The organism is Pseudomonas sp. 10S5, assembly GCF_035019745.1.
Taxonomy (GTDB): Bacteria; Pseudomonadota; Gammaproteobacteria; order Pseudomonadales; family Pseudomonadaceae; genus Aquipseudomonas.
The window spans coordinates 57672-115342 of the sequence record NZ_JASJVL010000008.1; the positions used below are offsets into that span (position 1 = coordinate 57672).

Consider the following 57671-nt stretch of genomic DNA (forward strand, 5'->3'; position numbering starts at 1 on the left):
GGGACATTCAACCTGTCCGATTGGGCCATAAAACACCAGTCGTTTGTCTGGTACCTGATGTTCGTCGGGCTGTTGATGGGAGTATTTTCGTACCTGAACCTGGGGCGTGAAGAAGACCCTTCGTTCACCATCAAAACCATGGTCATTCAGACGCGCTGGCCCGGGGCAACGGTCGATGAAACCCTGGAACAAGTCACCGACCGTATCGAGAAAAAGCTTGAGGAGCTGGACTCCCTCGCTTACGTGAAAAGTTACACCCGGCCAGGGGAATCGACGGTCTTCGTTTTTTTGCGTGACACCACCAATGCCAAGGCGATTCCGGAAATCTGGTACCAAGTACGAAAGAAGATCAACGACATTCGCGGTAGCTTTCCCCAAGGCATTCAAGGACCGGCGTTCAACGACGAGTTTGGTGACGTTTACGGCTCAATCTATGCGTTCACCTCTGACGGTCTGTCCATGCGCCAGTTGCGCGATTACGTCGAGCAAGTCAGGGCCGACATCCGGGCCGTACCGGGGCTGGGCAAGGTCCAGATGATCGGCCAGCAGGACGAAGTGCTATATCTGAATTTCTCCACCCGCAAGCTGGCGGCGTTGGGCCTGGATCAGCGTCAGGTGGTGCAAAGCCTGCAATCGCAAAACACGGTCACTCCGGCCGGGGTTATCGAAGCCGGACCGGAGCGGATTACGGTGCGTACCTCGGGCCAATTTGCGTCGGAAAAAGACCTCGAAGCGGTCAACTTGAGGCTTAACGACCGTTTCTACCGCCTGAGCGACATTGCCGACATCAGCCGTGGTTACACAGACCCACCAACACCGATGTTTCGCTTCAACGGCAAGCCTGCCATTGGCTTGGCCATCGCCATGCAGAAAGGCGGCAACATCCAGGAGTTCGGTAAAGCCCTGCACTCACAGATGGACAACGCCACTGCCGACCTGCCTGTGGGCGTCGGCGTACACAACGTATCGGATCAGGCGCAAGTGGTGGAGAAGGCCGTTGGCGGATTCACCAGCGCGCTGTTTGAAGCGGTGGTCATTGTATTGATCGTCAGCTTTATCAGCCTCGGTGTTCGGGCCGGTTTGGTGGTCGCCTGTTCGATTCCGTTGGTGTTGGCGATGGTCTTCGTCTTCATGGAATACAGCGGCATCACCATGCAGCGGATATCTTTGGGCGCATTGATTATTGCCCTTGGCCTGTTGGTGGACGACGCCATGATCACCGTCGAGATGATGGTCACCCGTTTAGAGCTGGGAGAAAGCAAGGAGCAGGCCGCCACCTTCGCCTATACCTCGACCGCGTTTCCGATGTTGACCGGCACCTTGGTGACTGTTGCCGGGTTCGTGCCAATTGGTCTCAACGCCAGCTCTGCCGGGGAATATACGTTCACCTTATTCGCGGTTATTGCCGTGGCGATGCTGGTGTCGTGGGTGGTCGCGGTGTTGTTCGCGCCGGTGATTGGCGTGCATATCCTCAGCGAGAACATTAAAAAGAAGTCGGAAAAACCGGGACGCCTCGCAAGGGCGTTCAATGGCGGCATGCTGTTGGCGATGCGCAACCGTTGGTGGACGATCCTCATCACTGTGTTGTTGTTTTTGTTGGCGGTGTTCTCCATGCGTTTTGTACAGAACCAGTTTTTCCCCTCGTCGGACCGCCCGGAAATTCTGGTGGACTTGAACCTGCCGCAAAGCGCGTCGATTAACGAAACTCGTAAAGTGGTGGACCGCCTTGAAGCCACGCTCAAGGACGACCCGGACATCGCACGCTGGAGCACTTACATTGGCCAGGGCGCGGTGCGTTTTTATCTGCCGCTGGATCAGCAACTGGAAAACCCGTATTACGCGCAATTGGTGATCGTCAGCAAAAGCCTTGAACAGCGTGGCGTGTTGACCGACCGCTTGAAAAAACGCCTGCGTGATGACTTCGTCGGTATCGGCAGCTATGTACAGCCGCTGGAAATGGGGCCTCCAGTAGGGCGTCCGATTCAATATCGGGTGAGCGGCAAGGACATCGACCTAGTCCGGCAACATGCGATTGAACTGGCGACCCTGCTCAATCGCAACCCGCATATTGGCGAAGTGATCTACGACTGGAACGAGCCGGGCAAAGTGCTGCGCATCGACATCGCTCAGGACAAGGCCCGACAGCTGGGTTTGTCGTCTCAAGACGTGGCGCAGTTGATGAACAGCATCGTTACCGGCTCGTCTGTTACTCAGGTGCGGGACGACATTTACCTGATTAATGTCGTGGGCCGCGCCGAAGATGCTGAGCGCGGTACGCCCGAGACCTTGCAAAACCTACAAATCGTTACGTCCAGCGGTACGTCTATCCCCTTGTTGGCATTTGCCTCGGTGCGTTATGAGCTGGAGCAACCGTTGGTGTGGCGTCGAGACCGTAAGCCCACCGTCACTGTTAAAGCCGCCGTAAGCGATACAATTCAACCCACTGACTTGGTGAAGCAACTCAAACCTGACATCGACAAGTTCGCCAGCGGATTGCCGGTGGGCTTCAAAGTCGCTACCGGTGGCACCGTAGAAGAGAGCGGCAAGGCTCAAGGGCCGATTGCCAAGGTAGTGCCGCTGATGGTGTTCCTGATGGCGACTTTCTTGATGATCCAGTTGCAGAGCGTACAGAAGATGTTCCTGGTCGCCAGCGTCGCGCCACTGGGGCTGATCGGCGTGGTACTGGCGCTGATCCCGACTGGCACACCTATGGGCTTTGTCGCGATCCTCGGAATTCTCGCGTTAATCGGCATCATCATCCGCAACTCGGTGATTCTAGTGACGCAAATTGACGCCTATGAACGCGACGATTATTTGCCGTGGGACGCGGTAGTCGAAGCGACGCAACACCGCCGTCGGCCCATCCTACTGACCGCAGCGGCGGCCAGCTTAGGGATGATCCCCATCGCCCGGGAAGTGTTCTGGGGCCCCATGGCCTACGCCATGATTGGCGGGATTATTATCGCGACCCTGCTGACCTTACTGTTCCTGCCCGCGTTGTATGTTGCGTGGTACAGGATTGAAGAACCGAGCAAGGAGCAGCGGGACGAAGCGCAAGCGGAAAACTAGAATTGGGGCTGAGCCAGCAATTGCGAGTGGAACACTTTGATCCCACAGAATTGGAGCCAGATCACAGAATTCGGCATTACATAATCCGTTGGAGCAACAACTGTCTTTGTGCTCCCTGATTGTCCGACTGACAAACGCGCCGTTTTTAAACCTTACGCCACACACTCGCCAACCAAGGCTGTTGTTCCAAAGGTAAACCTTCAGGTCGGAAATAATGTTCCAGCTCGGTAAATCCCGCTTCACTGAGCAGTGCACGCCAGTTCTCCAGGTCGTGGTAGGAACCATAGCGGCTGCCGTTCCAGCCTTCTATGTTTTCGCCCCGCGGGTTGGAGCTGAACAGGACGCCGCGCGGGGCCAATGCGTCGTGCAGTTCGCGCAAGACGCGGGGCAGCTCTTGGCGTGGCACATGGAATAGTACGGCGTTGGCGAAAACGCCATCGAAGCGTCCGGCGGGCAGATCCAGCTCAAGAAAGTTCTGTTGCAGCACTTCACAGCCGGTCTCTTCACGGGCCATTTTGGCAAAGCGCTCGGAACCATCTAGCCCTACCGCAATGTGCCCTATGGCGGCGAATGTTCTGAGATCGCGTCCCGGCCCACAGCCAAAATCCAGAATCCGCAACGGCGCGCTGCCTTCGATATGCCTGAGCAACGCGGCAATGTTCTGGCTAACGTCATGACTCCAAGAACCTTCACGAAATTCGTCGGCGACCGCGTTGTAATGGGCGACAGTGGCGGCGGTTATTTGTGCGAGGTCCTGCGGATCGAGTTTCATGGCGAGTCTGTCTGGGCATAGATAGGCGCTGAATATACCCTTGCTCAGCGTTTCTTCAAGGGTTACCAAGATGGACATGTTTTTGGAACAAAAATAAAAGTGCTAGGGATCGCTTCTAAAGGGCGGAACGCTGAGTACTCGAGTAGGTGCCCAGCGGGAGTTATTGCCTACTAGGTCGATAACGCAATAAGTGATTTCCAGCGACGGGTCTTCGCCCGCTTCCAGAATAATCGCAGGGGGTACTTTTACCGTGATGGGCTTTCCGACATCGTGTGGATTGATCGCGGGCAGATCCATTCGCACATCGCCCCAGCGCAGGGTGATGGCGTCGTTGGCCGCCATATTGGGATACGCCTCGATCGTCAATGCCACGCCTTTTTTGAGTCGCTTAGCGGTCAAACCTTTTCGAAGCAACGCGTCTGAAATTTTCAGCGGGGTGAGGCTTTGATTTTCCTCAATACACTTGCTCGCAAGATTCCCACCAGGTTGATCAAGCTTGATTAGTACACTTTTGCTTGGCGAAAGCGTGGGACGTATGCCAACTTTCTGGACTTCATACCAGATAGTGGCAGTGCCGCTTTGCACAAAACTTTCCGGCACCCGCCAACTTAGCGGCTGACCGATATCATCGGCGGTCAGCCACTTCGAGGCCACGTAACAACCGTCCCAAAAGAGGGAGATTAAGTCACCATCATCCATTTTTGCGTAGGGCCTGATAGTTATCATCAGATGCGCAGCGGCAGCGGCGCTGATACCAAATTTGTTGGCTTGCGGCAGCGATGGCGCAAACAACTTGATGCGATGGGAAGTTAGGGTCGCACTGTCCATGTTCGAGACTCCTTATTACCCGCGGCCGATTAATTTATGCCGCATGATAAACCTTGTTGATCCGTTTTTAGATTTGCCGGGCCTAGCTAAGAGTGAATGGGAATGCGTGTCAAGGAGAGGGATAGCAGAATAACGGAGGGGGCAAGCGAATCAGATTATTCCTACGCCGGCTTGATTGGTAGGTCGCTGGAAAGTACATGCCGCGTCCTACTTGGTAACGTTGCAAAAATTAGAAACCTGAACAGAACACCCGTAGATCGATGCGGCAAAAAGCTGAGTGATGTGTCCGCTCAGCTGTCCATCCGCCCCTGTCCTTGGCAATCAGCAAACCGCCTCATTTGCCTGGACATCAGTCAGCACTCGACGAAATGCTCGTCTCCCAGAAGCATGTCTTCGAAAAATGCCCCGAAGGTATTTTCAGCGTTTCGAATGTGGATTTCCAATACCCATAAATGGCTACTTGGCGTGAATTCGATGTCTGCCATAGCGCCGCCGTAAATGGCCGCATGAGGAAAATCAGAAAGCCTGTGACCATCGAGGTCCATGTTCAAAACCCATCCGCGTCGCTCACTGGCCTTGATCGCCAATTGATAGAGCTCTTTGCCTGACGCCTCGGTGGTCAACCAATGTTGGCGAACCTCATGGAATATCGTCCGTGAGTCTTTAGCGCACCGCGCTTTTTCTTCATCCCGGCCAGTGACGAATGTCTGACCACCATCGCCTTCCCACTCTTTCCACGTCGGGCCGATATCAATAAAAAAAATATCATCCTTGCCTAGCACGACTCCGCTCTCGGAGGGGGAGCCGAATGTCTTAGTGGTATTGCGTCCGAAACGGACGAAGACCCCGTGCCATCCGCGAAGCATGTCGCGTTCGGCCAGGACATCCTTGGCAAGCTCAAGCGCCTCTTCCTCAATCATGCCCGGCTTGATCTGTTGCGCAATTTCTAGAATGGCGTCCCGAGTCATTTGGCGGACCATGATCATATTGCGGGCATTGTAATGCTTGCCTACCGCCTCTAAATCATCCTGATTGTCGTGATTCAACATGGTATTACCTCAAGTGGAGATTGTTGGTTAACAGGTGATTTTCATGGGGTAAAAACCTGCATTCCGTCCAGTCCGGGGTTCAGGAAAATTTGGCAAGCCAGTCGATCCAATGGGCCTGAATTGAGCAGCGTACTGAGGAGTCGAGCTTCGGATCTGGCAGGCTTGGGCAGCGCTTCAAACCAGGTCTTGTTTAGCGTCAGCCGACAGGTGCCACATGACTGTTGCCCCCCGCAAACGCCGTCAATCAGATGAGCGCTACGCAGAGCGGTCATCAGCGTGCCATCCGGAAATATGCGCAGCTCTTCAGGGACAGCGGTGCCCGGACGCGCAACGCGGACAGTGATCTTCGCACCTAGGTCTTTCGATGACGTGCAATTGGGCCACGATTGAACTGTGGTAGACGCAATGAAGGGGTCCGTGTAATAGCGCGACATGCGCAGAGCGTTCTTTTCATACAGAAGCGCGCCCGCGGCGTTGACCATATCCGGGCAACCGCAGGCATATACACATGCCTGCGCAAGTGATTTATGTTGTAGCGAAGCGACTCGGTGCACATGTCGGGATGCAGCCTGAGCAGTGTTCCCCTCGATGCTTACTACAGGCACAAAGTGAAAATGTGGAAAGCGACCTTCGAACTCCACGAACTCTTGGGAAAGATAAAGATCTTCTTTCACATGACCTCCCCAATACAGCCACAGTTCTCTCGCTTTTTCGCAGGCTAAAGCTTCCTGGATCAAGGCTCTAATCGGTGCGATACCCGTACCGGTCGCTAGAAAAATAGCAGGGCCTGTTTCATCCATTGAGTATTCCCATACGCAGCTTCCAAAAGGGCCGCGCACTTTCAGCACACTAAGAGCTTCAACCCCCTGTTTAACAAGTTGCGAGAATTTTCCATTGGGAAATACTCGAACATGCAGTTCAAGATATCCGTCAGTGCGCAGTTGAGTGGCAGGTGAATACGACTGCTGTGTTCCGTCGGGTAATTCGATATTCACGTACTGGCCAGCACGGTATTTCAACGTCGCTGCAGCTAACGGTGCCAGCAGCAAAATTGAAATATGTAGACTCAGCCGGGTCACTGAAACCGCGCGATATAAGTGAGTGTCAATGTCCTGTTCAAGAGGTTGCATGGACCCGAGTCCTTTAATGGTGATACCACACTTACCCGTTGCAACCTGATTTGATACGGCAATGCGCTTTAACGAGACGCAAAACTTTTTCGGTTTCTTCAATAAAGGAGAACGAGCCGCTGCGATCGAGAAACTCAAGCTCGACCGGTCCGCTGTTGAAGTCGAGTTGCAGCAGTGGGTAAAGCGCCCGGTCATAACGTCCGGCCAACACCTTGGTAGGGATCTTCAGGTCTTTTAGAAAAGGCCTGAAATCCGGAATATCCAACAACTGGCCCCCTATATTGAAATCAACATCGACGCCACAGAATACCGGGTAGAGTTCTGTGTTACGTGATCCGGGTTCAGTTAGAAGTCTGTTGGCGTTCTCCGGGTTGTAGAACCTGACAACGGTGGCTGCCTTGGCAAACAAGGCCTGCATCTGAGGCGAAGTGGACCGCTCACCAAGACCCCGTAATCGACTTATCTGTGCCCATAACTCAGGTAGCTGATGCTCAATAACCTTATTGATGTTTTCGTGGTTTTTCTGCCACATGTCCGGGCTGTGCAATGAGTTGCACAAGATCAGTGAGCGCGCCAGGTCGGGCCGATCCAGCGCGACTTTCAGGCTAATCAGCCCTCCGTACGAAAAGCCAAACAGATGGGCTCCATTAGGGCAGATCCGCTCAATCAAGGCAGTTATATCAAGTACATCCTGCTCGAAAGTAATATCCGTCAAGTCGTCCGGTTTGTCAGAGCGACCACGACCGCAGAGATCGACATAGATCACCCGGAAGTCATTATGCAAGTCATCAAAGTGGGGGTGAAAAATCGCATGCGACCCCGCAGGACCGAGCCCTGCCAATAACATCAAGGGCTCACCTTCTCCAGCCTGCTCAACCCAAAGCCTTTTTCCTCGCACTTCATGAAGTTCGCCCGGAGCGTGCTTTATATGATCAGTCATGCAACCCCCTGTGCGCATTCCTGAAACACCGAACTTTCCGCCTGTCGAACGGCCACGATATCTCGCTCCAGTTGAAGTGGATCAGGGTGTGCCAACACTACAAATCCTAAAGCCAGCGTCGCGAATAAATCCTGAGTGGCAGGCACTGTCTGGTGCTCTTTGATTTGTATGCTTGCGTCGACATAACTTGAGAGTGCTGCAAGGGCATGCAACCGACTCACGTTTCTGGCCACTGACGGCGTGAGAGCCCTGAAAAAGACCACGGTCATATGCTTAAGGAGGTTATAGCGCGTTGACGGAACCACGCCCCCGGCAAAAAATTTTACGGAGCGGTGAACCTGACTGTCTCCTGTAGCCATAAAGCAAAGTCTTGGGTGCCCACCCCCGTGAGGTCGTGCCCCGAGTTCTATGAGCCTGGGGCCGTCGCTTGTCAGCATAATTTCAATATGAGCGTTTCCCCAGAACATACCCAACGCGTTCAGCACCTGCTCGGCGTACGCCGCGAGGGGTTCGATAACGGCCTGATCAGCACTGACCCAATCCATTCGATCGTAGATGGCCATTCCATGAGTACTTTCCAGCTTCGTATATTTACATACGCTGCAAACGGTATGAATGCCAGCGTGACTGAACGTATCGACAACGTACTCGGTGCCGGATAAATACTCTTGGACCAACACGCGGTCATTTATAATTCCCAGCCGATTGGGCTTGTCGAGGAGCCCGAAAAACGCGTTCTCCAGACCCACGCCTGCATAGATCTTGCTGACACCGTCAGTGCTGGCACTCTTGGGTGGTTTGACGACCAGACTCTTGCCCGCAAGTCCGCTTTCGAACACCCAATTTTTCACGTGGGAAAAATCATCCGTGCAGATCTGCTTCATCATCGTAACGCCGGCATTGATCGCTGCCTGGGCCATCAAGCCCTTGTCACGTCTGGCTGGGGCTAGTTCAACCGCATTCGAAAACTCGGGGATGAGCAGCGGAGCAAGCTGTTCGGCCAGCTCCACACCAGACTCGCAGCCAGTCAACACGCAGAACGGTTTGTAATGACGCAATTCATTGACGAGTGGCGCTAGATCCGCCGCGCACGCAACACGCACAAAGGCAAAATCCGCAGGTCTGTAGGAGGCGGCATAGACATCCGGCGGTTCGACAGAGGAGAGCACCGCAATGACCTTACAGCCCAGCTGCGCAAATTCGTTGGCGAATAAGCTACCGGAAGAATAAGGGTCCACGATTACGGCGTAACGCTCAGTGGCCGTGGTCATGATGCGGTCCTCAACAATTCGCTGATCTTCAGGCAGTAGCGATTCCATGCATCCTGCACCGTGGGGCTTAGGGACCGTGCGCGAATAGCGGCGTGCACCATGCCAGGTTCAATGACCAACTCAACCTCAGTACCCTGGGTCTGCAACTGTCTTGCGTATTGCTCGGCGTCGATGGCGAGTGAGTCCATTTCGGCGCCCATGATATAGGCCTTGGGCAACCCGCCAAAATCGCCAGCTATCAATGGAGACACATAAGGATGTGAAGCGGTTTCGGGGTTCGGAGAGTAACAGGCCGTGTAAAACTCCATCTCTGCGCCGGTAAGCAAAGGGGCGTCATCGCCGCCGTTTATCCATCGGGTGAAATCTAGAACAGGGCTGATCAGTGCCTGTCCAGCAAGCTTGGGACCATTGCGATCACGGCACATCATGGCGACCACCACCGCCATATTGGCTCCCGAACTGTCACCTGCGATGACTATTTTTCGAGCATCGATTCCAATGGCTTCAGCGTTTTCGCATGCGTACACCAGTGCGTCATAGCAGTCTTCCAGCGCGCCGGGAAATGGGTGTTCCGGTGCCAGTCTGAAATCTACGGCCATAACCTTCACCTGGGCTTTGGATGCGATCTCGGCTGCAACGCAATGATGGGTGTCCAGAGAGCCCAAGACAAAGCCACCTCCTCGGATGTAAAGGACCAGTCCTTCGCTCGGCTGCAAAGGTTCGTAAAGCCTAAATCGAATGCTGGTGCCGTTATGTGTCACATCCTGCTGGCTCCAGTGCACATCAACAGGAACTTCATAGGGAAACTCCACAATAAGGCTTTGATATAGGCGTCGTTGTTCATCTAGAGGATAGGTGTAGGAGTCGGGTGGCATTACTGCGTTACAACGATTTACAAACTCTTCAATACCGGGAGCGTAGGTCATTAGCAATTCTTCCGTCAGCTGTTAGTAGTACCAGGACGTAGCGTTGTATTAGGCTCGCGCATATCGGCGAGAATGCCACGCCGGATGAGTGGCAGCAGGCACAGTACGGTGCCTATTCCGCCGAACCACAGGGTCCATTCAAGTCCAATGTATTTAATGACTAGCGAGGTCAATACACTGCCTAAAGGAATGGCTCCCCAGATCATGAAACGTTGCACTGAGTTCACTCTTCCCAACAGAGCTAACGGAGTGGCTGTCTGCCTCAACGTCAGCGAGGTTGGACCAAACACACCTTCGCCCAAACCATGAAGCACACTGGCGGCTATGAGGCCTGCAATCGAACCCGAGGCGCCGAAAACGGCAATTAGAAACAGCCCGGAAACAGAAGTCGCTGCGGCAATGACCAGCGTGCGGGAAATACCGAAGTGATTCATTAATCTAGATGAGATGAGGTTGGCGACAGGAAATCCTGCGGCTGCCGCGCCTATCACCAGGCCGATGGCGCTGGGGGAGAGCAAAAGAACGTCCTTACAATAAAGAACCAGACTGGTTTCAATGAAGGTGAGAAACAGAACGTAAACCGCCCCGCATAAAAACACGGGTTCCAGTTTGGGGTGTGAAAAAACAAATTTCAGGCCGGCCTTTATGTCCGCCACGATGGATGTGCTTAAAGGCAACGGCTTCGTTAAATCCAGCGCGGCGTCGACATTTCGAATGGCCCCTAACGTGAGCGCAGACACCAGGAAAGAACCGCCATTAAGGAGAATCGCAATCGGCGGGGCAAATACAGCAATCAAAGGGCCCGCTGCTACAGGTCCCAATGTGCGCGCAACCGATTCGGAAAAGAACAGCTTGGCATTTCCCTTTTGAAGCTCAGACGCCCCTGAATATATTTGCGGCAGGAATGAGTTATAGGCCACTTGGAAAAAAACGGTTGCGGTCCCTGCAACAAACACCAACGCCATCAGTGCGGGGAACGTCATCAGGCCTTTAATCGACAGTAATGCAATGCCTGAATACACGACCATCTGAATCAGGTCCGCCAAGACCATGGTTTTTCGTTTCGGCAGTCTGTCGACCAACGCCCCTACCGGAAGTCCGAAAAGCAGGAAGGGAATAAACATTACAAAGGGCAGCAAAACCGCTTGGGCGGCTGAAGCCCCTACTGTTTGCACCGCGAGAAGTGGTAGCCCAATAACTAGAAACTGATTACCAAACAGGCTCAGAGATTGACCAGACCATAGCAAGTTGAAATTTTTATGTGCGGTGCGCCGCACTGGGTCTGTTTTATCAGTGTCCATACTGCATCTCCTGATGTATTAAAGTTAGCCGCCCCGTATTCGGGGCGGCCGAAAATATCAACTGGCGATACTTTCAAGTAGGCTCGGTGACAGATTTTTCCCGAACTGGACCCCGCCACAGCTGATGGATAAAGGTACTTGGTAGTCATGTCCTTTTCTGACATAGATTGGGTAATCGAACAACTGGACGGCCTGCATCCAGTGAGAGCGATTGTTGTGAGGATCATTGGACAGGCAGTTATCCTCCTTAAGATAAAGGTCGAACCAAAAAACAATCCCATGAGCCAGTGCATTAGCATCAGCCGTAAAAGTCACCTGCGAGGATTCATCAAAGGAAAAACTGGTTCCAAATTGAGCGCTATAAAACTCCGCGGTGTTACTCACTAACCGATGCGGCCAAGTTTGTAGGCGAACCGGAAAATACCCCGCCGTTCTGAAATTGTTAAACGCACTGACATCCAGGCCAAAAATATCATCATAGACATAGTTCAGGTTGGCTACATCCTGGCTGGATAACAAACAGGCATGAAGTTTTACGGCTGCAGGGATCACTTCAGCATGAGGCTTTAGTAACTCACGCTGTGCATGAAGTAGCGCGTAGCCGAATCCCTCTCCGAAAAAACCACAATCGACTGTTTCTGAAATCATAACATCCATGTCCAGAGGGATATCAATTCCGGAAACGAGGTCGGTGGAAAGTTTATTAATTACGGTAATGTTATGTTCAAGCCCATTGACTCGAATGATTTCCCGGGCCTTGACAGCTACCCGCATATTGCATTCGCAGGTATAAACATGTTTTGCACCCTTCTGAGCAATCAGCATGGCTAACAGCCCGGAGCCAGTGCCAATGTCTAAAACGTTTTTTCCGGAAAAATCAGTAGCTTCAATGGCATCAAAAAATGCTTGATTACGTTGCTGATCGTTCAGCATTGCAAAGTGCCACCGAGGAATGCTGTCGGCAGAATGATCGGTCATGTCAACGGTGTTAGAGCTAAAAACGGGTTCACTATTTTCACTCAACATGTTACATCTCCGAGAAAATTAGGCGTAACTACTAAAGGTAGTTATTGATCAGACGTTCTTAATGAGACGTTCGAAATCCTGAAGCCCAACCCACACAGTTTTTCTGTTTTCAACGTATGGAATATCCAGATAACGAATGTGGCACTTTCTTGTTTTTCTGCCATGCCATGGACATGTAACCCAATTGTCATCCTCAAGACCATGCGTCAAGGGACCACCTCGGTGTTGGCATGTCATATCCTTAAACTTTATTTCACCTTCCTCGCCACGTAGCATCTGTATGTATTTTAGGGCTGTCTTGATAACCGTCACGCTGTTCGAACGATCAAAGGCTATAAGTTGCATACTGACGATAGTCCCCAATGGAAAGGATTCTGTACTTGCAATTCTCGGAAAGCACCAAGGCCCCATGGAGCCGGTTGCGTGCGATCACGACGCACTCGCCCGCAGCCAAATCGCTGAAGCAGTCAGGGCCATGACAAAAGCGAAGTAGGCCTTCGTCCACGATGCAGAATTCGTCCCCATCATGTACATGCGGAACCGAAAGTTCGCCTCTGGGCTCGTTCAGATGGGCAACCGGTATATTTTCAATATTAGCCAGAACAGTGGCTTTGATGTCCATGGCAAGTTGGCGGTAGTCGGAGCGTTTGTTCATCCAAGTGATTTGGGCGCAAAGATCCTCCTCCATGATGTGTTGGAGGATGCAGGCCATCTCTATACCCTTAACGAAGTCGGGATAAATGGAAGCTCCAAACCTGTCTGCCAGGGGAAGTAAAATTTCATTCAATGTCATGGAGCCATGGTAGCTATCGATATGAACGTGTTCGGTGTAATACCTCGTATCGGCCTCAGTGAAAACGTGCTGTATTAACGTTTTGACGCGCCCACAGTACGGGCCGAAAGCGTTTTCTGCATAGGTGATCGCTCCGACATATTCAAAAAAGCGTTCGGGGCTTCGCGTTAGCATGTGGAAGTAGTTATTGTTCAAAAGTGATGAGTTGAGATAAAAATTCCAATACGCATGTGAGTTATCAAGCATCCCTACAGACTTTAGCGTTTCCTTGAATAGCGTGCTGTGTTTGGCTGCATGTTTCCCATAGCCAAACTCATCCAGAAGTACGCGAAACATCGCTGATTGAGCTTCACCATAATCGCCTTTTGCAAACCTTGCCATGTGTGACGATTCGGGTAGAAAGTCCACCGCATGTTGCATAAGCAGAAAGCGCACCATCAGTGGCTGGTCAGTGGCGAGATGAATCAAACTGAGGGAATCGTTGACGATTTCCGTTGAAGGTTCCAGCTTTGTAGCTAAATAACGCTGAAACAGTTCCTTGTTCCATTCACCGCCGACGTTTACTTCATTTTGCAAAATTCCAAAGACTTTTAATTCGAGGTCGGGAATCAGGTCGGCTGCAAGAGTTCTCAATGCTGGGTTATAAGCAATCTTCAGGTCCGCGACAATATGTTCTGAGGTGTCCGGGAGATAAAGAAAGTCCTGCTCATAAAGCGCCGTCATCGTGCGGTTCATCGTAAAAGATGAATAATTAAGCAGTGTTTCTCGTGTGACGCTTTCAAAGTTTATGTAAGGAAATGCCTGCGGTCGAAGAGGGCGTTTCCAGACACTGGTTTTCTCGGTCCAGGATTCTCCGTCGCGGTAAATGTCAAACTTCCCTAGGCACGCTATGCGACTGTCAAAGTCATTTTTTCCCAATGCATGTTCCATTGCATTACTCCCAAGCCATAGATTCAGTCGATTAAAAACCAAGCATTTCATTACTTGCTTCTTTCTTCGTGCATCTTTTGTACGGCTTTGACACGGTGTCCGCTCGACAGCGCTAGCAGAAGTAGCAGGCGGGGAGTTCAAAATATTGTGAAACACATCGGCGAAAACTCCGTTTCTTGCTTTTATATTATTTTTTTGTACTGGGTTGTTCTCAGGGCTTTCTGACAATGTTGAAAACCCTAAAGTTTGCTGAAATGCCCACGCAAAAACGGTCGTAAATCGACGAAAGATTCCACGGCGTGTCTCGCTTCAATTTGACAACTTCCAGCGTCGATATTCGACAGGCATGCACCTGAAGCAGGGCCGGAAACCTGCGGACCTGGCGGTTGCCTCATCAACAAAAAAAACCCTATTGCGCGTGTAACCGCCTTTGCTCAGGGCTAGCAGCGCTGCGGGGCAGTCCAGGCGGCCAAATATCTTGTTCCTACGATGTCCTCCAAATTGACCGGGCTCGATACTTAGGCAGGACATGCCATCGGGGCCGATGAGTTTCCACATGCGCATTACGTTCACACTCCGTTGCCCACGGGTATTTTCAGAGCACGGCATGAGCGACGTTACCGGTCGGTCTGGCAGTGTTACCCGGCTGCTAACGTCCGGGTTTTTACTAGATCAACCCCGCGGTCAATGGCAGCTCTTCAGACAAATCCCTTTTTTCCCGCTCAAGTAACTTGCGCTTGCGCTCGACTCCCCATCGGTATCCGGACAATGTTCCGTCACTGCGCACAACGCGATGGCATGGAATAGCCACAGCGAGGTTGTTGGCGCCACAGGCGTTCGCAACCGCCCGCACTGCGCTCGGCATGCCTATGCGAACCGCGATGTCGGTATACGTGGCAGTCGCCCCGGCAGGAATGTCCCTCAACGCCTGCCACACACGTTCTTGGAAAACCGTGCCTCGGATATCAAGTGGCAATGCAAGGCCGACGGCCGGCGACTCTACGAAGCCCACGACTTCAGCAACCAGTCCTTCGAACTCTGCGTCGCCGCCAATCAGATTGGCATTTGGAAACTGGTCCTGAAAACTCTCAACCAGAATATTCGGATCGTCGCCCAGCAAAATCGCACAGATACCGCGCGCACTTCGTGCTACTAGAATCGACCCGAGCGAACTCTCACCTAGTGCAAACTTGATGTCGACGTTGGCCCCGCCCGCCCGGTATTCAGTGGGTTTCATGCCGAGAATTTTCTGAGAGGCTTCATAGAACCGGCTGTTGGAATTGTAGCCTGCCTCATATAGTGCGCTGGTGATCGTCCCGGACTGAGAGAGCTGGTCCCTGACCCGCGAGCGCAACGAGGCGACGCTGTAGGCTTTTGGCGTTAGCCCTGTGATTTTTTTGAAGATGCGGTGAAAGTGAAAGGTGCTCATCCCGACCTTTTGGGCCATGTCACCCAGGTTGGGGACGAAATCGGACGCGTCTATCATCCTGCAGGTTTCGGCAACAGTGGCCGCGTGTTTGAGCGCTATCGTTTCCTGACTGCTGTCGCCACGCTTGGAGGGACGAAAACCCGCTGCTTCAGCTTCGAGTGCGGTGTCGAAAAAAACCACGTTTTCCGGCCGCGGGAGCTTGGTCGGGCTGCGAGGCCTGCAATAAACACCTGTCGTCAATACGCCATACACGAAGTCCGCGCCAACGTCCGCCTGTCGATTTATCATGACACTCCAGCGCGGATCGTCTTCTGTCCTTGGAACGCGTTTTGCTGCCGGAACCTTTGTGCTTTCCATGGTTTTGCTCCGTCTTTGAATTTCCTTGAGCCTATCTCTGAAAGAAAGCATCAGCACCCCGAGTCTTGCTTTCAAATTTGTGACGACGTCTTTTCGAACAAATCGGAAGGCACTCGCCATAGATACCATGCGGCGACTGTACGAAATGGGCTAAACCGCTCCGCTATCCTTGTCATCTCTCTAGTACTAGGTTTGAGGGCCAGTGCATACAACCGCCTATGGCCTTCGCATACGCCAAAGTCACTCGCGGGCATGACGTTTAATTGCCCTAGACCATAGATAAGCATCATTTCTACTGTCCAGCACCCCACGCCTGGCAGTTGGATCAGGCGCTTAATGAGTTCATCGTTTTTCATGGCAAGCGCCTCGATTACATCGGGCACCAGCCCACTGGCCCTTGCAGCGGCAATCGCTTTAATTGCCCGGCATTTAGATGCCGAAAACCCACAGCCTCTTAGCGCTTGATCATCTAACTCTATTAACTCGTTAGCGCCCGGAAAACTTACCCCTGGAAATAGCTGTCGCAACCGCATCACCATGGCGTCGCCCGCCTTGGCATGTAACTGTTGATAGGCGACTGCCTTAATCAGAGCCTCAAAAGGATCTTGAGCGGCCGTTGCCGGGTGGGCGCAAGGTCCTACGCGATCAATAAGGGCTCGCCACTGACTGTCTATGGTCTTGAGAAACTCCATCGCCTCAACATGCGAGGCCACCGTTACTTTTTGACCGGCCGCTTCGCTAGTCTGCTGCGCTGCGGCTATCTCGAACTTATCTGATTCTAGTGACATCGTATTTTCCAAAACGGAATATCTGACCTGAAGGGAAGCTTAATGTGAATGAGCCGTCGCAGTTTCTGCAGATAATAGCGTTCTGTTTTAAACCCATCAGGCGTATCGTCCTCTTGATTCTTTTTGCAGAGCGAGAGCTCGCCATGTTCAACCCCCGTCGCACTCGATGAAAATCGGAGGGCTGTAGTTTAATCGGCTGGAAATTTAGTATTTAACGGCGGCTAATAGCTGACCCACTTGTATGAGGCGTCATTGGGCGTCGTGAAAAATGACCCCTAAGGTGAATCGATTGCCGGTAAGAATTTCGCTGACGCCGTGACGAGCGAATACCGAATAGAACCCTCTGGTGCCTTTAACAGGGCGTCGGTTCACAGAAAAAATTACCGCGTCGCCGATGTCCAGCGGCACAACGCTAGCTCTCGATTGCATCCTGGGGCGTTGCTCGGTGATCACAAACTCACCGCCAGAGAAGTCATCGTTTGGTTTAGACAAAAGAATAGTCATTTGCACGGGGAATAGAGTGTCTCCGTAAAGATCCCGGTGCAGGCAGTTATAGTCACCCACGCCATAGCGAAGCAACAGAGGTGTAGGTCGGTTCTGGTTCGCTCGGTGGCATTGACTCACAAATACTTCGTGTGATTCGGGGTACCTGTTTTCGATGCCAAGTTTCTCATTCCAATAGTTCGCCAATGGCACTAAACGGGTATAGAAACTGGATCTCAATGTCGCAACGGGCTGAGGCAGTGGGTAGGCGAAATACTTGTATTCCCCTGATCCAAAGCCGTGTCTCTTCATATTGATACACGATCTGAATCGGTGGTCTTGAGGATAAAAATCGATGAGCCGTCGGCAACTATCCGGTGGCAGCAGCGCCTTGATAACGGTAAATCCGTGATCATTCACACGGTGTAGGTGCTCGCTCCATTTTTCTGAGTCAAGTCTTGTTTCCATCGCCAGTTCGAGCATCTGCCTTCCTTTATAGGTTGCATGCAGACCAACATACCGCTCGCGCCCAACGACATGCCTCCCGTTTATTGCTATCAAATTTATGAAGTGATCCAGTTTTTCGGGATTCCAAAGGACGTGGGCCTCACACAAACAAAAACAGCGCCCAATGGGCGCTGTTCTATTGATGCAAAACTAACCGTCAATTACGACTTCGCTCCAAGAACTGCCGAGTGCGTTCTTCCTTGGGATGAGCGAACAGCGTTTTGGCTTCGCCTTGCTCGACGATCACCCCCTTGTCGATAAAGATCACCCAGTTGGCAACATCCCGGGCGAAACTCATCTCATGGGTGACAATCACCATGGTGCGTTTTTCTTCTGCGAGTGCACGAATAGTGGTCAGCACTTCCCCTACCAACTCCGGGTCGAGTGCTGAAGTGGGCTCGTCGAACAAAATGACTTCGGGCTCCATGGCCAACGCCCGCGCAATCGCTACCCGTTGCTGCTGACCGCCAGACAAGCGTCGCGGGTATGAATCTTCTTTACCGTCGAGCCCGACCTTGGCCAGTAAAGCCAGCCCGAGTTTGATCGCTTGTTCCTTGGCCATCTTCTTGACCACCAATGGCCCTTCAATAACGTTCTCCAGCGCTGTGCGATGCGGGAACAAGTTGAAGTTCTGAAAGACGAAACCTACGTGCTGTCGTAACTGCCGGATAAGGCCCTGTTGCTGAGTCAGCGGCTTGCTGCCATCGATCTTGATAGCACCTACCTGAATGCTGCCACTGGTGGGTTCTTCAAGAAAGTTAAGGCAACGCAACAGTGTAGTTTTGCCCGATCCGCTTGGGCCGATAATGGCTACCACTTCACCGGCTTCAATGCGCAGGTCGATGCCGTCTAGAACGGTTTGACCATTGAATTGTTTGGTCAGTTTTTCAACCACGATCATGTTTCAAGACTCCAGATCATGTCGGTTGACCCTCGCTTCCAGTCGGTTTTGCAGGTGCGCGAGTAGGCTGGCGAGAATCCAGTAGATCAGGGCCGCAGCCAAGTACATGGTGAAAATTTCGAAGGTGCGCGCTGTGATCAACTGCGCCTGCCGAAAGAGTTCAGGTACCTGGATGGTGGCGGCGAGCGCGGTGTCTTTGACCAGCGAAATGAAACTGTTGCCCAACGGCGGCAGGGCGGTTCGTGCGGCTTGCGGCAGAATGGCGCGTCTCATGGCTTGCGCACGGGTCATGCCGATGCTGGCGGCGGCTTCCCATTGCCCACGGTCCACAGCACCGATGGCCGCTCGCAGAATCTCGCACGCGTAGGCGGCCATGTTCAGCGAAAAACCGAGCAGTGCGGCGGGTAGCGGGTCGAATTCGATACCTAATTGCGGCAAGCCGTAATAGATCACGAACAATTGGACCAGCAACGGCGTGCCTCGAAAGAACGACACGTACACCCGCGCAATACCGCTCACCAACTTGAGACGCGACAGACGCATCAACGCCAGGCCAAAGCCCAACAACAAGCCGAAGAACATTCCGCCCAGGCTGAGGATGACGGTGTAATACGCGCCCTTCAGCAAGAAGGGCGCGGAGTCCAGCGCTAGCTTTAGACTCTCTTCAATCATTGGGTCACGTCAGAGCCGAAGTACTTCTGTGACAACTTGGCCAGCGTACCGTCCGTGCGCAGCTTGTCGATGGCGGTGTTGACCGCCGCCACCAACTCAGGCTCACCTTTGCGGATCGCAATACCGGCTTCCTGGCGGGAGAATGCTTTGCCGGAAGCTGCCAGTTTATCGTTGGTTTTTTTGACCATTTCCAGCGCAGCGAGGCGGTCGACGAGGATCACGTCAGTACGGCCAGCCATCAAGTCTTGAAACTTGGTTGGATCATCGTCGTAGGTTTTGACTACTGCGCCGGGCACGTGTTCTTTCAGCCATTGCTCGTAGTTCGTACCTAGACCCACGCCGACTTTCTTGCCGGACAGCGATTCAGGCGTCGGGAATTTGTCTGCGTCTTTTTTCTGGGTCAGCGCCTGAATGCCGGAGATGGTGTAGGGCTGCGAGAAGTCATATTTTTTCTTGCGCTCTTCAGAAATCGTCACCTGGTTGATCACAACATCAAGACGCTTGGATTCCAATGCTGCAAGGATGCCGTCCCACTTGGTCGGTTGCAGTTTTGCCGTCACGCCCAACTGTTTGGCCAGTGCCTGGGAGAACTCGACTTCAAAACCGGCGAGCTTGCCGTCTTCACCCACAAAGCTAAACGGTGGGTAAGTGCCTTCGAGGCCGACGCTGATCGTCCCGCTGCTTTTGATTTTTTGCAGTTGATCCCCGGCAACGGCTTGCCCAATCAGGCTGGAGCCGAGCACGAGGCTCAGCGTAGAAAGAAGAAATGTCCGGCGGATGGCAGCAATATTCATGAAAAGCCCCTTATTTATTTGAGTGTCAGGCAAAAATCAGACCTAACGAAAACGACTGTGGCCGTGAAGCATATCCAACGTAACAGGCGGCGTTATTCCACTTGTGATTCCTGACGCGAACGCGACTATAAGACAGTCGGCGTAACCGTTTAAATACTAAAAAGTATTTTGTATATCTCTTAATGGAATAAAAACGTGGGCTGTCTTGTTAGCCTAAAACACGTCCGGATAAGCGAACAGCGCGGGCGCCCCCCCGGTGTGCAAGAAAATAATCGGACCCTCATCAAAACGCTGACGCCCGTGACCGTCGAGCAAGCCTGCCATGGCTTTGCCGGTGTATACCGGATCAAGCAAAAGCCCTTCTTGACTAGCGACCAATTTGATTGCCGCCAGGGTTCCGGCATTCGGAGCTCCATAACCAGGGGCAAAGTATTCGTCCCACAATTGGACCTTGAAGCTGCCCGGTAGATCGATACCTAGCAGTTCGGCAGTACGCTCAGCCAAGTCCTGGACTTTCGGCCGTTGTGCGTCGTCGCTACGAGAAACCGTAACGCCGATTACCGACAGATCGGGCAGCGCCTCGCTAAGCCCCAAGGCCAACCCGCTGTGCGTACCTGCACTGCCTGACGCAAGTACCACGGCCGAGAATGCCAAGCCTGTTTGTTGGATCTGGTCAGCCAGCTCCAGACCTGCCCGCACATAACCCAAAGCGCCCAGCGCATTGGATCCTCCGATAGGGATGCTGTACGGTTTTTTGCCGCTGGCCCGTAGACGCATCGCAAGAGCTTGCAACTGGTCGTCGGCGTTGTTCAGGTTATCCACGAGTTCGACCTTGGCGTCGAAGAGGCTCAGCAGCAGGCGATTGCCATTGCTGACGTAATTGGGATCGTTAGTGGCCAAGGGATTTTCCAGCAGCACTACGCACCCCAGACCCAGGCGCGCTGCCAGGGCCGCTGTTTGTCGCGCGTGATTGGATTGCAGTCCACCGGCAGTGATCAAGGTATCTGCGCCCTGTGCCAGCGCATCGGCCGCCAAGTATTCAAGCTTGCGCACCTTGTTGCCGCCCAACGCCAGTGTTGTCGTATCGTCACGCTTTACATAAATGTCCCGGCCCACCCAAGTGGATAACCGCTCAAGCTTTTCCAGCGCGGTGGGTGCGCCAAGTAATTCAAGACGATTAAAGCGGGTGAGCTGATGTTTGATCATGGTGGTTTAAATGGCCAGCGAAGTAAGTCGATGGACTATAGGCAGTCACGCCGGGTGGCTGCAACATTTGTATATACCTATAACGATGCCGTAGGCGCTTGCCCGCGATGGCCCGCCTCGCGGGCAACTGCGCCTAACCTGACGGTAAGCTGTAAGAAGCGCGCAGCGTATCTGCCAGATAAAAGACCTTACTTAAATTGTTATTTTTTCGTGTCTAAGGTTTGCCGTAAAGTGGGTCAATCATCGGCGTGAAGCCTAAAGAGGAGTGATGAGCGTGAGCGATATTTCAGACGCATCCGCCGACAACCGTGCTGGCAACTGGCAGTTGCAGCAAATCGTTAGTCAACTGCGTGAAGCACGGGATGATTGGCGCCAGCGTAATGGCCGGGTCAGTGGAGAGCTGGGTGGCCGTGAATTGCCTTCGCGCGCCGCCATGCGCGACATTCTTGAAGCGCTGTGCGGCGCACTTTTTCCGATGCGTTTGGGCCCGGTAGACTTGCGTGAAGAGAGCGAGGACTTTTATGTCGGCCATACCCTCGACGTCGCGCTTAATGCTTTGCTGGCTCAGGCACGTTTGGAATTACGCTATGTGGCGCGTCAGCGAGGCGATGAGGTCAGCGCCGTCGAAGACCATGTAACTCGGTTGATTCAAGAGTTCGCTGCCGCGCTTCCCACCATGCGCATTCTGCTCGACACCGACGTACTGGCTGCTTACCACGGTGACCCGGCTGCGCGTAGCGTCGATGAAGTGCTGCTGTGCTATCCCGGCGTGCTCGCGGTCATTCATCACCGTTTAGCCCATCACCTGTACCGCGCGGGTTTGCCATTGTTGGCGCGAATCAGTTCTGAAATTGCGCACTCAGCCACCGGTATCGATATCCACCCAGGCGCGCAGATCGGTGGCAGTTTTTTTATCGATCACGGGACGGGTGTGGTCATCGGTGAAACCGCGATCATCGGCGAGCGGGTGCGTATCTACCAAGCCGTGACCTTGGGCGCGAAACGCTTTCCAGCAGACGAGGACGGTCAGTTGCAGAAAGGCCACGCCCGCCATCCGATTGTCGAAGACGACGTAGTGATCTATGCCGGCGCGACGATTTTGGGGCGCATCACCATTGGCAAAGGGTCTACCGTAGGCGGCAATGTTTGGCTGACCCGCAGCGTGCCAGCAGGCTGCAACGTATCTCAGGCGAACTTGCTGCAGAAGGATGATTGCTTGAAGTAACGCCATTCCCTGTTTGTTCGATCACTCAAAAGGGCTCAGCTAATAAAAAGCGGGAACTGCGTGTCCGGTTAAGGAGTCGCAACCCAATACACCTTTACGAGAGAGGATTCGATGACTTATATCGCTGCCGAAAACCGTTATGAAGCCATTCCGTACCGCCGCGTGGGCCGTAGCGGGTTGGTCCTGCCTGCGTTGTCGCTGGGCCTGTGGCACAACTTTGGCGACAGCACGCCGATGGATACTCAGCGTGCATTGCTGCGCACGGCGTTTGATCTGGGCATCAACCACTTTGACCTGGCCAACAACTATGGTCCTCCGTATGGCAGCGCCGAGACCAACTTTGGCCGTCTGCTGCGCGAGGATTTCAAGCATTACCGCGACGAACTTATCATCTCCAGCAAAGCCGGCTGGGACATGTGGCCGGGACCGTATGGCCAAGGTGGCGGATCGCGTAAATACGTGCTCGCCAGCCTCGACCAGAGCTTGCAGCGCATGGGCCTGGACTACGTGGATATTTTTTATTCGCACCGCTTCGACCCGTTGACCCCACTGGAAGAAACCGCCAGCGCATTGGCCACTGCGGTGCAGCAGGGCAAGGCGTTGTACATCGGCATCTCCTCGTATTCCGGGGCCAAAACCCGGGAGATGGCGGCGCTGCTCAACGAGTGGAAAGTGCCGTTGTTGATTCATCAACCGGCGTACAACTTGCTCAACCGTTGGGTAGAGCGCGACCTGTTGGACGCCACCGACGATCTTGGCGCAGGCGTGATTGCCTTCACCCCGCTGGCTCAAGGCTTGCTGACTGACAAATACCTCAACGGCATTCCCAAGGATGCGCGAGTGAATAAGCCGGGCGGTGGCTCGTTGCAGGCTGCGCACCTATCTGAAAGCAACATCGCTCATGTGCGTGCCCTCAACGAGATCGCTAAGCGTCGGGGGCAAAGCCTTGCGCAATTGGCGTTGGCCTGGACGTTGCGTGATCCGCGTATCACCTCGGCGCTCATTGGTGCGAGTCGTCCTGAGCAGATCGTTGAAAACGTCGGCGCACTGAAAAACCTTTCGTTCACCCAGGATGAGTTGAAAGAAATCGACAGCTTCGCGGTGGAAGGTGGGATCAACCTGTGGGAAAAGCCGTCGACTGATCAGTAAAAATAAGGGGGCAGACCGGTTTTTAAACGAACATAAAAAATTCTGTCCCCTGATGTTGATCCGAACTCTGCGGTGGCAGCAGATCACCTCCCGATGGCGAAGCGCAGTATGTACGGGTAATAGATCAACCCTTGGGTCGGCTGCCATCGGACCGCGAAAAACGGCGCTGGGGCTGACTTTGCGGATGCGGTTAATAACAACGGATTCTGTAAGGGCGTCCACCTAACGGTGAAGAACGAAATCGGAGTCATCGTGTTCTTCTCCCTTCCAGAATCTTCACGGGGTCAGTCGAAAACTCAGGTGGTATCTGCAAAATACCGAGGGGCGGAGGCAGCGGTTTTTTACGCGGGCCGAATGTCGGGTCCGTGGGGGCCGCGCGGTGGTATTCAGGGAATCGATCCTGAAAGTCGATCGCGGCCTGAACCACCAGCGGCTCACTAAAACGACGTCCCCAAAATGCCGCACTAATGGGCATTGGGCTAATCAAGCCGGTGTCTCCGTACCCGATAGGAAATGTAACCATCGGCCACGCCAAGGCATTGGGCAGCTCGACGTAATGGCGCCGCACGGGTATCTGCTGACCATATGGATCTGATCGCAGGCCGATATGGGCACCTATAGGCAAGACCATCATGAAGTCGATGTTGTATTGATCTAGCGCCTCCTCAAAGAGCCTCTGTTGCTGTCGCCGACGATTTTCGGCTTCTATTCGAACACTCAACGGAATGCGGCCAATGATTGAATAAAAGTCAGGTCGAATGTCAGCCAGCAGTTTATCGCGTTGATCGGCATCCTGGAGGGAATTGGCGAACTCTAGTATCGCCGTCCAATGATTTGTTTCTAGCTGATTGCAATAGCTGGTTCCGGCAGGTCCGTTGATCAATAGCAAGGGTTGTCCGCCATCATCCACTAGCTCATAAAATGGCGTCGGCCAGAGATAGGGACTATTGCCTTCCTCGCGCAAATCCAGACCGGGGAAGTTGACCACTGCGGCACCAAGGTCCGACAGCTGTCCTTTAAACCGGTCGAATGCATTTTTGTTGTCCAAGTCATAGGATTCACTGGGCGGTTTGCCCAACTCCAGCCAGTCTGTCTGAGGAATGCCAATAGTTAAACCCGCGAGCGGTTGTGGGCCAGGGCGACTGCTGATCGGCAATTGGATGGGCGGAATAGGAGCCGATAAGGTTTGTGGGTCATTGAGCTGATCGACACCTGCAATCACTGAAAGAATCAGCGAGGCGTCGCGCATCGAGCGCGCCATGGGGCCAACGATGTCAAACCCTGTTCGTAGTGGCATGACCCCTGCCCCGGAGACAAGACCCAGTGAGGGTTTAATCGCACTTACGCCGTTGACGGCGGCTGGAATGATGATGGACCCGGCGGTTTCTTCGCCTAGCGCCGCTGCGACGAGTCGGGCAATCGGGGCCACAGCTGAGCCTTGACTGGAGCCGCCCGGGGGGCGTTCTGGATCCCAGGCATTACCGGCAAACTGGCCCACGACATCACCGGAATGTTCTGAACATATGGTGTGTCCGATCAGCACTGCACCTTGTGCACGAAGTCTGCCAACGCACGTGGCGTCTTCGAGAGCGAAGTTAGTGTTGTAGGCCTGTGTTCCGTTTTTGCTCTCGCGACCTTTTATACCAATCGAGTCCTTTAAGCCCATCGGAATACCGCACAGCGGCGGAGCTACTCCCCGTTCATCGTTGGGATTTTGTAACCAGAGGTCGGCTTCGCGCGCCTGTGCTAGTGCTTGCTGTCGGTCGATACGCACAAATGCGTTGTAGCCGCCGTTTGCACTGTAAGTTTCAAACGGACCGTTGAGCTGGTCGATGCGTTGCAGATAGGCGACGGTTATGTCGTGTGACGTCAGTTCATGACTTCGGAACAAAGTCGCCATTTCGACAATTTCGTAATCGACGATTCGATCGCGCAGTGGGATTGAGGATCGAGGCGGGAGGGCCGCGAGCAGGCGGGCGTTGAGTGCTGTATCCATAGCGGTTACTCCTTGTCTGACCTCGCGTATAGGGGTCATTTCAAGAGCTAATCACGTTGGGGAAGGGTCGTAAACTGGTAGAAATGACAGGTAGGCTCAAATCACGGGAAATTCAACAGCGCTTTCGCCAACGAGTTCGCTTCCACAGGGTATAGACATGCCCTGAGGGAGCGAATTTATTCGCCAGGCCACAACGCGGTATCAGGACACTGCGTTGGGATGTTGACTCAAGCGTCGTCGCCTTCGTCCTCGTCGCCATCGATTTTCATGCCCAATTCCTTGATCTTGCGGGTCAAGGTATTGCGGCCCCAACCGAGTAACACAGCGGCATCGCGACGGCGACCGGCGGTGTGCTTTAGGGCCGTTTCGATCATGATCCGTTCAAAGGTTGGCACCGCGCTGTCGAGCAGGCTCGATTGCCCGCGTGCCAGCGCCTGATCGGCCCACTGACGCAGCGCGTGCTCCCAATTGGTGATCGGCGCAGCATCGTGGGGCAGGCTCAACAGCTCAGGCGGCAAGTCACTGACATGTACTTCACGGCCGGACGCCATGACGGTGATCCAGCGGCAGGTGTTTTCCAGCTGACGCACGTTGCCAGGCCATGGCAGATGCTTGAGGTATTCCTCGGTTTCCGCCTTGAGCAGTTTCGGTTCCACCGCCAGTTCTTGCGCGGCGCGGGCCAAGAAATGCTTGGCCAGTGTTGGAATATCTTCACGACGATCGGACATCCGAGGAATGTGGATGCGGATCACGTTCAAACGGTGGAACAAATCCTCACGAAACTTACCGGCTTGCACCAGAATTTCCAGATTCTGATGGGTCGCAGCGATGATCCGTACATCGACCTTGACCGGCATGTGCCCGCCGACTCGATAGAATTCACCGTCCGCCAGTACACGCAGCAAGCGCGTTTGTGTATCCGCCGGCATATCGCCGATTTCATCGAGAAAGAGTGTGCCGCCGTCTGCTTGTTCGAAGCGACCGCGACGCAGGTTGGCCGCACCCGTGAACGCGCCTTTTTCGTGGCCAAACAGCTCGGACTCCATCAAATCCTTGGGAATCGCCGCCATGTTCAGGGCAATGAACGGCGACGCTGCGCGAGGGCTGTGACGGTGCAATGCGTGGGCAACCAGTTCTTTACCGGTGCCTGATTCGCCATTGATTAACACGGTGATATTGGAGTGACTCAGGCGACCGATGGCGCGAAACACTTCCTGCATCGCTGGCGCTTCGCCAATGATTTCCGGGGTGCGGGTCAGCGCGGGCACGACTTCCATACCTTGCTGTTCTTGAGCGTGCTGATTGGCGCGCTTGACCAGCGACACAGCCTCATCAACGTCAAACGGCTTAGGCAGGTATTCGAACGCACCGCCCTGATATGACGCCACGGCGCTGTCCAGGTCTGAATGAGCGGTCATGATGATTACCGGCAAGCGCGGGTGTTGTTCGCGAATTCGAGCTAGCAACTCAAGACCGCTGGCACCCGGCATGCGGATATCTGAAATGATCACGTCCGGTTGTTGACGCGCCAGGCGGCTCATGACGCCGTCGGCGCTATCGAAACTTTGGGTGGTCATGCCTTCTTGCTGCAGCGCTTTTTCCAAAACCCAACGGATAGAACGGTCGTCATCGACGATCCAGACAGTTTCACTACGGCTCATGACGACGCTGCTCCTTGTTCCAGCGGCAGAAAGATCGAGAAAGTGGTGTGGCCAGGATGGCTGTCGCACTCAATCAGTCCCTGATGCTGGCTAATAATGTTCTGGGTAATTGCGAGGCCAAGCCCGGTACCACCGGGGCGGCCGCTGACCATTGGGTAAAAAATGGTCTCCTGCAGGTCGGCTGGGATGCCTGGGCCGTTGTCGATAATTTCGACCTTGGTCACTAACCGATGGCGCACATGGCCTATGGTGAATTGACGTAAAGCTCGCGTACGCAAGCTGATCCGCCCCAGGCGCAACTCATTCTGGCCGCTTATCGCTTGCATGGCGTTGCGAACTATATTGAGCACGGCCTGAATCATTTGCTCACGGTCGATCAATACGTCAGGAATGCTTGGGTCGTAATCGCGTACCAGAGTGATGCAGCCTTGGCTTTCGGCTTCCACCAAGCTGCAAACGCGTTCGAGCACTTCATGCACATTGGTCATGGTCAGCGATAGCATCTTGTTTGAACCCAGCATGCGGTCGACCAGATTGCGCAGCCGGTCGGCCTCTTCGATGATGACGTTGGTGTAATCCTTAAGGCTCTCTTCGGGCAGTTCGCGCGCCAGCAGTTGTGCGGCCCCGCGAATCCCACCGAGGGGATTTTTGATTTCATGAGCTAACCCACGCACTAACATTTTAGTGGTTTCCTGCTTGGACAGCTGGGCTTCTTCCTTGGTGATACGCAGCAAGCGATCACGCGGATGCACCTCCAGCAGGAGCAAGGTCTCATTTTGGTTCAGAATTGGCGTGACGGTGTAATCGACGGTGAGCGTTTGACCGGTGAGCGCCGTTAGCATCGCTTCGCGCTTAGTAAACGGGTGAGCCTGTTCCACGGCTTGACGCAAAGAATTCAACGCTTCTACGGATTCGGTAAATAACTCACTGATAAATTGCCCGTGGCTGCGTTGACCGCTTATTGCCAACAGCATTTCCGCTGCGGGATTCATGTACTCAAGTCGCAAGTCGGCGTTGAGCAGAATAGTTGCAGTTGTCAGGTTATCGAGTAACAGCCGGTGCAGCGCATCACTGATAGTCATAAATTCTCGTTGACCTCTTTTGGCACATTTCAGCCGGCGCGGCCCTAGTCTAGCCTTGCCGCGATTGGGCATCCTGCTGATACGGTGCTTGGTTATCGGGAAGTAGCAAAAACCAAACCAAGCTCCGAAAAGAAGCGTTTAATTCGCAAAATCGAGCTTTTTTCGGACAGCGGGTCCGCCGGAAGGGTAATTCTCGGTTGTTTGCGAACCAAAGTGGGTAACGATACCAGCGAGTTTAGAAATATTTGCACCAATAAAGAGCGTCACCTATTCGCATGCTCATAAGAACGGCAGAAAACTACTTTTTTCTGGGGGCTTGTCTGCAAGCGGGCATTCGGGCCTAACCCCATAGTCTTCATTTGTGCAGGGTTGCGCTTGGCGCTTTTGCGCCAGCGTGATGCGCAGCATATGAAATTCCTGGCTCGGTGTACGTTCGAGCATACGCCCGGTTTCATCGAGAATCTCGACAGCCAGTAAATGGGTACCTCGGTCAATATTGGTCAGTGGAAATACCGGGCTTCGGCCCGCTTCGGCAATAGGTTTTCCGTCCAGCAGTAGACGGTATAAGTGCCCTGGTTGCAGGTCGGGGTCGTTGTTGACGCTAACGATCAATTCACCGGCCATGTTGCGCACAGTGGCGTCGGGCTCGGGCACCAAAATTCGCACTAATTGGTAATGAAACAAAGGCCGCGGTTTTGCAGTGGCGGGCCTGGTTTTCGCGTCTTTGCGGGGCGAGAGGGTGCCGGTCATGGTGTTGCTGGGGGGAATATCGACCCGATGAGCGCCGCTGTGGGGCTGGTCGGTGAATACTCGGTTTCCCTGCGCGTCGACGTAGGTATAAACGTCAGCGCTGGCCGTCAATGCAATCAGTAGCCCTCCAACCAGGCAACAGATAAACCGTTGAATCAAAAAATAGCTGAGTAGGACAGCGCTTGCCCGCGATGAAGCGTCAAGCTTTACCAATGAGCTTCGGATGCCACTGCACGATTGAGCTACTGATTTTACGGCTGCTGCGTAGCCGGTCGCGGGCAAGCGCACTCCTTCAGGTAATGTGTTTATTGTGCGAAAGCGCGGCGTCTCATTGGCTGACAACACTTCAGGGTTTCCCAAGATGAACTCGCTGCACCGTCGTCGTGACGGTTGAGCTTTGCTGAATAATTCTGTCTCCACTCATAACGCGTACGGCCAAGCTGTGCTCGCCACGCTCCAAGTTCACTACTTGCAGGCGCGGCACATTAGTGGCTTGGCCGTAGTTCATGCCGTCGACGACCATCTGCAACAGGTGTCCAGGCTGTAAGCGCGGTTGAATGGCCACGCCAACGCTGAACGTGCCGTTGTTGGCGCGCAATGCCTCGTCGGTGGGCAGGTTGGTCAGTTCCAGCAGGCTGTAGGCACTTGATGGCTGAATTTTTTGCCCCGAAGTCGGATCATTGTTCTGCTCAGTCAGCTTTTTAGCATCAACGGTATTAAGCGGTGGTAAGTCCACGGTTTGACTAGGTGTGCCGTTGGGCGGCTGATTGCTGTAGGCGGGGTTGCCATTGGCATCGGTGTATTTATAAATCTGCGCAACCGCAGGCAAGGTTACCAATAGCAGCAGATAGATAAGGCTTCGACGCATGGAAACTCCAAAAGCGCGTTCAATTCAAGCGCTGCCAAAGGCCGTAAGTGGAAGCCGGCGCCGTTAGGTTGGCGGGCCAGCATAGAACACAATCGGTTTAGATAGGCCATGTGATGCATTGGTAATGAGACAAATTATAGACAACCACAAAAAAGGCCTCCCGAAGGAGGCCTCTTATGCATCAAAGCAGCTGACGTACCTGGATTAGCAGCTGTAATACAGCTCATATTCCAGTGGGTGTACGAATGTGCGTACTTTGATTTCTTCTTCGCTTTTCAGGCCGATGTAAGCGTCGATGAAGTCGTCGCTGAATACGCCGCCTTTGGTCAAGAACGCACGACCTTTGTCCAACTCTTCCAGGGCTTCTTTCAAGCTACCGCAAACCTGTGGAATCTCTTTCGCTTCTTCAGGCGGCAGGTCATACAGGTTTTTGTCAGCAGCGTCGCCAGGGTGGATTTTGTTCTGGATGCCGTCCAGGCCAGCCATCAGCAGTGCTGCGAACGCTAGGTACGGGTTGGCTGCTGGATCCGGGAAGCGTGCTTCGATACGGCGAGCTTTAGGGCTGGACACGTAAGGAATACGGATCGAAGCGGAGCGGTTACGTGCCGAGTAGGCCAACATTACCGGTGCTTCGAAACCTGGGACCAGACGCTTGTACGAGTTGGTCGAAGGGTTGGTGAAGCCGTTCAGTGCTTTACCGTGCTTGATGATGCCGCCGATGAAGAACAGGGCGGTGTCAGACAAACCGGCATAACCTTCGCCAGCGAAAGTATTCTTACCATCTTTGGCGATGGACAGGTGCACGTGCATGCCTGAACCGTTATCGCCATAAAGAGGCTTCGGCATAAAGGTAGCGGTACGACCGTAAGCATCCGCGACGTTGTGCACGCAATATTTCAGGGTCTGAACTTCGTCAGCTTTCTTCACCAAGGTGTTGAATTTAACGCCGATTTCATTCTGGCCAGCCGTTGCCACTTCGTGGTGATGAACTTCGATGACCAAGCCCATTTCTTCCATTGCATTACACATGGAAGTGCGGATTTCGTGGTCATGGTCGAACGGAGGTACTGGAAAATAGCCGCCTTTGACACCTGGCCGATGGCCTTTGTTGCCGCCTTCGATATCCTGGTCGGACATCCATGAACCTTGTTCGGAGTAAATTTTGAACATGGAGCCGGAGATGTCGGATTTGAATTTTACTGAGTCGAAGATGAAGAACTCTGGCTCTGGACCGACGAAAACAGTGTCGCCGATGCCAGTGGACTTCAAGTATTCCTCGGCACGGTGAGCGATGGCGCGTGGGTCGCGGTCATAGCCTTGCATGGTCGAAGGTTCGATGATGTCGCAAACCAGGATAATGGTTGGGTCTTCGGTGAACGGGTCAAGCACGGCCGTGCTGTCATCTGGCATGAGGATCATGTCTGATGCTTCAATGCCTTTCCAGCCAGCAATCGAGGAGCCGTCGAACATTTTGCCGATTTCAAAGAAATCTTCGTCCAGCGCATCGCGAGCCGGCATGGTCACATGGTGCTGAATGCCTTTGGTGTCCGTGAAGCGCAGATCAATCCATTTGACGTCATGATCTTTTATGAGTTGAACCGACTTCGACATAGTGTCCTCCGGGTGGCTTCGGGCCAGGGTAGTGGTTTGGCCCTTCGAAATTTGGGTGATGCCGGGCGCGAATATCGGCCAAGGCAGCCTGCCTCACAAGGGAGCAAATTGCATGCCAGTGCCCCGAGTTGGGTTTTTTGCTTGAAACTCAGGCACTCACGCCATTAAAGCTGATATTTGAAATATTTGATGCGTCATTATGATGCCCTAATTTCGGGCAGCGATCTTTTTTGGTGCGCGCAGTGTAGTGTTCAGAATAACTGGTTAAACGTTGAACAATTTCCGCTATAATTCTGCCCCCACTTTTTCGGCTGGCACCTCGCGCGCTGTATACATGAAACTAATCGTAAAAGTCTTCCCCGAGATCACTATCAAAAGCCGGCCGGTGCGCAAGCAATTCATCCGCCAGTTGGCCAAGAACATCCGTACCGTGCTCCGTGATTTGGACCCGGAATTGGTGGTGGTCGGCGTGTGGGACAATCTTGAGGTCGAGACCAAGGTCAGCGAGCCCAAAGCCTTGCATGAGATGACTGTGCGTCTGAGCTGCATGCCGGGCATCGCGCATTTCTTGCAGGTCGCAGAATACCCGCTTGGTGACATGGACGACATTCTCGCCAAGTGCAAGGAGCATTTCGGCGCCGCTTTGGCAGGTAAAGTGTTTTCGGTCCGGTGCAAGCGTGCTGGTCGCCACACGTTCAGCTCCATGGATGTCGAAAGATACGTCGGTAGCCAGCTTCGCCAGCAATGCGGCGCTGCCGGAATCTCCTTGAAAGCACCTGATATTGAAGTGCGAATGGAAATTCGCGACCAACGGTTATTTGTTATTCATAGTCAGCACAACAGCATCGGCGGTTATCCGCTAGGCGCCCTTGAACAGACCCTGGTGTTGATGTCCGGTGGTTTCGATTCGACGGTGGCGGCTTACCAGATCATGCGCCGCGGGCTCATGAGCCACTTTTGCTTCTTCAATCTCGGCGGTCGCGCTCACGAACTGGGCGTGATGGAAGTCGCTCATTTTCTCTGGAAGAAGTACGGCAGCTCGCAAAGGGTGCTGTTTGTCAGCGTCCCATTCGAAGAAGTTCTCGGAGAAATTCTCGAGAAAGTCGATAACAGTCATATGGGCGTGGTTTTGAAGCGTATGATGTTGCGCGCTGCGTCTTCTATTGCGGATCGGCTTGAAATCGACGTGTTGGTCACCGGTGAAGCTATTTCCCAGGTTGCCAGCCAAACGCTGCCGAACCTGTCACTCATCGATGCTGCGACTGACAAGTTGGTATTGCGCCCGCTGATCGCCAGTCACAAGCAAGACATCATCGATCAGGCTAACGAGATCGGGACTGCCGATTTCGCCAAGCACATGCCTGAATATTGCGGGGTGATTTCGATTAACCCCAAGACCAACGCCAAGCGCAACCGCGTTGAATACGAAGAACAACAGTTCGACATGGCCATTCTCGAGCGAGCGCTTGAGCGAGCAAAACTGGTAACAATTGATCGAGTAATCGACGAGTTGAGCCAAAGTGTCGACATAGAAGAAGTCAGTCAAGCACTGGCCGGTCAGGTCGTTATCGACATCCGTCACCCGGATGTTCAGGAAGACCAGCCGCTGGAATTGTCTGGCATTGAGATACAAACACTGCCGTTCTATGCATTGAACAGCCGTTTCAAGGAACTGGATTACACGCGCCAGTACCTGCTGTATTGCGACAAAGGCGTCATGAGTCGCCTGCATGCTCATCATTTGCTCAGTGAGGGGCATGCCAATGTGCGCGTTTATCGACCGAGCTAAGTGCCCGGGGCTGTTTGCCTGTGGCTTGCGTCACCGGCCCCCCGACGCCAGTCGTCCAGCCGTAACGGCTTAGGCCGACTCTACTGTAATAGCTGCCTACACTTAGTCAGCTGACCGAATCCTCTGATCGAGATACACAAGTGATCGAAAATCTACGCAACATCGCCATCATTGCTCACGTTGACCATGGTAAAACCACCCTGGTAGACAAACTCTTGCGTCAATCCGGCACCCTGGAACGCAACGAGCTCAACGACGAACGCGTGATGGACTCCAACGACCAGGAGAAAGAACGCGGTATTACCATTCTCGCGAAAAACACCGCGATCAACTGGAATGGCTACCACATCAACATCGTGGACACACCAGGCCACGCCGACTTCGGTGGCGAAGTAGAACGTGTAATGTCGATGGTCGACTCCGTTCTGCTGTTGGTCGATGCTCAAGACGGCCCTATGCCGCAAACCCGTTTCGTGACTAAAAAGGCTTTCGAAGCCGGCCTGCGTCCAATCGTGGTTATCAACAAGGTTGACCGTCCAGGCGCGCGTCCGGACTGGGTTCTGGATCAAATCTTCGACCTGTTCGACAACCTGGGCGCTACCGAAGAGCAACTGGACTTTAAAGTCATCTACGCCTCTGCCTTGAACGGTATTGCCGGTCTCGACTACAACGAGATGGCTGACGACATGACGCCGTTGTACCAGGCTGTTGTCGATCACGTTCCTGCTCCACAGGTTGACCGTGATGGTCCGTTCCAGATGCAAATCTCGGCACTGGATTACAACAGCTTCCTGGGCGTCATCGGTGTTGGCCGTATCGCTCGTGGTCGCGTCAAGCCGAACACCCAGGTTGTTGCGATTGACGCTGATGGCAAGCGCCGCAACGGCCGTATCCTGAAACTGATGGGTCACCACGGTCTGCACCGCGTTGACGTTGAAGAAGCAGCTGCCGGCGACATCGTCTGCATCAGCGGCTTCGACCAGTTGTTCATCTCTGACACTCTGTGCGACCCACTGAATGTTGAAGCGATGAAGCCGCTGACCGTTGACGAACCTACTGTTTCGATGACCTTCCAGGTAAACGATTCGCCTTTCTGTGGTAAAGAAGGCAAGTTCGTCACCAGCCGTAACATCAAGGAACGTCTGGACAAGGAATTGTTGTTCAACGTTGCTCTGCGCGTTGAAGAAGGCGACTCTGCCGACAAGTTCAAAGTGTCTGGCCGTGGTGAGCTGCACCTCTCGGTACTGATCGAAACCATGCGTCGCGAAGGCTTCGAAATGGGTGTTGGTCGTCCGGAAGTGATCATCCGCATGGTTGACGGCGTTAAGCACGAACCCTACGAAAACGTCACCATCGATCTGCCAGAAGATTCCCAAGGCGCGATCATGGAACAAATCGGTATCCGTAAAGGCGACCTGACCAACATGGTTCCGGATGGCAAGGGCCGTGTTCGCCTTGAATACAACATCCCGGCTCGTGGTTTGATCGGCTTCCGTAACGAATTCCTGACCCTGACTTCAGGCGCCGGCATTCTGACCAGCATTTTCGACCGTTACGACGTGATGAAGTCGGGCGACATGTCCGGTCGTCAGAATGGCGTTCTGGTTTCGGTTGCTACCGGTAAAGCATTGACCTACTCGCTGGAAACTCTTCAAGCGCGTGGCAAGCTGTTCCTGGGTCACGGCGAAGACGTGTACGAAGGCCAAATCGTCGGCATCAACAGCCGCGACAACGACCTGGGCGTTAACCCAACCAAAGGCAAGAAGCTCGACAACATGCGAGCTTCCGGTAAAGACGAAACCATCGCTTTGGTTCCGCCTATCCGTTTCACTCTGGAACAAGCGCTGGAATTCGTTCAAGAAGACGAACTCTGCGAAGTGACTCCAAAGTCGATCCGCCTGCGTAAGAAAATTCTTGGCGAAAGCGAGCGTACCCGCGCTGCCAAGAAAAACGGCAACTGATGTAAGTAGCCGTTAAAAAAACGCCCCCGACAGCGATGTCGGGGGCGTTTTTGTTTGTGAGGCAGGTGAACGATGGGACCGGTGATTCTGATCAAAAAATATACAGAGTGTTATCGACCGGTTTGCGCTCCGGGGTCTTCGGTACATATGCACAATACCCAGGCCGCGGCCCGATTTTCGGGTGATTGCGGCAGGTGTCAGGGCGTTGTTCGTAGATCGTGCACAAACGGCTCTTACGGTCCAGGTACAGGCAATCATTGTTGCTCATGCGCTGTAAGGTAAAAATCCCGAGCTTCTGGTTATAGCGTTCGACGATCCCTTCTTTTTGCAGGCGCTTGGCAATGTTCTTCGGCGGATCGCCACGCTCGAATTCGTCAACCACACCAATGCGGATCAAGTCCTTGATTTTTACTTCCACCGGCAACGTACAGCAGCTGGAAATGCAGCCACCACACATGGTGCTGGAGTATTTGGCCCAGGTATCGATTCGGTCGATTTCTGCGGCGGCGATCAGTGTGGGTTTCATGTGCTTACATTTCCGGGTGTATCGGGCGCGCGATGATACCGGTGGTTGCGCAATTCGCGTAAGCAAAAATTAAATGACCGACTGTCGGTGGGCATGTCTCACGCGGGCAAGTGCGGTCCTACAAAGCTGACGCTAGCAATTCAATCTGCTCCTGCCTCTGCGCTTGGCTCAACCGCGAATGCGGATTCAGCGTCGACCATTGTGGATGGGCTCTTGCCTTTTGAAGCGTCAGGGGAAGTTTGCCATCTCGCCAGCTCTTGTCCTGTGGCGCGGTCAGCTTAATGCTCGTCATGGCAGCATGACCACGCCCGGTAAGTGCTTGCAGCAGTTGCCGCTGGCGTAGGGCGAGCAGCCTCAGCACCGCATCGTCGACCGTTAGCTCGCGTTTGCCCTTGAGCTTGCCAATCAGACGTCCTCCGTAACTGCGGGCCGTTTGCAGTGCGCCTCCGGCAATCGCCCCCGCCAGCGCCGCGACGCCCAGCGTTAAACCGCCTAACAATAAATCGACGCTAGCCCCGGCGGCGGCACCTGCGGCGATTCCGCTGCCTACGCGGACACCCAGAACCTTCAGAGTTTCTGGATTGAACAAGTCATCACTCCAACGCCCATCCAGCAGCGGCACATCAATAGCCGTCGCATCCTGGGGGCGGAATGCATACAGTTTGAGCAGTGCATCGACGCAGCGTTGCTCGCGTTGACGCACCGCTTTGCGCAAGTCGTCGATGGCAGCCTGTTCCAGACCTGAGCCAATGACGACGCTCCGTCGACAGGCGGCGCAATCTATCAACAGTTCGGCAATCAGCCTCGCCGCACTGTGCTGACGAGCCAGTCGTTGCGCTTGCTGATCAAGGATAAGTCGTTCCAGTTGATCTCTGGAGTTTTCCAGTAGCAGCGCGAGGCTTTCATACAGCCGACGTTCGCCATCTTCCGGTGGCGCTACGCTGTCGAACCTCACTAAAGCATGCAAGCCCAGCCTTGCCAGAGCGTCGCGCCACTCGACTTCGCGGTGTTCGGCGCTGCTCACGAAATTCAACACCGGCAGCAATGGTTTGCCGCAACTCGCCAGCACGGTCAATTCGTCTCGGTATTTCGCCAGCACCGGTTCGCGAGCGTCGATAACATACAGCCCAGCATCAGAAGTCAGCAGTTGGCGCAGTACCTTGGCCTCTTGTTCGAAGCGCTGTCGGGCTTCGCTACCATCAAGAAACCGAGCCAAGCGCGCAGGCCCATCAAGACGCTCACCGGGACGGTCCAGACGCTCCAGGTAGTCGAGCAGGGCGATGGCGTCTTCGAGCCCTGGCGTGTCATAAAGCTCCAGCAATGCCTCCCCATCTACTGACAGTCGGGCGCCTTCGACGTGTCGAGTGGTACTCGGGCGGTGCGACACCTCTCCGAAGCCGACGTCTCGGGTCAAGGTTCGCAGCAACGAGGTTTTGCCAACATTGGTGTGACCGACCACTGCAAGCGTAAGCGTTTTAGTCATGGCCGGTCTCCAACCAATTCAGCGGTGAGCTGTTGGAGTAGCTAATGGCGAGTGAGTCCAGCGCTAAATGCCAGTCGTCCAGGCGTTCGACGTCCAGTGTCTGGCCTTGCGGTGCCTGCAGCAACCAAACCCGAGTTGCGCCGGCAGAGCGCGCCAGTTCAGCGATTAGCGCCAGGCTACCTCGGTCTGGTGAGCGGCGCGGATCGCAGGCGATAACCAAGCGCGCAACGGGAAAACGAATGAGCTGATCGAGTAGGTTCTGCCGGGATTCACGGCTGTCCAGAATACCGGCGTTACTGACGGTCCCGGATAACGCCGGTGGCCATGGGTGTTGTTGGTCCAGTTCGATGGCGACCAGCAGTAAGCCTTCGCTGACCAGGGCCATTGTATTTGCTGGCACGCTAGGAAGATGCTCTGGCGCTACGTCGTGGATACCCAGGCGCTCGCTGCTAGGCATTAACTGTTCGCGCAGATTGGCATAACCGGGCAGTGTCAGATCAAGACCGAGTGCAGCACGACCTCGATACCAATGCCACACGCACATCAATGCCAACAGTAGTCGTGGGAATATTCCATATACCAGCAGCACCCCTACCAGCCATGCCGCCCAAGCCTGGCGTACGCTGTCGATGCTTGACGCGTTATCGCCACTGGCTCGAATCATTGCTTCGGTCGGCACATTGAAGCCCAATAGTGCTGGGATTGTTCCTAGAAACCGGGTCATGCTGACGAAAGTATCGCTGCCTAGAATAGTGGTTTCCCACACAAAGCCGTAACGACGGGTTGCCATCAGAAGCAGTAAAAGTCCCAGCGCGCTGCACAACGCTAGCAACCATGCACCGTTGATTACTATGCCCAGAGCCCAGCGATTCAGGCGTTGGCGTTGCAGTAACAAAATCAGCGCCGGGACCAATTGTGCGGCCTGGGCGTCTCGGGCAAGTTTTTCACTTAACCACAACCATAGTCGGCCAAGGCTGGCGGTGCTTTCCCCCGCGAAGACCATGCCCAGCGCCCAACTCGACAGCAGAATCAGATTCAGCCCGAGCAAACTGCCCAACGCCCAGAAGACATTCACCGGCGTTTGCCCGTTGCCCAGCGCTGCGAACGCCAGGCCGGCGCCGCTGATGACAACAACAACGGCCAGTAGCAGCAGTGCTAGTCGCGCGCCTTGTTTCCAGTGATGCAGCGCGCCAACTAGACCATCGCGCTCGGCTAACCACAGCGCCCGGTTCGTGATGCGAGTTGTCAAATCTCCAGCAGTAGCGCGGGCGCGGCGATTGGCTTCACTGTCTTCCAACAGCCCTGCTTGTTCTTCGCGCAGGCGTACGGTTTCGGTCAACCACAGGGTATCCATAGAGGTCAGAGCAGTCACACGCAGTTCCGTCAAAAAATTCAGTGCTGAGCATAACCTCTGTGGCCGGGCTCAGGGCAAGCGCTGTGCTTCTGCTATTCTCGCGCTCATGAAAACTTATCTGCCCCTCAGCCTGATTGCAGCCCTCGGTGAAAACCGCGTGATAGGCGTCGACAATTCCATGCCCTGGCATTTGCCTGCGGATTTCAAATATTTCAAGGCGACCACCTTGGGTAAGCCGATCATCATGGGTCGCAAGACTTGGGATTCACTTGGTAGGCCACTGCCGGGACGGTTGAATCTGGTGGTCAGTCGCCAGCGCGATTTACAGCTTCAAGGCGCGGAAGTGTTTGCTTCGCTGGACGCTGCCGTCGTGCGTGCCGAGCAGTGGGCGCTGGAGCAGGGCGCAGCCGAAGTGATGCTGATCGGCGGGGCGCAATTGTATGCGCAAGGCTTGGGGCAGGCGGACCGTTTGTACCTTACCCGCGTGGCCCTGAGCCCCGATGGTGACGCGTGGTTTCCCGAATTCGATAGGGCGCAGTGGACGCTGGTCTCGAACACCCAAAGTTCGGCGCTGGATGACAAGCCGGCCTACAGTTTTGAAGTATGGGAGCGCACTAAGGGCTAACTAAGAACCTGAAATCGCAGGCGGCATCGCTTTTAATTGTTATCAACATGACGTCGTCGAAACACAAGTGGTCGCGGGTAAACCTGATATGTCATGAGATTTTGTTACGGTCAGTGCTTAATTAAAAAAGGGGACGCCGTTATGAAGCTCGTGCCGAAACTATTTGCTGCTGCACTAACGTTGGGACTTGCCAGCCAGACTTTCGCTACCGAGTTGACCCATTGGCCTGCCGCCCAGGCCAAGCAACTCAACGCCATGATCGAAGCCAACGCCAACAAGGGCAACTTTGCCGTGTTCGACATGGACAACACCAGCTATCGCTACGATTTGGAAGAAGCGCTATTGCCGTTCATGGAAAACAAAGGACTGATCACTCGTGAAACCCTCGACCCTTCCCTTAAGCTGATCCCCTTCAAGGACACGGCGGATCACAAGGAAAGCCTTTTCAGCTACTACTACCGTCTGTGTGAAGTTGACGACATGGTCTGCTACCCGTGGGTTGCCCAAGTATTTTCCGGTTTTACCCTCACCGAACTCAAAGGTTACGTCGATGAGCTGATGGCGTCCAGCAAACCGGTACCGAGCACCTATTACGATGGCGACATTGTAAAGACAATCAATGTTGAGCCGCCAAAGGTCTATGCCGGGCAGGCGGAGCTGTACAACAAGCTGATGGAAAATGGTATTGAGGTTTACGTTATGACGGCCGCTTCTGAGGAGCTGGTACGCATGGTCGCGGCGGATCCCAAGTACGGCTACAACGTTAAACCGCAAAACGTCATCGGCGTGAGCACCTTGCTTAAAAATCGCAAAACTGGCGAACTCACGACTGCACGCAAACAAATCACAGCAGGCAAATACGACCAGAACGCCAACATGAGTCTGGAGCTGACTCCATACCTATGGACCCCGGCAACTTGGATGGCGGGTAAGCAGGCGGCGATTCTGACCTACATTGATCAGTGGAAAAAACCGGTTCTAGTGGGTGGAGATACCCCGTCAAGCGACGGCTATATGTTGTTCCACAGCGTTGACGTGGCCAAGGGCGGCGTTCACCTGTGGGTCAACCGCAAAGACAAGTACATGACCCAACTCAACGGCATGATGAAATCCAACGCACAAGCCCAAGCCAAAGAAGGTCTTGCAGTGACGGCGGACAAGAATTGGGTGATCGTGAAGCCGCAAGAGATTCAGTAAAGGCGTTGAAGGGCGCAGTGTATCAATGACGCCGCGTCGCTTCATTCATAGGCAAGCCTGCTCCCACAGATTCAATGTCAGGCACAAATGATGTGTCCGGTCCTGATCCTATGGGCGCAGGCTTGCCTGCAAATGGCCGGTTGCGTCTAAGGCATCAACTTATCAAGCATCGCTTTGTCACGAACCGCGCCTTTATCAGCGCTGGTGGCGAGCAAGGCGTAGGCTTTCAACGCCGTCGTCACTTTGCGCGGACGCTTTTCAACCGGCTTCCAGCCTTTGGCGTCTTGCTCGGCACGACGGCCTGCCATTTCTTCATCGCTGATCAACAGGTTGATACCGCGGTTGGGAATGTCGATCAGCACTTTATCGCCTTCTCTTACCAAGCCAATCGCGCCGCCTGCTGCCGCTTCTGGCGAAGCGTGGCCGATGGACAGACCCGAAGTGCCCCCCGAGAAACGACCGTCAGTCAACAGTGCACAGGATTTACCCAGGCCTTTCGATTTCAGGTACGAGGTGGGGTAGAGCATTTCCTGCATGCCTGGACCGCCTTTCGGGCCTTCATAACGAATGATCACGATGTCGCCAGCTTTAACTTCATCCGCCAGAATTCCGCGAACTGCGCTGTCCTGACTTTCGAAGATTTTTGCGGTGCCTTCGAATACATGGACCGACTCGTCAACGCCTGCGGTTTTCACGACGCAACCATCCAGCGCGATGTTGCCGTACAGCACGGCCAAGCCGCCTTCTTGCGAGTACGCGTGCTCGACGCTACGGATACAGCCGTTTTCACGGTCGTCATCCAGGGTTTCCCAACGGGTCGACTGGCTGAACGCCGTCTGCGTCGGAATGCCGGCCGGGCCCGCTTTGAAGAAAGTGTGCACGGCTTCGTCGTCAGTCTGGGTGATGTCCCACTTGGCGATGCCTTCGGCCAGGGTCTTGCTGTGTACCGTGGGTAGATCAGTGTGAAGCAAGCCACCACGGGCCAGTTCGCCGAGGATGCTGAAAATTCCACCTGCGCGGTGGACGTCTTCCATATGGTACTTCTGAATGTTCGGCGCGACTTTGCACAGCTGAGGCACTTTGCGCGACAAGCGGTCGATATCCTTCAGATCGAAGTCGATTTCGGCTTCCTGTGCTGAGGCCAGCAAGTGCAGGATGGTGTTGGTCGAGCCGCCCATGGCGATGTCCAGCGTCATGGCGTTTTCGAACGCCTTGAAGTTGGCAATATTACGCGGCAGCACCGACTCATCGTTTTCGTTGTAGTACTGACGGCACAGATCAACGATGGTCCGGCCCGCTTGCAGAAACAGCTGCTCGCGGTCGCTGTGGGTTGCCAGTTGCGAACCGTTGCCTGGCAATGCGAGCCCAAGCGCTTCTGTCAGGCAGTTCATCGAGTTGGCGGTGAACATGCCGGAGCACGAACCGCACGTTGGGCAGGCACTGCGCTCGTATTCGGCGACTTTTTCGTCGCTGGCGTTGGGGTCGGCAGCAATCACCATGGCATCGACCAGATCCAGCCCATGGGCTGACAATTTGGTCTTGCCAGCCTCCATCGGTCCGCCCGAAACAAAGATCACCGGAATGTTCAGGCGCAAAGCAGCCATCAACATCCCTGGGGTGATTTTGTCGCAGTTGGAAATGCAGACAATAGCGTCAGCGCAGTGGGCGTTGACCATATATTCCACGGAGTCGGCGATGATCTCGCGGCTCGGCAGGGAATACAGCATGCCGTCGTGGCCCATGGCGATGCCGTCATCTACCGCAATGGTATTGAATTCCTTGGCAACGCCACCCGCACGCTCGATTTCACGCGCAACCAGTTGACCCATGTCTTTCAAGTGCACATGGCCAGGCACGAACTGGGTAAATGAGTTAGCAATAGCGATGATCGGTTTTTTGAAGTCGGCGTCTTTCATCCCGGTGGCGCGCCACAAAGCCCGGGCGCCGGCCATGTTGCGGCCGTGGGTAGACGTTTTTGAGCGGTAATCAGGCATGGGGCACTCCGGCAAATCAGGTTTCAAGGGGGGGGAGAGCTTCTACTGACGTCGCTAAGGCCCGGCAGTGACCGGAAACTGCGATGAAACCGACAACGCTACGGGATCGCCATGCGCGCTCGGTCTGAGCTCATAAACCCGCCGGGGGATGACTGGCGATGAATAGACGCGATTCTACACCTGTGGTGGCTGGAGGGAATGCCGGTGTGCTTTGGGATGCTGTGTGTCTGTGATGACGCCATCGACCAAGCCCGCTTCTACAGGGGGATGAACTACGAACGGCGCATCAAACCCAGCCATCTTTACGCTTGCGGCCGCGGGTCATTGCCGGAATGATTAGACCAATGAGCAGTCCGGCGCCGGCGATGCTGCCGCCGTAGGCCATATAGCGCATTAATACCTGGTTGTTCTCATCTCCCAGTTTCGCCTGCGAGGTGCGAAGTTCGGATTGTGCGTTAGTCAGCTGCGTATTGAGATCCTTGCTGCGGGCTTCGAGCTCATCGATCAGCTTCTTGCGGGTATCGAGGGTCTCTTGCATGCCCTGAACACGAACCTTCCAGCGGTCATCGATTGTTTTCAACTGCCCGCTAAGGTCGGTCACTTGCTGAGCCAGCTCCGGCAAGCGTTCTGCCTGGCCAGGTACGCTTTGCAGGTCGGCGCTGGGAATCCATACCGTACTGCCACCTTCGCCACGCACTTGGCTGTAGTCACCTTGAGTGTTGATCAATTCAACTTTTCGACCGGACTTGAGCGTACCGACTATGCGGTAGCCGTCGGTCGGGCCGGCGCGCACATAAGTATTGAGGGTGTCACTGACCCAGCGATCGCTGGCTTTAGCATCTTCCGCCTGCGCCAGGCCACAGAGCGAAAGCAAACTTCCAAGTAGGCTGGCCCCAAGGATCAAGCGCTGACGGGCAATATTTACGAAAAAAGGAGTAGGCATTGGCATGATTATCTTTGGTTGGAGAAAAGATAAGGGCGCCGATGGACGGGCCGGTCGCGAAGAAAAAATCGGGCAGCAAGACCCGTTTAGCCCAACAAAGACACGGCAAATTGTTTCAAGTTCATTCTGGACTGACGTCTGGCTCCATGTGAGGCCAGAAAATTACCGATCAACAGACGCTTCTACGTAACTCATATGCCAATTGTAGAAGCGTGCTGCTTGTCATGTATTTCAGCTATTTGGCAGCAATCGGCAGGTAATGCTTTTGATGTAGCGCGTCTCAGCAATAGCCGGGTGAACCGGGTGATCGGGGCCTTGGCCGCCGCGCTCCAATAGTTGGATGTTGCGATCCAAATGGCGGGCGCTGGTCAGGAGGATGTTTTGCAGGTCATCTTCCGGCAGGTGCATGGAACACGAAGCGCTGATCAGGATTCCGTCTTTGCTGAGCAGGCGCATGGCTTGTTCGTTCAGGCGGCGATAAGCGCCTTCGCCGTTTTTCATGTCTTTTTTGCGTTTGATGAAGGCCGGTGGGTCTGCCACGATGACGTCGAAACGCTCTTCGCTGTTTTTCAGTTCCTTCAGGGCTTCAAACACGTCGCCTTCGATGCAGGTGATTTTGTCAGCAAAGCCGTTCAGCGTTGCGTTGCGCTCAACACCGTCCAAGGCAAAGGCTGAAGCGTCAACGCAGAAAACATCGCTGGCACCGAAAGCCGCTGCTTGTACGCCCCAGCCGCCGATGTAGCTGTACAAATCCAACACACGTTTGCCTTTGACGTAGGGAGCGATGCGAGCGCGGTTCATGCGGTGGTCGTAAAACCAGCCGGTTTTTTGCCCTGCAATGACCGGCGCTTCAAACTTCACCCCGTTCTCTTCCAGGGCTACCCACTCCGGCACCAGACCAAAAGCAGTTTCCACGTAGCGGGTCAGGCCTTCGGCGTCGCGGGCGGCGGAGTCATTCTTGAACAGAATGCCGCTTGGCTTGACCACCTGAACCAAGGCCGCAATCAAATCGTCCTTATGTTTTTCCATGGTGGCGGAAGCCAGCTGCACCACCAAGATGTCGCCGAAACGGTCAACGACCAAGCCTGGCAACAGGTCGGAATCACCAAATACCAAGCGGTAATAAGGCTTGTCGAACAGACGGTCACGCAGGGACAGAGCGACGTTCAGGCGATGCACCAGCAACGACTTATCCAGTTGCACCTTGATATCGCGGGACACAAGACGCGCGCAGATCAGGTTGTTGGGGCTCATGGCAACGATGCCCAGTGGCTTGCCGCCAGCGGCTTCCAACTGTGCTTGATCGCCTGCAGCAAAGCCGCTGAGTGGGGTGGCGGCTACGTCGATTTCATTGCTGTAGACCCACAAGTGACCGTTGCGCAAGCGACGGTCGGCGTTGGCTTTGAGGCGCAAGCTAGGCAGGGACATGACGTCGCTCCTGAAAAAAGAGCGAGATTATAACGCGTGATCCCGACTCAGGGCCGGGATCACGGTAATTAACTGGTACAAGCCCGATTATGCCGACAGGGCCTGGATCAGCTCACGGTTAAACGCTGGAATATCGTCGGGCTGGCGGCTGCTGATCCACTGCCCATCCTTGACCACTTCTTTATCAACCCAATTAGCGCCCGCATTGATCAGGTCGTCCTTTAGGGTTTTGTAGCTGGTCATGGTTTTCCCTTTAACCAGACCCGCGGACACCAACAGCCAGCCGCCATGACAGATCACTGCGATCGGCTTGCCTGCCGAATCAGCTTTTTTGACGATCTGCTGGGCATCGACATCAACGCGAATCGTGTCCGAGTTCTGAACGCCACCCGGCAACACAACGGCGTCGTATTGATCAATATCCGCTGACTTGAAGGTCAAATTCACCTCGAAGTCGTCAGCCGGTTTGTCATGGTTCCAGCCTTTTACCTGCCCTTCCTTGGTCGACAGAATTTCGACTTTTGCGCCCGCTTGTTCCAACGCATCTTTAGGGCCAGTCAGTTCGGCTTGCTCGAAACCATTTGTAACTAATATGGCGATGCGCTTACCGCTCAGGGTATTAGACATGGTTTTTCCTCGTTTTTTGGCAGTGATCATTGGTCCCGAGCTAACGTGTTGGCCGTCTTGAGTTCGGTGGCCGAACCCTCAGGAGTCACACTATCCGAAGCATCTCTTTGGTCAAAGTTCCTGCGTTGTGCGCCATCGGTTGCCGACTAAACCCCCGATAGGGTTAGAATCGCCGCCTAGTCAAGAGTATGTATTTTATGCCGCCAGAGCTTACTTCCGAGCAGATTCGACAGGCGCTGCAAGGAATCAGCGTTCCGCCCCAACCGCAAATCATGGTGGATTTGCAGATGGAACAGTACATGCCCGATCCAGATATGGGCGCGATTGGGCGGTTGATTGCGCAAGATCCGGGCTTATCCGGAGCGTTGTTAAAAATCGTTAATTCACCGTATTACGGCCTGCCTCAAAAAATTACCTCGATTGAGCGCGCCGTGAAGGTCTTGGGCGATGGCTCAATCATCAATCTGATCAACGCGCAATCGATCAAGGGCGAGATGAGCGATGAAATCATCGTCACGCTGAATCGTTTTTGGGATACGGCCCAAGACGTTGCGATGACCAGCCTGACGTTGGCCAAACGAGTTGGTTCGCAAGTTGTGGATGAAGCCTACGCGGTAGGTTTGTTTCACGATTGCGGCATCCCGTTGATGCTTAAGCGCTTTCCCGATTACATGAATGTGCTGGAAGACGCTTACGCTAAGGCGGGGCCCAGCTGTCGAGTTGTGGACACTGAGAACGCTGCGTTTAACACCAACCATGCGGTGGTCGGCTACTTCACCGCGAAGTCATGGCGCCTGCCTGAGCAAGTGGTTAATGCCATTGCCAATCATCACAACGCCTTGGCAATTTTTCAGAATGACACCGGGGCCGATAGCCAACTGAAAAATTTGTTAGCCATATTGAAGATGGCTGAGCATGTCTGCGAGTCCTATCGAGTACTGGGCAATCAAGGCGAAGACCACGAGTGGGACAGCGTCAGTCACTTGATCCTTGATTACCTCGGGATGTCCGATTACGACTTCGAACACTTGAAAGAGTCCATTCGCGAGCTGAGCGTCCACTAGGTGTCGCTCCCGCTTTCTGCCTAGGTCCCTAATGCCTGAATTACCCGAAGTTGAAACCACCCGCCGAGGCATTGCGCCATATCTGGAAGGGCAGCGCGTCAGTCGCGTGATTGTCCGTGATCGGCGATTGCGCTGGCCTATTCCGGAAGACCTGGATGTGCGTTTATCCGGGCAGCGGATCGTCCTGGTAGAGCGACGAGCCAAGTATCTGCTGATCAATGCCGAAGTCGGGACGCTGATCAGTCATCTGGGCATGTCGGGTAACTTGCGTCTGGTTGAAGCTGGCTTGCCCGCGCTCAAGCATGAACACGTTGATATCGAACTGGAATCGGGGCTGGCCCTGCGCTACACCGATCCGCGTCGTTTCGGCGCAATGCTCTGGAGCCTCGATCCACACAATCACGAGTTGCTAGTCCGCCTTGGCCCGGAGCCGTTGACTGAGTTGTTCGACGGCGAGCGTTTGTTCGAGCGGTCCAGAGGGCGATCAATGGCGGTCAAGCCGTTCATCATGGACAACGCAGTGGTGGTCGGCGTCGGGAACATCTACGCCACCGAAGCGCTGTTCGCTGCCGGGATCGATCCGCGCCGGGAGGCCAAGAGCATCTCTCGTGCGCGATACCTGCGGTTGGCCGTCGAGATTAAACGAATCCTGATCCACGCCATCGAACGTGGCGGTACCACCCTGAAAGACTTTATCGGTGGCGACGGTCAACCCGGTTATTTTCAGCAGGAGTTGTTTGTCTACGGTCGCGGATATAAGCCGTGCAAGGTCTGCGGCAATGAGCTGAAGGACGTCAGGCTTGGCCAGCGCGCGAGTGTGTTTTGCCCTAAGTGCCAGACCTGAGGTGTACTCACAAAAATCGGCAAGTTAGGCGAAATGATATCTGACCGATGCAAACCTTGCGAAACCGACGCTGCTGTTTATAGTGAGCAGCATTCCTACCATAGCGCTTGAAGGATCACGCCATGAGCCCGTTTCGTACCCTTGTTGTTGTCTCGGCTTTCCTATTTGGTTTGCAAGCGCTCCCCGCTCAGGCTCAGCAAGAGCAAAGCGGTGATCTAACCCACGATGTTGAAGCACCTCCCGCCTTCGCCATGATTGGCGATTTGCTGATTGCTCGGCCTTTGTTGATCGCGGCAACCGCCGTTGGCGCAGTGGTGTTTGTTGTGGCACTGCCATTTGCAGCGGCAGGCGGCGGTATCGGTGACGCCGGTAAAGCCTTGGTCGTGGACCCCGGCCGGGCGGCGTTTGCACGCTGCCTGGGATGTACCGGCGTTGGTTACAACAAACGCGAATAACCGCCGCTAGGCGCGTTAGGCTTTGCTGGTCAGAATCAGATATTTCGCCATCAAGTCGTCTTTGCTCTCGACGTGAGCCTCATCCAGTGGGATGCAATCCACCGGGCAGACTTGCTGGCATTGCGGCTCATCGTAATGACCCACGCACTCAGTACACAGGTTTGGATTGATCACGTAGATCTCCTCACCTTGTGAAATCGCTTCGTTAGGGCACTCGGGTTCGCAGACGTCGCAATTAATGCAGTCGTCGGTGATGATCAGGGACATGAAACACTCCTGCCGCGGTCAGCGCCGGGGCATCGGGAAACTAATGCGGCGAATTGTGCCGCATTAGGGTTGTTTCTGCACCTTAGCGTTTGAACCGTTCGGTCAACGCATCGGCGACGGCGGGATGTACAAACTTAGTAATATCGCCGCCCAGTGCCGCAATTTCACGGACTAACGTCGAAGAAATGAACGAATAACGTTCAGACGGGGTGAGGAACAGGCTTTCAACGTCGGGTGCCAATTGGCGGTTCATGTTCGCCAATTGAAACTCATATTCGAAATCTGACACTGCCCGCAGACCACGCAGGAACACATTCGCGTTCTGTTCTTTGGCGAAGTGAGCCAGCAGGCTTGAAAAACCTACGACTTCGACATTGGGTAGATGTTTGGTGACCTCGCGTGCCAGCTCCACGCGCTGTTCCAGGGAAAACAGCGGGTTTTTCTTCGGGCTGGCGGCGACAGCGATGACCACTTGATCGAACAGGCGCGCGGCGCGTTCGACCAGATCGCCATGACCCTTGGTGATAGGGTCGAAGGTGCCTGGGTACAACACTCGGTTCATCGCGTCGTCCTGGTCGGAGTCCTTAGGGAGTCGGATGGTATCGCAGCCATCCCGGTCGGCCAAGTCGGCTTATGGCTAGTGTCGGGTTTTCAGGGCTTACAGGAGCACTGTCTTCAACCGCTCCGCCAACGCCGTCGTCAGTTGTGCGGCCAGTCCGTACACCGAGAGCTGTGGGTTGGCGCCGATGCTGGTGGGAAATAACGAGCCATCGTGAATAGACAGATTGCTCAACCGATGATGTCGTCCAAGGCTGTCGCAAACAGCAGTATCAGCGTCCTCTCCCATGGCGCAACCGCCCATCACATGCGCACTGCCCAGTCGGGTGCGGAAGATTTCCAGGCTTAAGCCATTAATCACTTTTATCGCTTGGGCGAGGGTTTTGACGTAGCCAGTGTCTTCATGCAACGGCATCACCGCCTTCGCGCCGCCTGCAAATTGAATCTCCGCCATGCTTTGATAAGCACGTCGGATGCCGTCCCACGCGTAGGGCGACACCTGATAATCCAGCACTGGCGTCCCGTCACCGCGCAGTTGCACGCTTCCGCCCACGCTGTCGGGGTGAAAGCCATCGCGCATCAAGGCCAGCATCATGTGGGTTTTAGGCAAATGAGCCATGTATTCTGCATTGTCTTGGCCAAAGCTACCCAGCAGAGTGCTAGCCAGTGCGGGTTGTAAGGGTGGCACTTCGAGTTTGTAGGACATCCGTCCAGTTGCGCCATCGAGCCACTGGAAATGGTCGGAATAGATCGATTGTGGTGCACCGTAAAACGGATTGATAACCCGATCAAACTGCGCCGCCGAAAAGCTTGTCAGGTGCAAAAAGGTCCGTTTGCCGACGCGTTTGTGTGGGTCGGGCGCCTCAGAGCGCATCAATAACGCCGGGCTATTGATGCCGCCTCCTGCCAGTACATAATGTTTGGCCTTGACTGTGATACTGCGACCGTTGGGCGTCACGCAGCGCTCATCCATGCCCAGGCATTGCAGGCCTACGACCTTGTCACCCTTGATCATCAGCGTTTCAGCCCGCGCGAGATAGAGCAGTTCGCCGCCTTTGTCCAACGTGGCGGGAATAGTCGTGACCAGCATCGACTGCTTGGCATTGGTCGGGCAACCCATACCGCAGTAGCCCAGATTCCAGCACCCGCGAACGTTGCGCGGAATGATTTTCCAGCTATAACCGAGGTGTTCGCAGCCCGCGCGGATCACGTCATTGTTGGCGTTCGGCGGTAGGCCCCACGGTGCTACACCCAGCCGTTGCTCCATCTTCTCGAACCACGGCGCCATCTGCGCGGCACTATGGCCTTTGACGGCGTGCTGGTCCTCCCAATGGGCGAGCGTCGGCTCTGGCGTGCGAAAACTTGAGGTCCAGTTCACCAGCGTGCTGCCACCCACGGCGCGGCCTTGAAGAATGGTGATCGCGCCGTCTTTGCTAATACGACCAAGGCCTTCCTGATACAGCGTGGAGTAGGCTTGTGCTTCGAGCATTTTAAAGTCGCTGCTGGTTTTTAGCGGGCCTTCTTCGATCAGCAATACCTTATACCCGGCAGCGCTCAGAATCTCTGCTGTTGTCCCTCCGCCCGCGCCACTGCCGATAACGACCACGTCGGCTTCGAGCGTCAGGTCTTTTCCCAGCTTTGCGCCGTTGTAGGTTTTCCAGCCGCGGGCAAGGCCTTCTCGAAACACATCAGGAACCGGCATAAAACCTCTGCTTTTATTCTTATTTTTAACGGGGATGCGTTGGTCGGGGTGATCAAACCGTAGGCGGGCCTGAATACCCGCAATGCGCCCATGATTCGGCCCGGCCATACCACGCCATCATCACCAATTGCAGTAGGGCGTTATGGCCCATTCGCAATATGCCGAGCGAGCTGCTATCCCAGCGGTTAAGAAAGATTCTGATGTGCTCCGAGCTGGCGTTGTCCCAGCGTCCCCAAATACCTGTTAACGGGCCGCGTGTCACCGGCAACGCTAATACGTCGAATAACTGCTGAGTTAGTTTCAGCACTCCAGGAGAAAGCCCACTCAGGCTGGCATCGATATTTTTTAACGTGTCAGCGACAGCGTTCTGCACTGAAACGGCGCCAAGGCTGCCCTCCAGCAGCACCGGAATCAGCGCGCGCAGAAACGGTAAGTCGCTATCGCGCAATACCTCGAAATCAGCAGCGGGCGCGCTGGCTGAACAACCCGTCAGGCTTGCGGCGAGTCCGGCTGTGGACAAAAAAGCACCTGCGCATAGGCCGACTTTTAGTGCAGTGCGTCGCGACAAACTAAAGTGGTCAATGGTGTTCATTTTAGTGTTGGGCCTGTATTTTCCTGGAAGCCAGATCAGCGAATAAACAGCTTGTACACCAGTCGCTGTATCGCTTTTCCATAAGGCGGATAAATCAATCGCGCCGCATTAAAGCGCTGCTTGATAAACACGCCTTTGGCCTTGCTGAACGTCAGAAACCCTTCATGTCCATGGTAATGGCCCATGCCCGAGGCGCCGATGCCGCCAAACGGCATGTCATCCTGGGCGACGTGCAATAACGTGTCGTTCAGGCACACCCCACCGGAATGCGTCTGCTCCAACACCCGTTGTTGCTCGGCCTTGTTGTATCCAAAGTAGTACAACGCCAGCGGGCGCGGTCGCTGATTGATGTAGGCAAAGGCCTGGTCGATGCTGCTGTAGGGCACGATGGGCAAAATCGGACCGAAAATTTCATCTTGCATCACCGTCATGTCGTCGCGGACATTGAGCAATAGGCTGAACGGCATGCGTCGGCCTTGGCTTTCGTTAAACAGCGGAATCACTTTCGCGCCTTTGCTGCTGGCGTCGGTGAGGTGGCGATTAAGCCGCGCGAGCTGCCGCTCATTGATAATTGCGGTGTAGTCCGGGTTGTCAGTCAGCGTTGGGTAAAAATTGCGAATGGCCTCGCGATAGGCCTCTATAAAGCCATCGACTCGGTCTTGTGGTACCAACACATAATCGGGCGCGACGCAGGTTTGCCCCGCGTTCAGGCCTTTGCCGAAGGCAATCCGTTCAGCCGCGTCCTTGAGCGGCACGTCATGGGAAACGATCGCCGGGGATTTTCCACCTAATTCCAAAGTGACCGGTGTCAGATTTTCAGCAGCGGCGCGCATCACATGTTTGCCAATGCTGGTCGCGCCGGTGAACAACAAATGATCAAACGGCAGCTTCGAAAAGGCTATCCCGACTTCAGCCTCGCCCAAGACGACTGTTACCAGATCCGCCGGGAAGACCTGACCCAGCAAACGCTTAAGTAACTGGCCGGTAGCGGGTGTTGATTCGCTGAGCTTGAGCATTACCCGATTTCCGGCCGATAACGCCCCAACCAGGGGTCCGACGGCGAGAAACAGCGGGTAATTCCACGGTACGATAATTCCAACAACTCCCAACGGCTGATACACCACCTTGGCCGACGCAGGCTGAAACGCCATGCCGACGCTGCGTCGAGAAGGCTTCATCCAGCGCTTAAGGTGTTTACTGGCGTAATGAATGCCCAACAAACTGGGCATCAACTCAGCCAATAGCGTTTCGTCGGCGCTGCGATGACTGAAATCACTGCTGATGGCGTGGATCAAAGCTTGTCGCTCATCGCTCAGCAGCGTGCGCAAGGTCTTCAGCCATTGCTGGCGCTGCTCGGCAGTCGGCATTGGATGGGTGGCGAAGGCCTGACGTTGGACGTTGAACAGATGTTCAAGCGCGGTGACGGTTTGTTCAGACTCTTGCAAGTAGGCGAATTCGGCGGGCATGGTCGTTGCTCTTTTTAAACTTGTGCTGTGTTTTTAGAGTCATAACTCTACAAAGTCAAATTTTCGGAAGGACAGGACGTGCCAGCATTCAATTGTGCTCTGCCACTGACCCATGGAGGCAGGCTTTTTTGCGAATTTAACGGCGCGGACTTTCAGGTGGACCGCACCGTTTGCTTCCCAAACACGGTTGCCCTCAACGCCGTGGTCGTCATGTTGAGGAGGTTAGGGCAATGAATCTTTAGTCAGTGCAATATCGTTGGCGCTTCGTCGCGGGGCAGGTTAGTGCGTGGCGGCGTAGTTTCGCCGCTGCCATTAAAGCCAACCAGCTGTTCTTTCAACTGCCGAGCTACGTCTTGGCCAATGGATTTCGACACGTCTCGTACCACGCGCCCGCGATTAAGCGAGATGTGCTGGTCGTAGCCGTTTACCAGCTTTGTGTCCTGACCTTCGCCCATGGCAGTGAAGGCCGACGTGATTTCAAAGGTGCGGGTGTTGATCAGGCTAAAGCTGCCAACCAGCGTCAGTCCCAAGACTGCCGAATGGCTATTGGTATTTGCCAGAGCGGATATATCCTGACGAAAATCGATGTCCGACACAGTTCCGAACAGAACGAAGTCCGCCCCTTTAAAGTTTCCGCTCTTTATCCGCTTGATTACGTCATAGACGTCTTCTTGGGATTTGGAGGTGTACGGGGTGCCCTGAACCAGTTTGAACATTCCAGACTTTAGAATCTCGCCCTTAATATCGCCGCTGAATTTGCGCAACTCGCCCTGCTCGATGTAGCTGGTGCTGCTTTCGTATTCGTTGTAACTCGCCGAGCCACTGGCTTGATAGGCGTTGGCCTGGACATATGTCTGCGCGGAGACCGTATGGATGTATTGCTCCACCCGCTGCTCGAAGCCCAGGTCGGTGACCGCAATTTTTGGGGCTGCCTGCGCGCCAACGGCGCAGATCAAACCGAGAATGCCGATCCATGCACGCATTGTTTAACGCTCCGTGGTTTTGCGGATTTCTTTTTCGTCCATCCATTCGGCTATGCCGCTGTCAACGTCGACCAGTTGCAGGCTGAACTTGTAAAAAACGTCTTTAACGTCGCTGCTGCGTTTGACGATTGAGCTGATCGAGCCTTCCAGTCGGTATTTAGCAGCGACCATATTGCCGGTCTTATTGACTGTCGATGGCTTATATAGCCCGCTCTGATTTTGCAGTTTAAGTTGATCGACCTGGCTCTGCATGTCGGTGTTGTCGCTGGCAAAGCGGGCGGTCCCGGTCTTCATCAGTTGGGTTTTGATCGAGGTAGTAATCTCGCGGGTATCGATGTACTCGCTGGTCTTGTTTTTCACGTCGTACACCTGCACCACAGGACGACCCTGCAAAGCGCCGGATTGTGCCAGCGAGCGGGTCATGCTTTCAGCGATGGTTTGCAGGTCAGTTGAGCCGAACTCGTTGGTCACCAACTCGACAGCTTTGGTGTCGCCATAGCTGATATTTTTTCCGCCGAGAACCGGGGAATTCGAGGCGCAGCCGCCGACCAGAAGAGCAGTTAGGGCGATCAGTGAAAAGCGTGCAAAAAACATGGTGGGTCTCTCTTGAAAAGATCGAGCAAAAAAGGAGTTTTTGATTAAGGCGTTTTCACTTCGATTCTGAAATCAGTAGCCTTGGGCACGGGTGCGATGCTGGTCAGAACGCTGGTTTGCGACCCGTATAGGGTCTGGCTTTTCCAGGTTTCTTCATCGGCCACGGGAAAACCGTCGTTGTCGAGCCATGCAAATCGGTAATAAAACGTCGTATTGCTGCTGCTGGCATTGCTCAGCGCTGCTTTAACGGTCAGAAAGCCGTTCTCGCGGGCAACGCGCATAGCGCCGACGTCGATGTTTTTCAGCTTACCCATAGCCACTATTTTACTGGCAGCACTGCCCGGTACCGGAGGAGGTGGAGGCGTAGCGCAACCGACGAGTAGCGCAACAGCCATCAGGCCAAAAATTTTGATACGCATACGGGCGCTCCGTTAAGGTTGTTTGATGCTGGCCAACGCTTGCGATGTGTTTGGTGGGATGACGTGTGAGGCCAAGCCGCTGGCGTAAACCTGATTACCGATCACACGAAGTGCGATGACTTGGTAGCGCTGATCGACTTTGATCTGAACCTGTCGACCGCCTTGAGCAGCCGGCAGACTTAGTTGATGGTCGCCCTGTTTAAGGCGCAAACGGACCACTTGGGTCGTATCGGGCAACGTGCGCCAGGTGCGGGTATCCGCGCCTTCAGCTACGGCGGAGGCGATACCCAGCACCAACCCGGCCATCGGGTTGGCTTTGTTTAATTGGGCTTGAGCAACGCTGCGGGTAATGGCGCGCACGGAAGTGCGCAGGATGATCCCTGGCATGTCGTCACGCAGTGCCCGCCGCGACATCGCGGTGGTGCTGTTTAGTAACGTCAGGTTGAGCGGCTGGCCATCGAGACCAATTTGGCTGAAGGCGGCGGTCGACAGGTCCGGTCTGATCACCGGAAAAGATAAAGCCGTGATCACTAGGCCGTTGTTGATCGGCAAGGGCAGCGGAATACGGACCGAGTCGCGGGCGGGGGCAAAACCGCTTTGCACCACAATCAGAACATCGCTGTCCGTGCTGGTGCTGGCCGCGTTGTCGAGATTAAGCAGGGCTTGGCTGAGCAGCGGAGTATTTGGGCGCAGCTCTGCGGCCTGGCGGTAACCGGGTGCGGCAAGACCTCGTTCTCCCAGTGCTTCGTAGACATAGCCGGCCAGATAATGACTGAACGCGCTTTGATAGCTGTTCTTAAGGCCGACAACGTCCGGCGCATTCAAGCTTTCTACCGGATAGCCCTTAAGGTCTTTGAACTCGGTTTTGACGCCTCGGCTTTGAGCGTCCTGTTCACTCTTGGCGTATTCTTTGTCGCGCAACTGGGCGATCACGGCCTCACGTTCGTGAGTCTTCTTGATCTCGGTTCGTGCTACCTCGAAGTTGTTCTGGGCCAACAGGTTGAGGGCCATTTGGGTGGTTAGCATGACTTTTTCGTAGTCATAACCTTCGTAACGACGGACTTTGTCGTTGACTAAGTAACTACCGAACTGGCTGAGGTATTTGTCGGTATCCAACTTGACCGACTCTTCCCACGCGAACACGACACGATCGGCTGCATGCCAAGCGGTTTGACTGCCTGCAAGATCACCCTTAGAGCGTAGTAATTCGCCTTTTTCGAAGTAATACAGCAAGTCCTTATCTTCGCCGGCATTGTTTTTTTCCAGCGTTAAAAGCGCGCCGTCAACGTTGCCGGTAGCCAACTGCTGGTTGGTTTCTTTGAGTTCGGTGTCGTAGCTGCGGAAGGCGGCGCAGCCAGCCAGTTGCGTAATAGCGACTAACGCCAACGCAGTCATTGCACGAAATGCCATGAATTATGTTCATCCCTGAAAGTCGACAACCGGCAGGAGGTGCCGATTGGAAAACCGTTTTGTAGCGGGAGCAAAGTATAGGCTTCAGTGCTGGCAAAACAATGGCCTAATGACAGTATTTGTTACGCTTTTACGTGTAGCACATACTCACTGTCTCTTTTTGGAAGTACCGTATGCGCGTTTGGATAGATGCCGATGCTTGTCCTCGGCCAGCGAAAGATCAGGTCATCAAGTTCGCCTTGAAGCGTCAGTTCGAGGTGCTACTGGTGGCGGGACAAAGTCAAATTAAGCCGAGCTACAGCTGCGTCAAATTAATCGTGGTCCCTAGCGGGCCGGACGCGGCAGACGATTATTTGGTCGAGCATGCGGTGCCAGGTGATCTGGTGATCTGCAGCGACGTGCCGTTGGCAGATCGTCTGATCAAAAAAGGCGTCGCCGCGCTAGATCCTCGGGGCCGCGAGTTTGACCCGCAGAACATGGGTGACCGCTTGGCAGTGCGAAATTTGTTCACTGATTTACGTGAACAAGGCCAAATGAGCGGTGGCCCAGCACCCTATGGCGACCGCGAAAAACAGACGTTTGCCAACGCGCTCGACAGGATACTCACGCGATTGGCTTAACGACGGCGCGGTATCGAAGACGGGCCGCGCGTTCTGAATTTGGAATTGTGACTAGGCCGCTTCCTCATGGTCTTGCATAAGTTCAATTACCCGATCAACCAACTTGTTAATGCCCGCCGCCGCCTCGCTGATTGACTGGGCGATCATATAGGCCGGAGTACTGATCAGTTTGCGTGCAGGGTCTTCAACGATTTCGCCTACGGTGCATTCCTTGTGGGTGCCGCCCATTTTGCCGATTGCTTTGGCGGTTTCTGGATCGTTACCGACGGTGCAAGTAACGCCAGGGCCGTAGATTTTTGCTGCCAGGGCAGGGGAAACGCAGATCAACCCCACGGGCTTGCGCGATTCGGCAAACGCTTCGGCCAAGGCCAGCAGAGCGGGATTGATGCTGCAATTGGCGCCTTCAACAGCGAAATTGGACAGATTTTTAGCCGCACCGAATCCACCCGGGATGATCAACGCATCGAACTCGTCGGCATCTGCTTCACGAATATCTTTGATTGCGCCACGGGCGATGCGGGCGGACTCAATCAAAACATTCCGCGACTCGGGCATTTCCTCACCGGTCAGGTGATTGATCACGTGGTGCTGTGGGATGTCGGGTGCAAAACACTGCACCTCAACCCCGCGCTGGTTCAGGCGCAGCAGGGTAAGGACGCTTTCATGGATCTCAGCTCCGTCCTGGACGCCGCAGCCCGAAAGAATAACGGCCACTTTCTTTTGCATGGGTTTGCTCCTGTGAAGGGCACCGATGGAGTCGCCGTTGGCGAGCTGGAATCTGTGTTAACCAGTCTGCAGTTTTATGCCAAATTAGCCGCTGATGCACGGCGGACCAAGCATGGCAGCGACAAGCTGCGGATTTATGGATGCGCGCCGGTGGTGCCGGGCGAATGTTGCCGCAAAATGCCCAATCATCCAGTCTGACTTGAGCCCTTTCCGTAAGTTCGAAATACTGCCGAGCCGTCGCAGCGGGCTTACATCTCGATGCAATTCGCGGTTCATGTGCGCCTGGGGAGCTATCTACTGTACGGGAGCGACAATTTATAGATAGCTGCCATGGTGGTGAGCGGGTCCGGGTTGCGTTAGTGACCTACGTGCGACTGAGCGCAATGTTTTTAGTGCGCTCGTGGACATTTCATTCGTCTGGTAGGTGCTTAATCTCGACCGTTGCCGATTCTCGCTTGGACAATTCCAACTCTCTGGCAATGCGAGCGGCCTTGATTCGACGTCGCAACCACAAGATCCCGCCTAGGATC

General features: G+C 54.4%; 54 protein-coding genes (2 of these 54 cut by a window edge). 11 read left to right on the top strand and 43 right to left on the bottom strand.

Annotation, left to right across the window (positions count from 1 at the left end):
* Positions 1–3069, top strand: partial view of an efflux RND transporter permease subunit gene (locus QN378_RS10550; RefSeq protein WP_322205846.1) — the 3' portion only. 6 nt of this gene lie to the left of the window's left edge; the window shows 3069 of its 3075 coding nt (coding positions 7–3075); its start codon lies beyond the left edge, outside the window; its stop codon occupies positions 3067–3069.
* 145 nt (positions 3070–3214) lie between these two features.
* Here the strand turns inward: QN378_RS10550 and QN378_RS10555 are convergent, their stop codons facing one another.
* From QN378_RS10555 to QN378_RS10640, 19 genes are all read right to left on the bottom strand, one after another.
* A complete protein-coding gene (locus QN378_RS10555; RefSeq protein ID WP_323549456.1) occupies positions 3215–3841 on the bottom strand; it encodes a class I SAM-dependent methyltransferase in 627 nt (208 codons plus the stop codon).
* A gap of 102 nt (positions 3842–3943) precedes the next feature.
* Positions 3944–4669 carry a hypothetical protein gene (locus QN378_RS10560; RefSeq protein ID WP_322205845.1) on the bottom strand — a complete coding sequence of 242 codons (726 nt, stop codon included), beginning with the start codon at positions 4667–4669 and terminating at the stop codon, positions 3944–3946.
* 353 nt (positions 4670–5022) lie between these two features.
* Positions 5023–5718 carry a M24 family metallopeptidase gene (locus tag QN378_RS10565; protein WP_322205844.1) on the bottom strand — a complete coding sequence of 232 codons (696 nt, stop codon included), beginning with the start codon at positions 5716–5718 and terminating at the stop codon, positions 5023–5025.
* Positions 5719–5759: 41 nt separating this feature from the next.
* Positions 5760–6986, bottom strand: coding sequence for an FAD-binding oxidoreductase (locus tag QN378_RS10570; protein ID WP_323549451.1), 1227 nt, complete (start codon positions 6984–6986; stop codon positions 5760–5762).
* Entirely contained in the window at positions 6880–7788 is a 909-nt protein-coding gene (locus QN378_RS10575) for an alpha/beta hydrolase (protein ID WP_322205842.1), read from the bottom strand. Before QN378_RS10575 ends, QN378_RS10570 begins: the two co-directional genes overlap by 107 nt.
* Positions 7785–9107 (bottom strand): ATP-grasp domain-containing protein, encoded by a 1323-nt coding sequence (locus tag QN378_RS10580; protein WP_323549450.1) that lies wholly within the window; start codon positions 9105–9107, stop codon positions 7785–7787. The genes QN378_RS10575 and QN378_RS10580 overlap by 4 nt, the downstream gene beginning before the upstream one ends.
* Complete coding sequence (locus tag QN378_RS10585) at positions 9056–9985, bottom strand: alpha/beta hydrolase (protein ID WP_323549449.1); 930 nt, start codon at positions 9983–9985, stop codon at positions 9056–9058. The genes QN378_RS10580 and QN378_RS10585 overlap by 52 nt, the downstream gene beginning before the upstream one ends.
* Positions 9986–9999: 14 nt before the next feature.
* A complete protein-coding gene (locus tag QN378_RS10590; protein ID WP_322205839.1) occupies positions 10000–11286 on the bottom strand; it encodes an MFS transporter in 1287 nt (428 codons plus the stop codon).
* Between the two features lie 57 nt (positions 11287–11343).
* Positions 11344–12312, bottom strand: coding sequence for a 50S ribosomal protein L11 methyltransferase (locus tag QN378_RS10595; protein WP_322205838.1), 969 nt, complete (start codon positions 12310–12312; stop codon positions 11344–11346).
* Between the two features lie 48 nt (positions 12313–12360).
* A complete protein-coding gene (locus QN378_RS23590) occupies positions 12361–12723 on the bottom strand; it encodes a Rieske (2Fe-2S) protein (protein WP_369124723.1) in 363 nt (120 codons plus the stop codon).
* The gene (locus QN378_RS10600; protein WP_322205837.1) at positions 12638–14035 is read right to left on the bottom strand and encodes an iron-containing redox enzyme family protein; all 1398 of its coding nucleotides are present in this window, start codon (positions 14033–14035) and stop codon (positions 12638–12640) included. The genes QN378_RS23590 and QN378_RS10600 overlap by 86 nt, the downstream gene beginning before the upstream one ends.
* 309 nt (positions 14036–14344) lie before the next feature.
* Entirely contained in the window at positions 14345–14644 is a 300-nt protein-coding gene (locus QN378_RS10605; RefSeq protein WP_323552018.1) for an Ada metal-binding domain-containing protein, read from the bottom strand.
* Positions 14645–14702: 58 nt separating this feature from the next.
* Positions 14703–15821 (bottom strand): bifunctional DNA-binding transcriptional regulator/O6-methylguanine-DNA methyltransferase Ada, encoded by a 1119-nt coding sequence (ada, locus tag QN378_RS10610; protein ID WP_323546911.1) that lies wholly within the window; start codon positions 15819–15821, stop codon positions 14703–14705.
* A gap of 71 nt (positions 15822–15892) precedes the next feature.
* Positions 15893–16513, bottom strand: a complete 621-nt coding sequence (locus QN378_RS10615; RefSeq protein WP_323546917.1) for a DNA-3-methyladenine glycosylase 2 family protein — start codon at positions 16511–16513, stop codon at positions 15893–15895.
* A 345-nt stretch (positions 16514–16858) separates the two neighbouring features.
* Entirely contained in the window at positions 16859–17575 is a 717-nt protein-coding gene (locus QN378_RS10620) for a 2OG-Fe(II) oxygenase (protein ID WP_323546910.1), read from the bottom strand.
* Between the two features lie 181 nt (positions 17576–17756).
* Complete coding sequence (gene tcyN / locus QN378_RS10625; protein ID WP_322205835.1) at positions 17757–18500, bottom strand: L-cystine ABC transporter ATP-binding protein TcyN; 744 nt, start codon at positions 18498–18500, stop codon at positions 17757–17759.
* A 3-nt stretch (positions 18501–18503) separates the two neighbouring features.
* Positions 18504–19172, bottom strand: coding sequence for a cystine ABC transporter permease (gene tcyL, locus QN378_RS10630; RefSeq protein ID WP_323546908.1), 669 nt, complete (start codon positions 19170–19172; stop codon positions 18504–18506).
* Complete coding sequence (gene tcyJ / locus QN378_RS10635; protein WP_323546906.1) at positions 19169–19966, bottom strand: cystine ABC transporter substrate-binding protein; 798 nt, start codon at positions 19964–19966, stop codon at positions 19169–19171. Before tcyJ ends, tcyL begins: the two co-directional genes overlap by 4 nt.
* Positions 19967–20179: 213 nt before the next feature.
* Entirely contained in the window at positions 20180–21172 is a 993-nt protein-coding gene (locus QN378_RS10640) for a D-cysteine desulfhydrase (RefSeq protein WP_323546904.1), read from the bottom strand.
* 274 nt (positions 21173–21446) lie between these two features.
* Between QN378_RS10640 and epsC the strand changes: the two genes are divergently transcribed.
* Both epsC and mgrA read left to right on the top strand, forming a co-directional pair.
* Positions 21447–22397 carry a serine O-acetyltransferase EpsC gene (epsC, locus tag QN378_RS10645; RefSeq protein WP_323546902.1) on the top strand — a complete coding sequence of 317 codons (951 nt, stop codon included), beginning with the start codon at positions 21447–21449 and terminating at the stop codon, positions 22395–22397.
* A 111-nt stretch (positions 22398–22508) separates the two neighbouring features.
* Positions 22509–23546: an L-glyceraldehyde 3-phosphate reductase gene (mgrA, locus tag QN378_RS10650; RefSeq protein WP_322205830.1), complete on the top strand. Its 1038-nt coding sequence runs from the start codon at positions 22509–22511 to the stop codon at positions 23544–23546.
* Between the two features lie 247 nt (positions 23547–23793).
* Here mgrA and QN378_RS10655 read toward each other — a convergent pair whose 3' ends face one another.
* From QN378_RS10655 to glnA, 6 genes are all read right to left on the bottom strand, one after another.
* Positions 23794–25542: an amidase gene (locus QN378_RS10655; RefSeq protein ID WP_323546900.1), complete on the bottom strand. Its 1749-nt coding sequence runs from the start codon at positions 25540–25542 to the stop codon at positions 23794–23796.
* Positions 25543–25769: 227 nt separating this feature from the next.
* Positions 25770–27203 (bottom strand): nitrogen regulation protein NR(I), encoded by a 1434-nt coding sequence (ntrC, locus tag QN378_RS10660; RefSeq protein WP_323546898.1) that lies wholly within the window; start codon positions 27201–27203, stop codon positions 25770–25772.
* Positions 27200–28285, bottom strand: a complete 1086-nt coding sequence (gene glnL / locus QN378_RS10665) for a nitrogen regulation protein NR(II) (protein ID WP_322205827.1) — start codon at positions 28283–28285, stop codon at positions 27200–27202. The genes ntrC and glnL overlap by 4 nt, the downstream gene beginning before the upstream one ends.
* A 279-nt stretch (positions 28286–28564) precedes the next feature.
* Positions 28565–29191, bottom strand: coding sequence for a DUF4124 domain-containing protein (locus tag QN378_RS10670; protein ID WP_322206960.1), 627 nt, complete (start codon positions 29189–29191; stop codon positions 28565–28567).
* 190 nt (positions 29192–29381) lie between these two features.
* Positions 29382–29903 carry a DUF4124 domain-containing protein gene (locus QN378_RS10675; protein WP_322205826.1) on the bottom strand — a complete coding sequence of 174 codons (522 nt, stop codon included), beginning with the start codon at positions 29901–29903 and terminating at the stop codon, positions 29382–29384.
* 204 nt (positions 29904–30107) lie between these two features.
* Positions 30108–31514 carry a glutamate--ammonia ligase gene (gene glnA, locus QN378_RS10680; protein WP_322205825.1) on the bottom strand — a complete coding sequence of 469 codons (1407 nt, stop codon included), beginning with the start codon at positions 31512–31514 and terminating at the stop codon, positions 30108–30110.
* Positions 31515–31848: 334 nt separating this feature from the next.
* Here glnA and thiI point away from each other — a divergent pair, with 334 nt between their 5' ends.
* Positions 31849–33303, top strand: coding sequence for a tRNA uracil 4-sulfurtransferase ThiI (gene thiI / locus QN378_RS10685; protein WP_322205824.1), 1455 nt, complete (start codon positions 31849–31851; stop codon positions 33301–33303).
* Positions 33304–33443: 140 nt separating this feature from the next.
* Entirely contained in the window at positions 33444–35264 is a 1821-nt protein-coding gene (gene typA / locus QN378_RS10690) for a translational GTPase TypA (protein WP_322167007.1), read from the top strand.
* A gap of 91 nt (positions 35265–35355) precedes the next feature.
* Here typA and QN378_RS10695 read toward each other — a convergent pair whose 3' ends face one another.
* The 3 genes from QN378_RS10695 to QN378_RS10705 form a co-directional block, all read right to left on the bottom strand.
* On the bottom strand, positions 35356–35790 hold the full coding sequence (locus tag QN378_RS10695) for a YkgJ family cysteine cluster protein (protein ID WP_322167008.1): 435 nt from the start codon (positions 35788–35790) through the stop codon (positions 35356–35358).
* Positions 35791–35908: 118 nt separating this feature from the next.
* On the bottom strand, positions 35909–37273 hold the full coding sequence (locus tag QN378_RS10700) for a DUF3482 domain-containing protein (RefSeq protein ID WP_323546895.1): 1365 nt from the start codon (positions 37271–37273) through the stop codon (positions 35909–35911).
* Entirely contained in the window at positions 37266–38627 is a 1362-nt protein-coding gene (locus QN378_RS10705; protein WP_416350619.1) for a DUF2868 domain-containing protein, read from the bottom strand. The genes QN378_RS10700 and QN378_RS10705 overlap by 8 nt, the downstream gene beginning before the upstream one ends.
* A gap of 106 nt (positions 38628–38733) precedes the next feature.
* Between QN378_RS10705 and QN378_RS10710 the strand changes: the two genes are divergently transcribed.
* Both QN378_RS10710 and QN378_RS10715 read left to right on the top strand, forming a co-directional pair.
* Entirely contained in the window at positions 38734–39252 is a 519-nt protein-coding gene (locus QN378_RS10710; RefSeq protein WP_322205821.1) for a dihydrofolate reductase, read from the top strand.
* A 141-nt stretch (positions 39253–39393) separates the two neighbouring features.
* A complete protein-coding gene (locus QN378_RS10715) occupies positions 39394–40449 on the top strand; it encodes a haloacid dehalogenase-like hydrolase (RefSeq protein ID WP_322205820.1) in 1056 nt (351 codons plus the stop codon).
* A 146-nt stretch (positions 40450–40595) separates the two neighbouring features.
* Here the strand turns inward: QN378_RS10715 and ilvD are convergent, their stop codons facing one another.
* The 4 genes from ilvD to QN378_RS10735 form a co-directional block, all read right to left on the bottom strand.
* Entirely contained in the window at positions 40596–42443 is a 1848-nt protein-coding gene (ilvD, locus tag QN378_RS10720) for a dihydroxy-acid dehydratase (RefSeq protein WP_322205819.1), read from the bottom strand.
* Positions 42444–42729: 286 nt separating this feature from the next.
* Positions 42730–43392: a TIGR04211 family SH3 domain-containing protein gene (locus tag QN378_RS10725; RefSeq protein WP_407074099.1), complete on the bottom strand. Its 663-nt coding sequence runs from the start codon at positions 43390–43392 to the stop codon at positions 42730–42732.
* Positions 43393–43617: 225 nt separating this feature from the next.
* On the bottom strand, positions 43618–44814 hold the full coding sequence (locus QN378_RS10730) for a class I SAM-dependent rRNA methyltransferase (protein ID WP_322224680.1): 1197 nt from the start codon (positions 44812–44814) through the stop codon (positions 43618–43620).
* An 87-nt stretch (positions 44815–44901) separates the two neighbouring features.
* Positions 44902–45441, bottom strand: coding sequence for a type 1 glutamine amidotransferase domain-containing protein (locus QN378_RS10735; RefSeq protein WP_322205816.1), 540 nt, complete (start codon positions 45439–45441; stop codon positions 44902–44904).
* 197 nt (positions 45442–45638) lie between these two features.
* Here QN378_RS10735 and QN378_RS10740 point away from each other — a divergent pair, with 197 nt between their 5' ends.
* The 3 genes from QN378_RS10740 to QN378_RS10750 all read left to right on the top strand — a co-directional run bounded on the left by QN378_RS10740 (position 45639) and on the right by QN378_RS10750 (position 47804).
* Positions 45639–46505 (top strand): HDOD domain-containing protein, encoded by an 867-nt coding sequence (locus QN378_RS10740; protein ID WP_323546890.1) that lies wholly within the window; start codon positions 45639–45641, stop codon positions 46503–46505.
* Positions 46506–46536: 31 nt separating this feature from the next.
* A complete protein-coding gene (mutM, locus tag QN378_RS10745; RefSeq protein WP_322205814.1) occupies positions 46537–47349 on the top strand; it encodes a bifunctional DNA-formamidopyrimidine glycosylase/DNA-(apurinic or apyrimidinic site) lyase in 813 nt (270 codons plus the stop codon).
* 122 nt (positions 47350–47471) lie between these two features.
* On the top strand, positions 47472–47804 hold the full coding sequence (locus QN378_RS10750; RefSeq protein ID WP_322205813.1) for a multidrug transporter: 333 nt from the start codon (positions 47472–47474) through the stop codon (positions 47802–47804).
* Positions 47805–47819: 15 nt separating this feature from the next.
* Here the strand turns inward: QN378_RS10750 and QN378_RS10755 are convergent, their stop codons facing one another.
* The 9 genes from QN378_RS10755 to QN378_RS10795 form a co-directional block, all read right to left on the bottom strand.
* On the bottom strand, positions 47820–48071 hold the full coding sequence (locus QN378_RS10755) for a YfhL family 4Fe-4S dicluster ferredoxin (protein WP_259101132.1): 252 nt from the start codon (positions 48069–48071) through the stop codon (positions 47820–47822).
* Between the two features lie 82 nt (positions 48072–48153).
* Positions 48154–48633, bottom strand: a complete 480-nt coding sequence (gene coaD, locus QN378_RS10760; protein WP_322205812.1) for a pantetheine-phosphate adenylyltransferase — start codon at positions 48631–48633, stop codon at positions 48154–48156.
* 96 nt (positions 48634–48729) lie between these two features.
* Positions 48730–50331, bottom strand: coding sequence for a GMC family oxidoreductase (locus QN378_RS10765; RefSeq protein WP_323546887.1), 1602 nt, complete (start codon positions 50329–50331; stop codon positions 48730–48732).
* A gap of 52 nt (positions 50332–50383) precedes the next feature.
* Positions 50384–50923 (bottom strand): twin-arginine translocation pathway signal protein, encoded by a 540-nt coding sequence (locus QN378_RS10770; protein ID WP_322205810.1) that lies wholly within the window; start codon positions 50921–50923, stop codon positions 50384–50386.
* 35 nt (positions 50924–50958) lie between these two features.
* Complete coding sequence (locus QN378_RS10775; RefSeq protein ID WP_322205808.1) at positions 50959–52389, bottom strand: coniferyl aldehyde dehydrogenase; 1431 nt, start codon at positions 52387–52389, stop codon at positions 50959–50961.
* 242 nt (positions 52390–52631) lie between these two features.
* Entirely contained in the window at positions 52632–53372 is a 741-nt protein-coding gene (locus QN378_RS10780) for a penicillin-binding protein activator LpoB (RefSeq protein WP_323546885.1), read from the bottom strand.
* A 3-nt stretch (positions 53373–53375) separates the two neighbouring features.
* Complete coding sequence (gene lpoB, locus QN378_RS10785) at positions 53376–53966, bottom strand: penicillin-binding protein activator LpoB (protein ID WP_322205806.1); 591 nt, start codon at positions 53964–53966, stop codon at positions 53376–53378.
* Between the two features lie 44 nt (positions 53967–54010).
* The gene (locus QN378_RS10790) at positions 54011–54385 is read right to left on the bottom strand and encodes a YcfL family protein (RefSeq protein WP_323546883.1); all 375 of its coding nucleotides are present in this window, start codon (positions 54383–54385) and stop codon (positions 54011–54013) included.
* Between the two features lie 12 nt (positions 54386–54397).
* Positions 54398–55795 (bottom strand): hypothetical protein, encoded by a 1398-nt coding sequence (locus QN378_RS10795; RefSeq protein WP_323546881.1) that lies wholly within the window; start codon positions 55793–55795, stop codon positions 54398–54400.
* 173 nt (positions 55796–55968) lie between these two features.
* Here QN378_RS10795 and QN378_RS10800 point away from each other — a divergent pair, with 173 nt between their 5' ends.
* Complete coding sequence (locus QN378_RS10800) at positions 55969–56415, top strand: YaiI/YqxD family protein (RefSeq protein ID WP_323546879.1); 447 nt, start codon at positions 55969–55971, stop codon at positions 56413–56415.
* 51 nt (positions 56416–56466) lie between these two features.
* Here the strand turns inward: QN378_RS10800 and elbB are convergent, their stop codons facing one another.
* Both elbB and QN378_RS10810 read right to left on the bottom strand, forming a co-directional pair.
* Positions 56467–57141: an isoprenoid biosynthesis glyoxalase ElbB gene (elbB, locus tag QN378_RS10805; protein WP_323546877.1), complete on the bottom strand. Its 675-nt coding sequence runs from the start codon at positions 57139–57141 to the stop codon at positions 56467–56469.
* A 409-nt stretch (positions 57142–57550) separates the two neighbouring features.
* Positions 57551–57671 carry the final stretch of a DedA family protein gene (locus tag QN378_RS10810; RefSeq protein WP_322206959.1) on the bottom strand. It continues 503 nt past the right edge of the window, so 121 of the gene's 624 nt are visible here — the last part of the coding sequence; its start codon lies beyond the right edge, outside the window; it ends in the stop codon at positions 57551–57553.

Coding starts and splice junctions, on each gene's coding strand:
- QN378_RS10555 (WP_323549456.1), bottom strand. CDS start 3,841: ATGAAACTCGATCCGCAGGACCTCGCACAAATAACCGCCGCCACTGTC.
- QN378_RS10560 (WP_322205845.1), bottom strand. CDS start 4,669: ATGGACAGTGCGACCCTAACTTCCCATCGCATCAAGTTGTTTGCGCCA.
- QN378_RS10565 (WP_322205844.1), bottom strand. CDS start 5,718: ATGTTGAATCACGACAATCAGGATGATTTAGAGGCGGTAGGCAAGCAT.
- QN378_RS10575 (WP_322205842.1), bottom strand. CDS start 7,788: ATGACTGATCATATAAAGCACGCTCCGGGCGAACTTCATGAAGTGCGA.
- QN378_RS10580 (WP_323549450.1), bottom strand. CDS start 9,107: ATGGAATCGCTACTGCCTGAAGATCAGCGAATTGTTGAGGACCGCATC.
- QN378_RS10585 (WP_323549449.1), bottom strand. CDS start 9,985: ATGACCTACGCTCCCGGTATTGAAGAGTTTGTAAATCGTTGTAACGCA.
- QN378_RS10590 (WP_322205839.1), bottom strand. CDS start 11,286: ATGGACACTGATAAAACAGACCCAGTGCGGCGCACCGCACATAAAAAT.
- QN378_RS10595 (WP_322205838.1), bottom strand. CDS start 12,312: ATGTTGAGTGAAAATAGTGAACCCGTTTTTAGCTCTAACACCGTTGAC.
- QN378_RS23590 (WP_369124723.1), bottom strand. CDS start 12,723: ATGGGGCCTTGGTGCTTTCCGAGAATTGCAAGTACAGAATCCTTTCCA.
- QN378_RS10600 (WP_322205837.1), bottom strand. CDS start 14,035: ATGGAACATGCATTGGGAAAAAATGACTTTGACAGTCGCATAGCGTGC.
- QN378_RS10605 (WP_323552018.1), bottom strand. CDS start 14,644: ATGCCGTGCTCTGAAAATACCCGTGGGCAACGGAGTGTGAACGTAATG.
- ada (WP_323546911.1), bottom strand. CDS start 15,821: ATGGAAAGCACAAAGGTTCCGGCAGCAAAACGCGTTCCAAGGACAGAA.
- QN378_RS10615 (WP_323546917.1), bottom strand. CDS start 16,513: ATGGAGTTTCTCAAGACCATAGACAGTCAGTGGCGAGCCCTTATTGAT.
- QN378_RS10620 (WP_323546910.1), bottom strand. CDS start 17,575: ATGCTCGAACTGGCGATGGAAACAAGACTTGACTCAGAAAAATGGAGC.
- tcyN (WP_322205835.1), bottom strand. CDS start 18,500: ATGATCGTGGTTGAAAAACTGACCAAACAATTCAATGGTCAAACCGTT.
- tcyL (WP_323546908.1), bottom strand. CDS start 19,172: ATGATTGAAGAGAGTCTAAAGCTAGCGCTGGACTCCGCGCCCTTCTTG.
- tcyJ (WP_323546906.1), bottom strand. CDS start 19,966: ATGAATATTGCTGCCATCCGCCGGACATTTCTTCTTTCTACGCTGAGC.
- QN378_RS10640 (WP_323546904.1), bottom strand. CDS start 21,172: ATGATCAAACATCAGCTCACCCGCTTTAATCGTCTTGAATTACTTGGC.
- mgrA (WP_322205830.1), top strand. CDS start 22,509: ATGACTTATATCGCTGCCGAAAACCGTTATGAAGCCATTCCGTACCGC.
- QN378_RS10655 (WP_323546900.1), bottom strand. CDS start 25,542: ATGGATACAGCACTCAACGCCCGCCTGCTCGCGGCCCTCCCGCCTCGA.
- ntrC (WP_323546898.1), bottom strand. CDS start 27,203: ATGAGCCGTAGTGAAACTGTCTGGATCGTCGATGACGACCGTTCTATC.
- glnL (WP_322205827.1), bottom strand. CDS start 28,285: ATGACTATCAGTGATGCGCTGCACCGGCTGTTACTCGATAACCTGACA.
- QN378_RS10675 (WP_322205826.1), bottom strand. CDS start 29,903: ATGCGTCGAAGCCTTATCTATCTGCTGCTATTGGTAACCTTGCCTGCG.
- glnA (WP_322205825.1), bottom strand. CDS start 31,514: ATGTCGAAGTCGGTTCAACTCATAAAAGATCATGACGTCAAATGGATT.
- thiI (WP_322205824.1), top strand. CDS start 31,849: ATGAAACTAATCGTAAAAGTCTTCCCCGAGATCACTATCAAAAGCCGG.
- QN378_RS10695 (WP_322167008.1), bottom strand. CDS start 35,790: ATGAAACCCACACTGATCGCCGCCGCAGAAATCGACCGAATCGATACC.
- QN378_RS10700 (WP_323546895.1), bottom strand. CDS start 37,273: ATGACTAAAACGCTTACGCTTGCAGTGGTCGGTCACACCAATGTTGGC.
- QN378_RS10705 (WP_416350619.1), bottom strand. CDS start 38,627: ATGGATACCCTGTGGTTGACCGAAACCGTACGCCTGCGCGAAGAACAA.
- QN378_RS10710 (WP_322205821.1), top strand. CDS start 38,734: ATGAAAACTTATCTGCCCCTCAGCCTGATTGCAGCCCTCGGTGAAAAC.
- QN378_RS10715 (WP_322205820.1), top strand. CDS start 39,394: ATGAAGCTCGTGCCGAAACTATTTGCTGCTGCACTAACGTTGGGACTT.
- ilvD (WP_322205819.1), bottom strand. CDS start 42,443: ATGCCTGATTACCGCTCAAAAACGTCTACCCACGGCCGCAACATGGCC.
- QN378_RS10725 (WP_407074099.1), bottom strand. CDS start 43,392: ATGCCAATGCCTACTCCTTTTTTCGTAAATATTGCCCGTCAGCGCTTG.
- QN378_RS10730 (WP_322224680.1), bottom strand. CDS start 44,814: ATGTCCCTGCCTAGCTTGCGCCTCAAAGCCAACGCCGACCGTCGCTTG.
- QN378_RS10735 (WP_322205816.1), bottom strand. CDS start 45,441: ATGTCTAATACCCTGAGCGGTAAGCGCATCGCCATATTAGTTACAAAT.
- QN378_RS10740 (WP_323546890.1), top strand. CDS start 45,639: ATGCCGCCAGAGCTTACTTCCGAGCAGATTCGACAGGCGCTGCAAGGA.
- mutM (WP_322205814.1), top strand. CDS start 46,537: ATGCCTGAATTACCCGAAGTTGAAACCACCCGCCGAGGCATTGCGCCA.
- QN378_RS10750 (WP_322205813.1), top strand. CDS start 47,472: ATGAGCCCGTTTCGTACCCTTGTTGTTGTCTCGGCTTTCCTATTTGGT.
- QN378_RS10755 (WP_259101132.1), bottom strand. CDS start 48,071: ATGTCCCTGATCATCACCGACGACTGCATTAATTGCGACGTCTGCGAA.
- coaD (WP_322205812.1), bottom strand. CDS start 48,633: ATGAACCGAGTGTTGTACCCAGGCACCTTCGACCCTATCACCAAGGGT.
- QN378_RS10765 (WP_323546887.1), bottom strand. CDS start 50,331: ATGCCGGTTCCTGATGTGTTTCGAGAAGGCCTTGCCCGCGGCTGGAAA.
- QN378_RS10770 (WP_322205810.1), bottom strand. CDS start 50,923: ATGAACACCATTGACCACTTTAGTTTGTCGCGACGCACTGCACTAAAA.
- QN378_RS10775 (WP_322205808.1), bottom strand. CDS start 52,389: ATGCCCGCCGAATTCGCCTACTTGCAAGAGTCTGAACAAACCGTCACC.
- QN378_RS10780 (WP_323546885.1), bottom strand. CDS start 53,372: ATGCGTGCATGGATCGGCATTCTCGGTTTGATCTGCGCCGTTGGCGCG.
- lpoB (WP_322205806.1), bottom strand. CDS start 53,966: ATGTTTTTTGCACGCTTTTCACTGATCGCCCTAACTGCTCTTCTGGTC.
- QN378_RS10790 (WP_323546883.1), bottom strand. CDS start 54,385: ATGCGTATCAAAATTTTTGGCCTGATGGCTGTTGCGCTACTCGTCGGT.
- QN378_RS10795 (WP_323546881.1), bottom strand. CDS start 55,795: ATGGCATTTCGTGCAATGACTGCGTTGGCGTTAGTCGCTATTACGCAA.
- QN378_RS10800 (WP_323546879.1), top strand. CDS start 55,969: ATGCGCGTTTGGATAGATGCCGATGCTTGTCCTCGGCCAGCGAAAGAT.
- elbB (WP_323546877.1), bottom strand. CDS start 57,141: ATGCAAAAGAAAGTGGCCGTTATTCTTTCGGGCTGCGGCGTCCAGGAC.